This window comes from Ignatzschineria sp. 22MB058224, from assembly GCF_058188435.1.
Genome location: NZ_CP187366.1, coordinates 1,030,411 through 1,086,064 on the forward strand (window position 1 = coordinate 1,030,411; position 55,654 = coordinate 1,086,064).

The 55,654-nt window shown below is 40.2% G+C and carries 69 protein-coding genes (2 of these 69 running past the window's edge); 10 read left to right on the top strand and 59 right to left on the bottom strand.

Features of this window, described 5'->3' with window-relative positions:
• On the bottom strand, positions 1 to 1,344 hold the 5' portion of the coding sequence (locus tag ACPF7B_RS04350; RefSeq protein ID WP_490506496.1) for a TerC family protein. The gene continues 231 nt to the left of window position 1, outside the view; the window shows 1,344 of its 1,575 coding nt (coding positions 1-1,344); it begins with the start codon at positions 1,342 to 1,344; its stop codon lies off the left edge, out of view.
• A 114-nt stretch (positions 1,345 to 1,458) separates the two neighbouring features.
• On the opposite strand from ACPF7B_RS04350, the gene mutS reads away from it, so the two are divergent.
• The gene (gene mutS, locus ACPF7B_RS04355) at positions 1,459 to 4,092 is read left to right on the top strand and encodes a DNA mismatch repair protein MutS (protein ID WP_490506405.1); all 2,634 of its coding nucleotides are present in this window, start codon (positions 1,459 to 1,461) and stop codon (positions 4,090 to 4,092) included.
• Complete coding sequence (locus tag ACPF7B_RS04360) at positions 4,092 to 4,727, top strand: nucleotidyltransferase family protein (protein ID WP_490506406.1); 636 nt, start codon at positions 4,092 to 4,094, stop codon at positions 4,725 to 4,727. The genes mutS and ACPF7B_RS04360 overlap by 1 nt, the downstream gene beginning before the upstream one ends.
• A gap of 61 nt (positions 4,728 to 4,788) precedes the next feature.
• Here ACPF7B_RS04360 and ACPF7B_RS04365 read toward each other — a convergent pair whose 3' ends face one another.
• A complete protein-coding gene (locus ACPF7B_RS04365) occupies positions 4,789 to 5,691 on the bottom strand; it encodes a transglycosylase SLT domain-containing protein (protein WP_490506407.1) in 903 nt (300 codons plus the stop codon).
• Between the two features lie 212 nt (positions 5,692 to 5,903).
• On the opposite strand from ACPF7B_RS04365, the gene aroQ reads away from it, so the two are divergent.
• The 3 genes from aroQ to accC all read left to right on the top strand — a co-directional run bounded on the left by aroQ (position 5,904) and on the right by accC (position 8,256).
• Entirely contained in the window at positions 5,904 to 6,362 is a 459-nt protein-coding gene (gene aroQ / locus ACPF7B_RS04370) for a type II 3-dehydroquinate dehydratase (RefSeq protein WP_490506497.1), read from the top strand.
• A gap of 66 nt (positions 6,363 to 6,428) precedes the next feature.
• Positions 6,429 to 6,899, top strand: a complete 471-nt coding sequence (accB, locus tag ACPF7B_RS04375; protein ID WP_490506408.1) for an acetyl-CoA carboxylase biotin carboxyl carrier protein — start codon at positions 6,429 to 6,431, stop codon at positions 6,897 to 6,899.
• 13 nt (positions 6,900 to 6,912) lie between these two features.
• Positions 6,913 to 8,256, top strand: a complete 1,344-nt coding sequence (accC, locus tag ACPF7B_RS04380; RefSeq protein WP_490506409.1) for an acetyl-CoA carboxylase biotin carboxylase subunit — start codon at positions 6,913 to 6,915, stop codon at positions 8,254 to 8,256.
• 122 nt (positions 8,257 to 8,378) lie between these two features.
• Here accC and hemH read toward each other — a convergent pair whose 3' ends face one another.
• From hemH to ACPF7B_RS04470, 18 genes are all read right to left on the bottom strand, one after another.
• On the bottom strand, positions 8,379 to 9,323 hold the full coding sequence (gene hemH / locus ACPF7B_RS04385) for a ferrochelatase (protein ID WP_490506410.1): 945 nt from the start codon (positions 9,321 to 9,323) through the stop codon (positions 8,379 to 8,381).
• Positions 9,324 to 9,485: 162 nt separating this feature from the next.
• Entirely contained in the window at positions 9,486 to 10,466 is a 981-nt protein-coding gene (locus ACPF7B_RS04390) for a malate dehydrogenase (RefSeq protein ID WP_490506411.1), read from the bottom strand.
• A 141-nt stretch (positions 10,467 to 10,607) separates the two neighbouring features.
• A complete protein-coding gene (gene mraY, locus ACPF7B_RS04395; protein WP_490506412.1) occupies positions 10,608 to 11,690 on the bottom strand; it encodes a phospho-N-acetylmuramoyl-pentapeptide-transferase in 1,083 nt (360 codons plus the stop codon).
• A gap of 74 nt (positions 11,691 to 11,764) precedes the next feature.
• Positions 11,765 to 13,108 carry a UDP-N-acetylmuramoyl-tripeptide--D-alanyl-D-alanine ligase gene (locus tag ACPF7B_RS04400; protein ID WP_490506413.1) on the bottom strand — a complete coding sequence of 448 codons (1,344 nt, stop codon included), beginning with the start codon at positions 13,106 to 13,108 and terminating at the stop codon, positions 11,765 to 11,767.
• Between the two features lie 2 nt (positions 13,109 to 13,110).
• Positions 13,111 to 14,631: a UDP-N-acetylmuramoyl-L-alanyl-D-glutamate--2,6-diaminopimelate ligase gene (locus tag ACPF7B_RS04405; protein WP_490506414.1), complete on the bottom strand. Its 1,521-nt coding sequence runs from the start codon at positions 14,629 to 14,631 to the stop codon at positions 13,111 to 13,113.
• 19 nt (positions 14,632 to 14,650) lie between these two features.
• Positions 14,651 to 16,375 carry a peptidoglycan D,D-transpeptidase FtsI family protein gene (locus tag ACPF7B_RS04410; RefSeq protein WP_490506415.1) on the bottom strand — a complete coding sequence of 575 codons (1,725 nt, stop codon included), beginning with the start codon at positions 16,373 to 16,375 and terminating at the stop codon, positions 14,651 to 14,653.
• Between the two features lie 25 nt (positions 16,376 to 16,400).
• Positions 16,401 to 16,724 carry a cell division protein FtsL gene (locus tag ACPF7B_RS04415; protein WP_490506416.1) on the bottom strand — a complete coding sequence of 108 codons (324 nt, stop codon included), beginning with the start codon at positions 16,722 to 16,724 and terminating at the stop codon, positions 16,401 to 16,403.
• Positions 16,721 to 17,659, bottom strand: coding sequence for a 16S rRNA (cytosine(1402)-N(4))-methyltransferase RsmH (gene rsmH, locus ACPF7B_RS04420; protein ID WP_490506498.1), 939 nt, complete (start codon positions 17,657 to 17,659; stop codon positions 16,721 to 16,723). Before rsmH ends, ACPF7B_RS04415 begins: the two co-directional genes overlap by 4 nt.
• Positions 17,660 to 17,834: 175 nt before the next feature.
• Complete coding sequence (locus ACPF7B_RS04425) at positions 17,835 to 18,263, bottom strand: hypothetical protein (protein ID WP_490506417.1); 429 nt, start codon at positions 18,261 to 18,263, stop codon at positions 17,835 to 17,837.
• A gap of 258 nt (positions 18,264 to 18,521) precedes the next feature.
• Positions 18,522 to 19,142, bottom strand: coding sequence for a DUF3164 family protein (locus ACPF7B_RS04430; RefSeq protein WP_490506418.1), 621 nt, complete (start codon positions 19,140 to 19,142; stop codon positions 18,522 to 18,524).
• Positions 19,126 to 19,404, bottom strand: coding sequence for a hypothetical protein (locus tag ACPF7B_RS04435; protein ID WP_490506419.1), 279 nt, complete (start codon positions 19,402 to 19,404; stop codon positions 19,126 to 19,128). The genes ACPF7B_RS04430 and ACPF7B_RS04435 overlap by 17 nt, the downstream gene beginning before the upstream one ends.
• Entirely contained in the window at positions 19,401 to 19,730 is a 330-nt protein-coding gene (locus tag ACPF7B_RS04440) for a hypothetical protein (protein ID WP_490506420.1), read from the bottom strand. The genes ACPF7B_RS04435 and ACPF7B_RS04440 overlap by 4 nt, the downstream gene beginning before the upstream one ends.
• Complete coding sequence (locus ACPF7B_RS04445) at positions 19,723 to 20,106, bottom strand: phage tail protein (RefSeq protein WP_490506421.1); 384 nt, start codon at positions 20,104 to 20,106, stop codon at positions 19,723 to 19,725. Before ACPF7B_RS04445 ends, ACPF7B_RS04440 begins: the two co-directional genes overlap by 8 nt.
• A gap of 83 nt (positions 20,107 to 20,189) precedes the next feature.
• Complete coding sequence (locus ACPF7B_RS04450) at positions 20,190 to 20,828, bottom strand: phage baseplate assembly protein V (RefSeq protein WP_490506422.1); 639 nt, start codon at positions 20,826 to 20,828, stop codon at positions 20,190 to 20,192.
• Between the two features lie 2 nt (positions 20,829 to 20,830).
• Entirely contained in the window at positions 20,831 to 21,964 is a 1,134-nt protein-coding gene (locus tag ACPF7B_RS04455) for a phage baseplate assembly protein (RefSeq protein WP_490506423.1), read from the bottom strand.
• Positions 21,948 to 23,198: a DNA circularization protein gene (locus tag ACPF7B_RS04460; RefSeq protein ID WP_490506424.1), complete on the bottom strand. Its 1,251-nt coding sequence runs from the start codon at positions 23,196 to 23,198 to the stop codon at positions 21,948 to 21,950. Before ACPF7B_RS04460 ends, ACPF7B_RS04455 begins: the two co-directional genes overlap by 17 nt.
• Positions 23,198 to 25,504, bottom strand: coding sequence for a phage tail tape measure protein (locus tag ACPF7B_RS04465; protein ID WP_490506425.1), 2,307 nt, complete (start codon positions 25,502 to 25,504; stop codon positions 23,198 to 23,200). The genes ACPF7B_RS04460 and ACPF7B_RS04465 overlap by 1 nt, the downstream gene beginning before the upstream one ends.
• A gap of 81 nt (positions 25,505 to 25,585) precedes the next feature.
• A complete protein-coding gene (locus ACPF7B_RS04470; protein WP_490506426.1) occupies positions 25,586 to 26,113 on the bottom strand; it encodes a hypothetical protein in 528 nt (175 codons plus the stop codon).
• A gap of 360 nt (positions 26,114 to 26,473) precedes the next feature.
• Here ACPF7B_RS04470 and ACPF7B_RS04475 point away from each other — a divergent pair, with 360 nt between their 5' ends.
• Positions 26,474 to 27,199 carry a hypothetical protein gene (locus ACPF7B_RS04475; RefSeq protein WP_490506427.1) on the top strand — a complete coding sequence of 242 codons (726 nt, stop codon included), beginning with the start codon at positions 26,474 to 26,476 and terminating at the stop codon, positions 27,197 to 27,199.
• A gap of 43 nt (positions 27,200 to 27,242) precedes the next feature.
• Here ACPF7B_RS04475 and ACPF7B_RS04480 read toward each other — a convergent pair whose 3' ends face one another.
• From ACPF7B_RS04480 to ACPF7B_RS04655, 36 genes are all read right to left on the bottom strand, one after another.
• Positions 27,243 to 27,668: a hypothetical protein gene (locus ACPF7B_RS04480; protein WP_490506428.1), complete on the bottom strand. Its 426-nt coding sequence runs from the start codon at positions 27,666 to 27,668 to the stop codon at positions 27,243 to 27,245.
• A 14-nt stretch (positions 27,669 to 27,682) separates the two neighbouring features.
• The gene (locus tag ACPF7B_RS04485) at positions 27,683 to 28,651 is read right to left on the bottom strand and encodes a gp53-like domain-containing protein (RefSeq protein ID WP_490506429.1); all 969 of its coding nucleotides are present in this window, start codon (positions 28,649 to 28,651) and stop codon (positions 27,683 to 27,685) included.
• Between the two features lie 53 nt (positions 28,652 to 28,704).
• On the bottom strand, positions 28,705 to 29,304 hold the full coding sequence (locus ACPF7B_RS04490; protein WP_490506430.1) for a YmfQ family protein: 600 nt from the start codon (positions 29,302 to 29,304) through the stop codon (positions 28,705 to 28,707).
• A complete protein-coding gene (locus ACPF7B_RS04495) occupies positions 29,301 to 30,350 on the bottom strand; it encodes a baseplate J/gp47 family protein (protein ID WP_490506431.1) in 1,050 nt (349 codons plus the stop codon). Before ACPF7B_RS04495 ends, ACPF7B_RS04490 begins: the two co-directional genes overlap by 4 nt.
• A 9-nt stretch (positions 30,351 to 30,359) precedes the next feature.
• Positions 30,360 to 30,713, bottom strand: coding sequence for a phage GP46 family protein (locus tag ACPF7B_RS04500; protein ID WP_490506432.1), 354 nt, complete (start codon positions 30,711 to 30,713; stop codon positions 30,360 to 30,362).
• Positions 30,714 to 30,805: 92 nt separating this feature from the next.
• The gene (locus tag ACPF7B_RS04505; RefSeq protein ID WP_490506433.1) at positions 30,806 to 32,224 is read right to left on the bottom strand and encodes a phage tail sheath subtilisin-like domain-containing protein; all 1,419 of its coding nucleotides are present in this window, start codon (positions 32,222 to 32,224) and stop codon (positions 30,806 to 30,808) included.
• Positions 32,224 to 32,430, bottom strand: a complete 207-nt coding sequence (locus ACPF7B_RS04510; protein WP_490506434.1) for a DUF2635 domain-containing protein — start codon at positions 32,428 to 32,430, stop codon at positions 32,224 to 32,226. The genes ACPF7B_RS04505 and ACPF7B_RS04510 overlap by 1 nt, the downstream gene beginning before the upstream one ends.
• The gene (locus ACPF7B_RS04515) at positions 32,423 to 33,127 is read right to left on the bottom strand and encodes a DUF1834 family protein (protein ID WP_490506435.1); all 705 of its coding nucleotides are present in this window, start codon (positions 33,125 to 33,127) and stop codon (positions 32,423 to 32,425) included. Before ACPF7B_RS04515 ends, ACPF7B_RS04510 begins: the two co-directional genes overlap by 8 nt.
• Before the next feature lie 9 nt (positions 33,128 to 33,136).
• Entirely contained in the window at positions 33,137 to 33,559 is a 423-nt protein-coding gene (locus ACPF7B_RS04520) for a gp436 family protein (RefSeq protein WP_490506436.1), read from the bottom strand.
• 17 nt (positions 33,560 to 33,576) lie between these two features.
• The gene (locus ACPF7B_RS04525) at positions 33,577 to 33,924 is read right to left on the bottom strand and encodes a hypothetical protein (protein ID WP_490506437.1); all 348 of its coding nucleotides are present in this window, start codon (positions 33,922 to 33,924) and stop codon (positions 33,577 to 33,579) included.
• A 77-nt stretch (positions 33,925 to 34,001) separates the two neighbouring features.
• Complete coding sequence (locus ACPF7B_RS04530; RefSeq protein WP_490506438.1) at positions 34,002 to 34,919, bottom strand: Mu-like prophage major head subunit gpT family protein; 918 nt, start codon at positions 34,917 to 34,919, stop codon at positions 34,002 to 34,004.
• Between the two features lie 2 nt (positions 34,920 to 34,921).
• Positions 34,922 to 36,040: a phage protease gene (locus ACPF7B_RS04535; protein WP_490506439.1), complete on the bottom strand. Its 1,119-nt coding sequence runs from the start codon at positions 36,038 to 36,040 to the stop codon at positions 34,922 to 34,924.
• A 270-nt stretch (positions 36,041 to 36,310) separates the two neighbouring features.
• Entirely contained in the window at positions 36,311 to 36,790 is a 480-nt protein-coding gene (locus tag ACPF7B_RS04540) for a phage virion morphogenesis protein (protein WP_490506440.1), read from the bottom strand.
• Positions 36,791 to 36,813: 23 nt separating this feature from the next.
• Positions 36,814 to 38,058: a phage head morphogenesis protein gene (locus ACPF7B_RS04545; RefSeq protein ID WP_490506441.1), complete on the bottom strand. Its 1,245-nt coding sequence runs from the start codon at positions 38,056 to 38,058 to the stop codon at positions 36,814 to 36,816.
• A complete protein-coding gene (locus ACPF7B_RS04550) occupies positions 38,051 to 39,733 on the bottom strand; it encodes a DUF935 domain-containing protein (RefSeq protein ID WP_490506442.1) in 1,683 nt (560 codons plus the stop codon). The genes ACPF7B_RS04545 and ACPF7B_RS04550 overlap by 8 nt, the downstream gene beginning before the upstream one ends.
• An 81-nt stretch (positions 39,734 to 39,814) precedes the next feature.
• Positions 39,815 to 40,039, bottom strand: a complete 225-nt coding sequence (locus ACPF7B_RS04555; RefSeq protein WP_109202162.1) for a hypothetical protein — start codon at positions 40,037 to 40,039, stop codon at positions 39,815 to 39,817.
• A gap of 10 nt (positions 40,040 to 40,049) precedes the next feature.
• Positions 40,050 to 40,358 carry a DUF3892 domain-containing protein gene (locus ACPF7B_RS04560; RefSeq protein ID WP_490506443.1) on the bottom strand — a complete coding sequence of 103 codons (309 nt, stop codon included), beginning with the start codon at positions 40,356 to 40,358 and terminating at the stop codon, positions 40,050 to 40,052.
• Between the two features lie 257 nt (positions 40,359 to 40,615).
• A complete protein-coding gene (locus ACPF7B_RS04565; RefSeq protein WP_109235683.1) occupies positions 40,616 to 40,972 on the bottom strand; it encodes a 4-fold beta flower protein in 357 nt (118 codons plus the stop codon).
• Positions 40,973 to 41,038: 66 nt separating this feature from the next.
• A complete protein-coding gene (terL, locus tag ACPF7B_RS04570) occupies positions 41,039 to 42,670 on the bottom strand; it encodes a phage terminase large subunit (protein ID WP_490506444.1) in 1,632 nt (543 codons plus the stop codon).
• 3 nt (positions 42,671 to 42,673) lie between these two features.
• On the bottom strand, positions 42,674 to 43,222 hold the full coding sequence (locus tag ACPF7B_RS04575; protein WP_157953774.1) for a DUF1804 family protein: 549 nt from the start codon (positions 43,220 to 43,222) through the stop codon (positions 42,674 to 42,676).
• 1 nt (position 43,223) lies between these two features.
• Positions 43,224 to 43,424 (bottom strand): hypothetical protein, encoded by a 201-nt coding sequence (locus ACPF7B_RS04580; RefSeq protein ID WP_109220460.1) that lies wholly within the window; start codon positions 43,422 to 43,424, stop codon positions 43,224 to 43,226.
• Positions 43,425 to 43,444: 20 nt separating this feature from the next.
• On the bottom strand, positions 43,445 to 43,720 hold the full coding sequence (locus ACPF7B_RS04585; protein WP_109220459.1) for a hypothetical protein: 276 nt from the start codon (positions 43,718 to 43,720) through the stop codon (positions 43,445 to 43,447).
• Entirely contained in the window at positions 43,710 to 43,850 is a 141-nt protein-coding gene (locus ACPF7B_RS04590; protein WP_490506445.1) for a hypothetical protein, read from the bottom strand. Before ACPF7B_RS04590 ends, ACPF7B_RS04585 begins: the two co-directional genes overlap by 11 nt.
• Positions 43,851 to 43,969: 119 nt before the next feature.
• Entirely contained in the window at positions 43,970 to 44,230 is a 261-nt protein-coding gene (locus tag ACPF7B_RS04595) for a hypothetical protein (protein WP_490506446.1), read from the bottom strand.
• Positions 44,217 to 44,450, bottom strand: a complete 234-nt coding sequence (locus ACPF7B_RS04600; protein WP_490506447.1) for a DUF2644 domain-containing protein — start codon at positions 44,448 to 44,450, stop codon at positions 44,217 to 44,219. The genes ACPF7B_RS04595 and ACPF7B_RS04600 overlap by 14 nt, the downstream gene beginning before the upstream one ends.
• A gap of 13 nt (positions 44,451 to 44,463) precedes the next feature.
• Positions 44,464 to 44,670 (bottom strand): hypothetical protein, encoded by a 207-nt coding sequence (locus tag ACPF7B_RS04605; protein WP_490506448.1) that lies wholly within the window; start codon positions 44,668 to 44,670, stop codon positions 44,464 to 44,466.
• A complete protein-coding gene (locus tag ACPF7B_RS04610; protein ID WP_490506449.1) occupies positions 44,663 to 45,193 on the bottom strand; it encodes a glycoside hydrolase family 108 protein in 531 nt (176 codons plus the stop codon). Before ACPF7B_RS04610 ends, ACPF7B_RS04605 begins: the two co-directional genes overlap by 8 nt.
• A 71-nt stretch (positions 45,194 to 45,264) precedes the next feature.
• Positions 45,265 to 45,546 (bottom strand): hypothetical protein, encoded by a 282-nt coding sequence (locus tag ACPF7B_RS04615; protein WP_490506450.1) that lies wholly within the window; start codon positions 45,544 to 45,546, stop codon positions 45,265 to 45,267.
• Positions 45,547 to 45,558: 12 nt separating this feature from the next.
• Positions 45,559 to 46,272, bottom strand: coding sequence for a Mor transcription activator family protein (locus ACPF7B_RS04620; RefSeq protein ID WP_490506451.1), 714 nt, complete (start codon positions 46,270 to 46,272; stop codon positions 45,559 to 45,561).
• Between the two features lies 1 nt (position 46,273).
• A complete protein-coding gene (locus ACPF7B_RS04625) occupies positions 46,274 to 46,678 on the bottom strand; it encodes a phage protein GemA/Gp16 family protein (RefSeq protein WP_490506452.1) in 405 nt (134 codons plus the stop codon).
• On the bottom strand, positions 46,675 to 46,926 hold the full coding sequence (locus tag ACPF7B_RS04630; RefSeq protein WP_109220450.1) for a hypothetical protein: 252 nt from the start codon (positions 46,924 to 46,926) through the stop codon (positions 46,675 to 46,677). The genes ACPF7B_RS04625 and ACPF7B_RS04630 overlap by 4 nt, the downstream gene beginning before the upstream one ends.
• A gap of 3 nt (positions 46,927 to 46,929) precedes the next feature.
• Complete coding sequence (locus ACPF7B_RS04635; RefSeq protein ID WP_490506453.1) at positions 46,930 to 47,136, bottom strand: hypothetical protein; 207 nt, start codon at positions 47,134 to 47,136, stop codon at positions 46,930 to 46,932.
• Entirely contained in the window at positions 47,133 to 47,423 is a 291-nt protein-coding gene (locus tag ACPF7B_RS04640) for a hypothetical protein (RefSeq protein WP_490506454.1), read from the bottom strand. The genes ACPF7B_RS04635 and ACPF7B_RS04640 overlap by 4 nt, the downstream gene beginning before the upstream one ends.
• 13 nt (positions 47,424 to 47,436) lie before the next feature.
• A complete protein-coding gene (locus tag ACPF7B_RS04645; protein ID WP_490506455.1) occupies positions 47,437 to 48,312 on the bottom strand; it encodes an AAA family ATPase in 876 nt (291 codons plus the stop codon).
• A gap of 9 nt (positions 48,313 to 48,321) precedes the next feature.
• Positions 48,322 to 50,250, bottom strand: a complete 1,929-nt coding sequence (locus ACPF7B_RS04650) for a transposase (RefSeq protein ID WP_490506456.1) — start codon at positions 50,248 to 50,250, stop codon at positions 48,322 to 48,324.
• Between the two features lie 14 nt (positions 50,251 to 50,264).
• Positions 50,265 to 50,528 (bottom strand): helix-turn-helix domain-containing protein, encoded by a 264-nt coding sequence (locus tag ACPF7B_RS04655; protein ID WP_490506457.1) that lies wholly within the window; start codon positions 50,526 to 50,528, stop codon positions 50,265 to 50,267.
• A 166-nt stretch (positions 50,529 to 50,694) separates the two neighbouring features.
• Here ACPF7B_RS04655 and ACPF7B_RS04660 point away from each other — a divergent pair, with 166 nt between their 5' ends.
• Positions 50,695 to 51,459 (top strand): XRE family transcriptional regulator, encoded by a 765-nt coding sequence (locus ACPF7B_RS04660; RefSeq protein ID WP_490506458.1) that lies wholly within the window; start codon positions 50,695 to 50,697, stop codon positions 51,457 to 51,459.
• Positions 51,460 to 51,789: 330 nt separating this feature from the next.
• Here the strand turns inward: ACPF7B_RS04660 and ACPF7B_RS04665 are convergent, their stop codons facing one another.
• Positions 51,790 to 52,287, bottom strand: a complete 498-nt coding sequence (locus ACPF7B_RS04665; protein ID WP_490506459.1) for a pilin — start codon at positions 52,285 to 52,287, stop codon at positions 51,790 to 51,792.
• Positions 52,288 to 52,425: 138 nt separating this feature from the next.
• Between ACPF7B_RS04665 and ACPF7B_RS04670 the strand changes: the two genes are divergently transcribed.
• Positions 52,426 to 53,217 carry a M48 family metallopeptidase gene (locus ACPF7B_RS04670; protein ID WP_490506460.1) on the top strand — a complete coding sequence of 264 codons (792 nt, stop codon included), beginning with the start codon at positions 52,426 to 52,428 and terminating at the stop codon, positions 53,215 to 53,217.
• 141 nt (positions 53,218 to 53,358) lie between these two features.
• On the opposite strand, the gene ACPF7B_RS04675 is transcribed toward ACPF7B_RS04670, so the two are convergent.
• Together ACPF7B_RS04675 and sufU are read right to left on the bottom strand one after the other, a co-directional pair.
• Positions 53,359 to 53,748, bottom strand: coding sequence for an iron-sulfur cluster assembly protein (locus ACPF7B_RS04675; protein ID WP_490506461.1), 390 nt, complete (start codon positions 53,746 to 53,748; stop codon positions 53,359 to 53,361).
• A 48-nt stretch (positions 53,749 to 53,796) separates the two neighbouring features.
• Positions 53,797 to 54,243, bottom strand: coding sequence for a Fe-S cluster assembly sulfur transfer protein SufU (gene sufU / locus ACPF7B_RS04680; protein ID WP_490506462.1), 447 nt, complete (start codon positions 54,241 to 54,243; stop codon positions 53,797 to 53,799).
• Positions 54,244 to 54,537: 294 nt separating this feature from the next.
• Between sufU and accD the strand changes: the two genes are divergently transcribed.
• Positions 54,538 to 55,407: an acetyl-CoA carboxylase, carboxyltransferase subunit beta gene (gene accD, locus ACPF7B_RS04685; RefSeq protein WP_490506463.1), complete on the top strand. Its 870-nt coding sequence runs from the start codon at positions 54,538 to 54,540 to the stop codon at positions 55,405 to 55,407.
• 73 nt (positions 55,408 to 55,480) lie between these two features.
• Positions 55,481 to 55,654, top strand: the 5' end (the start) of a protein-coding gene (gene folC, locus ACPF7B_RS04690; RefSeq protein ID WP_490506464.1) for a bifunctional tetrahydrofolate synthase/dihydrofolate synthase. Its footprint extends 1,119 nt past the window's final position; only the first 174 of its 1,293 coding nucleotides appear in the window; the start codon lies at positions 55,481 to 55,483; its stop codon lies off the right edge, out of view.

Here is a 55,654-nt window from a genome sequence, read left to right on the forward strand (position 1 = left end):
GAGAAGATCACACCCTGCATCAATATTCCACTCATCCTCTGCGATCTTTTCAACAGAGAGACGCTCATCTTCATCAGGAAATTCACCGGCAATTGCCTCAAAGACATCTAATAATGTGATTACACCTTGAACACCGCCAAAGTCATCAGTAACAACCACTAAATGCGCCTTACTATCACGGAATATATCCATCATTTTTAACACGCTTGTTGAACGATGAGAGAAGATAACTGGCTTAATGCTACGCTCTTGAACCGCACCAAATTCAATTAAGTCCATTACAATATCTTTCGATCTTGCAACACCTTTGACATTATCTAAAGCACCATCACATATTGGAAATTGATTATGGGGACTCATTTCCATGTTTTCAAGGAGCCTCTCTTTCGAGTCTTGGATATTGACCCAGGAGATATCATTACGCGGCGTCATAATTGAACGGATTGTACGTTCACCTAATGTTAAAACACCACTAACCATGTTTCGCTCATCTTCACCGAACAGCATGGGCTCTTCTTCTTTTTTCTCTTCGCCTTCTTCATCATCATTCACTTCATCAATACGATTGCCAAGCATTCTTAGTACCATATTGGCAGTACGCTCTCGACGAGAATATTGATTATAGACCGTCTGTTGTCTTTGAGAGATTAGCTGGTTGATGATCTCAATGAAAATTGAAAAACCAATTGCTGCATAGATATAACCTTTAGGAATCTCAAAGCCAAAGCCTTCTACAACAAGTGTTAAGCCAATCATCAAAAGAAAACTTAAACAGAGTACAACCACCGTTGGATGGCGATGAACAAAGATTGTTAATGACCTTGCTGCAAACATCATCATACCCATTGAGAGCGTGACGGCAAGAATCATTACCCAAAGATGTTTTGCAATACTTGTTGCTGTAATTACCGCATCGAATGAGAACACGGCATCAAGCACAATAATTTGCAGCACAATCGGCCAAAAATTTGCGTAGATTTTAGATTTAGTGGTAAGTTCAACCTCACCTTCGATCCGTTCGTGAAGTTCTCTTGTTGCTTTTTGAATCAAGAAAAATCCACCGAGAATCATTATAATGTCTCTAAAGGAGAATGGATGACCAAAAATAGGATCCGTAAAGAGTGGCTCTTTTAGCGTTATCAGCCAAGACATCAGTGATAACAAACAGATTCGCATCACAAGGGCTAATGAGAGACCCGCAACACGTGCTCTATTTCGTTGATGAGGTGGAAGTTTATTCGCTAGTATCGCGATAAAAATGAGGTTATCAATCCCCAAAACGACTTCAAGCAGTAAAAGTATAACAAGTGATACCCAAACTGATGGATCCATTAAGGACCCCAGAAATACTTCCATGATTCTCCTTCTAAGAATGTATGGTATTTATCAATTTAATAAATGCAATAGGTTTCATTTTACACGATATTTTTAAGAAATATAATAGGTAAAAACAACACCATGAGTGAAAGGATAAAAGACGTGAAAGAACATACCCCGATGATGAAACAGTACTGGGAAATTAAGACGCAATACCCCCATATGCTTCTCTTCTATCGCATGGGCGATTTTTACGAACTTTTTTATGATGATGCTAAAAAAGCAGCAAAACTGCTCGATATTACCTTGACTCAACGTGGAAATTCTGCAGGTGAACCTATTCCAATGGCCGGAATTCCACATCATTCAGCGGAGAGTTATCTTGCTCGTTTACTAAAACAAGGAGAAGCCGTTGCTATATGTGAACAGGTAGGAGAAGTGACCGGTAAAGGCCCTGTTAAACGCGATGTCGTTCGCATTTTAACACCAGGAACGTTAACCGATGATTATCTATTAGATGCTAAAAATGAGAGTATTACTGCTGCGCTTTTTCAGGTAAAGAATCCACAAGAAGATAGCAACCAATGGGCTTTGGCTTGGATTAATTTAGCAAGTGCCGAGTTTTCATTATTGCCACTACTTTCCAATGATGCAATGGCGGCTGAATTACTCCGCATTAAACCATCGGAAATTATTCACGCAGAATCGCAAATAATGCCGAATAAAATTCAGCAAATTTGTCACTTTACCCCCTTCCCCGATTGGCACTTTGACCAAACTCGAAATTACACGCTCCTATGTGAACACTTTAAAACGCAAAGTTTGCAAGGTTTTTCAATCGAAAAAACACATCTAAGTCTTCATGCTGCCGGCGCACTTCTAACATATGTGAAAGAGACACAAAAAGACCCGCTTCTCTATATTGATCAAATGACTATGGAATCGGTAGATGATGCGGTTATTTTAGATATGACTACCCGACGCAATCTTGAAATTGATCGCACACTCTATGGCGAAACTCACAATACCGTGCGCGCACTGCTTGATGAATGCCAAACCCCAATGGGTTCTCGACTTCTCTCTCGCTGGTTAAATCGTCCACTTCGGGATCATGCGATTTTAAATGAACGTTTAGATCTTATCGAATCACTTGAACCAAATGATAAACACCAAAAAATCCGTGAAGCACTGCAAAACATTGGTGATCTTGAGCGATTAGTCACTCGTATTATCTTAAAGACAGCACGCCCCCGCGACCTAACGCAATTACGTAAAATCCTGCAAAATACACCGCTCATTAGTACTGAAATTGAGAAAAATCCGGCCCTTAAAAACATTAACCCCATTTGGTTTGAATGGCTTAAACCGCAAGCAGCATTATGCGAGCTACTCGAAAGAGCAATTGTGGATGAACCGCCCTTACTTATTCGTGATGGAGGCGTCATCAAAGAGGGTTATGATGATGATCTCGATGAGTTAATCGCGCTTAGCACAAAAGGCGACCAATACCTTCTGAACCTTGAGACAACGGAACGTGAACGGCTCAATATCCCAACACTTAAAGTGGGTTATAATCGTGTACATGGTTACTATATTGAAGTATCTAAACTCCATTCAGAAAAAGTGCCCACAGAGTATGTCCGCCGACAAACGCTAAAAGATGTAGAACGCTATATTTATCCGGCATTAAAAGAATTTGAGAATAAAATTCTTTCTGCTCGTGAACGCTCTCTTGCACTTGAAAAAGCATTATGGGATGAGCTCTTAGATAAAATTGCGCCCCATCAAACAGAGTTGCGCCTTTTAAGTGAAGCGATTGCGAATATTGATATTTTTATTACACTTGGGATTTTAAAAAATCGTTATCGTTGGTGTAGACCACAATTTCAGAAAAAAACAGGAATCGAAATTATAAAAGGTCGTCACCCTATTGTAGAGAAAAATCTTTCGCGCCCCTTTATTGCGAATGATCTCTCCATCCATCAAGAGACAAACCTCCTCATTGTTACCGGGCCGAATATGGGTGGTAAATCTACTTATATGCGTCAAACAGCGCTTATCGCTTTACTTGCACATATAGGATCATTTGTACCTGCTGATTCAGTAACTTTAGGTCCAATTGATCGGATTTTTACTCGCATTGGTGCGCAAGATGATCTTAATTCTGAACAATCAACATTCATGGTTGAGATGACAGAAACGGCAACAATTCTCAATTATGCGACAAATCAAAGTCTTGTCTTAATGGATGAAGTAGGACGTGGGACTTCAACGCTCGATGGATTATCCCTTGCATGGAGCGCGGCGGTATATCTTACTGAAAAAGCAAAAGCAATGACCATCTTTGCCACACATTATTTTGAGATGACAGAACTCGAACAGCTCTACCCGACTGTTAAGAATCTTCATCTTGATGCTGTTGAATATAAAGATGAAATTATTTTTATGCACGAGGTAAAACCAGGCGCAGCTTCAAAGAGCTATGGGTTACAAGTAGCAGCTCTTGCAGGCGTTCCTAAAGCGGTTATTCACTCAGCTAAAGAAAAATTATCAGAGCTTGAGCAAAGTTTTATGGCAGCATCGGTGACAAAAGAACCAATACAGCGTAAAAAAGTAAAAATGAAAACGGAGGCTGATTCCGTTCAATCGGAATTACCACTTTTTGCACAGCAACCATCCGAAGTGGAAGATGCTATTCGTGCTATTGATCCGAACGACCTTACCCCGAGAGCAGCGCTCGATCTTATCTATCAATGGCAAAAGAAGCTCCGTTAATGGATCAATCTCAATCGCAGACTATCATATTGCTAATGGCGGCTGGATTCAGTCGCCGCTTCAAAGCTGAACAAAAAACGCATAAACTCCTTTATCGAATCAATGATAAATCACCCTTATTGAATATCACTTTTCAAATATATGAGCAATTATGGGGCAAAAATTCAATAACGCTAATCACCAACAACAATGTACCTGATGTAATCAATCTTGCGCAAACGCTCACGAAACAAACTGTGATTGTAGAGAGCGATTCTCTCGGTAGCAGTATTGCCGGGGCAATTGAAAAACTTCAAAAGGCAAATATCTTTGACTCATCGATGAAAGGGATTCTAATTGCGCTTGCCGACATGCCATTTATAGCACTGTCAACTTTGAAAGACTTGAAAAAACAGATCGATCGACATCCCAATAGAATTATCCGTCCAATGCATCTCTCGTTGCCTGGCCATCCTGTTTATTTTCCACGAGATTTATTAGATGATCTTCAAGCACTTCAACAAGAAGAGGGTGCAAAATCGATCATTAAAAAAAATCTTCATCGGCTTATAAATGTTACCGTTGATGATGAGGGCGTTCTTAAAGATATTGATCAATTAAGTGATCTTAAACGTCGAGAATCAACGAACTCATAAAAAAAGATCGCCGAAACGATCTTATTTATTACGAGTGTATTATCGATATTTTTATAAATAGCTATAACGCAAATGACGTGATTGAGTCTTGCTTTAATAGCTCTTTCGTCAATATCACAATGGAAGAACCATCTTTCGCTCGAATATCACTTGGATTGAAATATTTTAACGTTTTATCATCAACCCCATATTTTTTAACGCTATTGAGTAACGCTGACTTATTAGAGGATTTGACCTCAACAAGCTCTGGAATCGTTTTCACCGGAACATTTAGCTGTGCCATCTCGACCGCCATCTCTGATAAAGCCAATACTTTTGGAATATATGCTTTAGTAATGGGTGGTAAGTCTAAGCTCCAAAAATCCGTTGATTTACCAGCCTCACGATTCTTTTTCATGCTACGAAGAACACGACCTTCCCCCGCATTATATGCGGCGATACTCAGTAACCAGTCACCATCAAATCGTCTATTTAGATACTCAAGATAATCTAAAGCTCCTTCCGTTGCCTTAATCAAATTTAATCGACCATCAGAATTTGCTGAAACAGGAATACCAAATGTTTTTGCTGCTACGGGACTTAATTGCCAAAGACCAATATGCTGACCATTTTTAGCATTTGGGCGATAACCACTCTCAACAAGAGGAATAAAAGCGATCTCGAGTGGCATTTGACGGCGCTCTAACTCTTTTACAACATAGTTAAAAACAATCAATCCATCGCCTTCAAGATGTGTAAAAGCGCCGATACTTTGTGATTCATAGTGCTGCATCATCGCTTGTACTCGAGCATGATTTTTATCACTCAAAGCCATTCCTGATGCTAATTTAGTCGTTAACAAAATTTCATTACTACTCTTATTTTCAATACCACGAGCAGTTGAAAAACTAACAAGTGAAGAGATAATAACGCAAAGCGTAACGCCTAAGCGTTTTTTAAAATTACTCGTTTGATATTTAATCATTCAATATATTCACATTACTAAACACGAAATGAAGTATAACTGACTAAAAAAGAATCTGTCGTTTATTTTTTTTATAAAGGTGTTGTTTTTTGTAAATATCGCCCTTCTTTCTTTCAAAAAAAGATCAATAAAAGATGCAAATTTACATATCTTAATGCTATAACAGAATATTTAGGCACTCTTAAAAAGAATACGGTAAAATACACCTCATGATGAATCGAAAAAATCGCAAAAAAATCCTTTTGATTAACGGCGTAAATTTAAATCTCTTAGGAACACGTGAACCAGAGATTTATGGAAATACAACGTTAGCAATGCTTGAGGATCATCTCATAAAAAAAGCTGATAACCTTGGTTATGAGCTCTCTGTTATGCAAAGCAATCGCGAATATGAGATTGTTGAGGCGATTCACGATACAAAAAACCGTAATATTGAGGGAATAATTATTAATCCTGGTGCATTTACTCATACTAGCATTGCAATTCGCGATGCTTTTTTAGGTATCAATGTACCATTTGTAGAAATTCATATCTCGAATGTTTATCAACGGGAGTCGTTTCGTCATAAATCGTATCTATCTGATATTGCCAATGGCATGATTGTAGGATGTGGACTTTATGGTTATGAACTTGCACTGCTAAATATTACGAATATAATCTCTCATAAATAGATCAATAAGGAGATGCCTTTAATGGATAGGTATCTCCTTATCATTTTTACATAGGAGCTAATCTTAATGGATATTAAAGAAATCGAAAAACTGGTAGAACTCATCGACAATTCATCTATTGATGAAATTGAAATCACCGATGGTGAAGAGTCTCTCCGTATTAGCCGTTTTCCAAAAGAAAACCCTGTAATGGCTCAACAAATGCAAATGATGCAACCCATGCAGATGCCACAAGCACAAGTGCAAATGCCATCTGTTGCAACAACAGCAGCACCCACAGAAACAGCGGCGCCAGAACTTTCTGGTAAAGTTGTTCGCTCACCAATGGTAGGGACTTTCTACCGTGCGGCATCACCAACATCAGATCCTTTCACGGAAGTTGATGCACAAGTAAATGTAGGTGACGTTGTCTGTATTATTGAAGCAATGAAAATGTTTAATCAGATCGAATCTGAAGTATCCGGTAAAGTGGTTAAATTCCTCGTTGAAAATGGTGAACCAGTAGAATTTGATCAGCCTCTAATGATCCTTGCTTAAGGAGCAATTTGAGATGTTAAAAAAAGTATTAATTGCAAATCGTGGAGAGATTGCGCTGCGAATTCTTAGGGCTTGTAAAGAGCTTGGAATTCAGACAGTTGCCGTTCACTCGACCGCAGATAAAGACTTAAAGCATGTTCGTTTAGCTGATGAGTCTGTCTGTATTGGGCCTGCTGCACCTGGAATGAGTTACCTCAATATTCCAAGTATTATTGCTGCAGCAGAATTAACCAATGCTGATGCCATCCATCCTGGTTATGGATTCTTAGCAGAAAATGCAGATTTCGCAGAACAAGTTGAAAGTTCTGGCTTTATTTTTATCGGCCCAAAAGCAGATACAATCCGTATTATGGGTGATAAAGTCTCCGCTAAAAAAGCGATGATTGAATCCGGCGTTCCCTGTGTACCCGGTTCTGGTGATGCTCTTTCGGATAATAAAGAAGAAAATCTACGCCTTGCTCAAGAAGTTGGTTACCCTGTTATTATTAAAGCATCAGGCGGTGGCGGCGGACGCGGAATGCGTGTTGTTGAATCGGAAAAAGATCTTCTTCGCTCAATTGAGCTTACAAAATCTGAAGCGCTCGCTGCATTTGGTAACCCTGAAGTCTATATGGAACGTTATCTTGAAAAACCACGTCATATAGAAATTCAGGTATTAGCTGATGGCCAAGGCAATGCCATTCACCTTGGTGAACGTGACTGCTCGCTTCAACGTCGCCATCAAAAAGTATTAGAGGAAGCGCCAGCTCCAGGTATTACTGATGAAGAACGTGCTCGCATCGGTGCATCATGTGTTGAGGCGTGTAAACGTATTAACTATCGTGGCGCAGGTACTTTTGAATTTCTCTATGAAAATGGCGAGTTTTTCTTTATCGAAATGAATACGCGTATTCAAGTAGAACATCCTGTCACAGAAATGGTTACAGGGGTTGATCTTGTTCGTGAACAATTGAAAGTAGCAAGCGGTCAACCATTAACTTTGACCCAAGATGATATTAAAATCGAAGGCCATGCCATTGAATGTCGTATTAATGCAGAGCATCCAGAAACATTTGTCCCATCGCCAGGGATGATTACAACTTATCATCCTCCAGGTGGTCCTGGAATCCGTATTGATACCCATATTTACACCGGTTATCGTGTTCCTCCTTACTACGATTCAATGATTGCAAAAATTATTGCTTATGCACCAACCCGTGAGATGGCAATAGCAAGACTTAAAAATGCACTTCAAGAACTCGTTATCGAAGGGATTAACACCAATGCAGAATTGCATTTAAGAATTCTTAATGATCAAGGATTTTTAAAAGGTGGGATGGATATCCATTATCTTGAAAAAATGCTAAAAGACGCATAACTGATTTTTTCCAATATCATGTGTATATAAAACCCCATCGATAATAGATATCGATGGGGTTTTTCATGATTCATTTAACAAGCGTAACCACTAAACGTGGTTAAAGAACCATAATCATAAAACTACACAATTTCCGATTTCATCATCTCAATATGAATGTCATTACTATTGATACAAGGGATAAAATGATAAGATTCACCGCCGGCACCTAAGAAAATATCTCGATTTTCCATCGCCATCTCTTCAAGTGTTTCTAAGCAGTCTGCACTAAATCCCGGACAAAATACTGCAATATTCTTGATTCCTTTGGATGGCGATGTTTCAAAAAACTCCGCAGCATAAGGTTGTAGCCACTCTGCCTTACCAAAACGCGATTGAAATACTGTTACAAACCGATCAAGTGGTAAATTCATTCGTTCTGCTATTAACTTTGTTGTTTCCATACATTGATCATAGTAAGGATCACCATCTTTATAAGTTTGAAGTGGCATGCCATGAAATGAAAATACATAGCGGTCAACTACCTTTCCTTCTGTTTCTTTCTGAATTTGCTCAACACATGCATCAATATAAAGAGGGTTTTGGTAATAAGCACCTAATACCCGTATCGCCGGAAAATAACGACGCTCTTTTAAAACCTCTCCTACCTTATCCATTACTGAAGCTGTCGTTGCCGCTGAATATTGTGGATATAGCGGGAAAACAATAATCTCATCAACTTTTTTCGCAATCAACTCATCAATTGCTTTTGCAATAGAGGGATTACCATAACGCATCGCAATTGTAGTTTCATAATTTTCAGGGAGTAACTTGCGGAGCTTTTCTGCTTGAGCCTTTGTGATATTCATCAAGGGCGAACCATTATCCCACACAACCTCATATTTCTCGGCAGATTTCTGAGGACGAATATTGAGAATTATTCCATATAAAATTGGATACCATTGCCATCTAGGTAACTCAATAACGCGAGGATCTTTTAAAAACTCTTCTAAATATACTCGAAGTGCCTTTTTAGTAGGCGCATCAGGAGTACCAAGATTTGCTAAGATTACACCAACTTTTTTCATAATAATTTCTCTACATCCTCTCTTCTAATAGTGAATTTATGAGCAATATGAACATCAAAAATTAATCTCAAATAAAAATGGATCACATTCTCAAAAATATGATCCATTTTATCAGTAACTATAAAAATATAGCTAGTCAAACATCTTAATAAAGATGATTGATTATCCTAAAAGTGCTTTTACCGCATCAGCTTCTTCTCGAAGTTCTTTCTCGGTAGCTTCCATTTTTGCACGCGAATAATCTGAAATTTCTAAACCTTGTACGATTTCGAAATCACCATTTTTACATACACATGGGAAAGAATAGATAATTCCTTCTTTCACACCGTAAGAACCATCTGCTGGAACAGCCATTGATACCCAATCACCTTCTTTAGTTCCTAAAGCCCATGAACGCATATGATCGATCGCTGAAGAGGCAGCTGATGCCGCAGAAGATGCACCACGTGCCTTAATAATCGCGGCACCACGTTGTTGCACTTGTGGAATATAATCATTCTCATACCATGCACGATCTACAAGCTCTAAAGCAGGTTTACCATTTACAGTTGTGAATGTTAAATCAGGATATTGTGTCGATGAGTGATTACCCCAGATCGTCATTTTATGAATATCATTAATATGTACACCCGTCTTTTCTGCAAGCAAGCTTAAACCACGATTATGGTCTAAACGAGTCATTGCATGAAAATGACGTGGATTTAAATCCGGTGCATTTTTCATCGCGATTAATGCGTTTGTATTTGCAGGGTTACCTACAACGAGTACTTTTACATCACGACTTGCATGATCATTCAATGCTTTACCCTGTGGGCCAAAGATCGCGCCATTAGCTTCAAGAAGATCTTTACGTTCCATACCCGGCCCACGAGGACGCGCGCCAACAAGCATCGCATAATCGGTATCTTTAAAAGCAACATTTAAGTCATCTGTGGCAATAATATCTTGCACTAATGGGAACGCACAATCATTAAGCTCCATCACAACGCCTTTTAATGCCTCTAATGCAGGTGTGATTTCTAAAAGTTGGAGAATCACTGGTTGATCAGGACCTAACATATCGCCTGCGGCAATTCTAAATGCCATTGCATAACCGATATTACCGGCAGCTCCGGTGATTGTAACTCTTACTGGCTTTTTCATAACGTATATACTCCTATGATTAATGAGAGGTTTAAATGAATTTAATTAATCTTATAATTATATGTAGTGAATTTGTAATTTATCTATTATACGCCAATAAGAATGAATGTCTCCAATTTTCCATGATCAGCGAGTAAACCCTTAACGCAGTTTTAATGATGCCAAACCAATCAATACTAAAATAAAGGTAAAAATCCAAAACCTTACGATCACACGAGGTTCAGGCCACCCTTTTAGTTCAAAATGATGATGAATAGGAGCCATTCTGAAGAGTCTCTTTTTGCGAAGCTTAAAAGAACCTACTTGTAAAATTACCGATAAAGTTTCTACTACAAAAAGACCACTCATAATAAAGAAAACAAGTTCTTGTCGTACAATTACCGCAATCACACCTAACGTTCCACCTAAAGCAAGTGCGCCAACATCGCCCATAAAAACCTGAGCAGGATAAGTATTGAACCACAAGAATCCTAACCCCGCTCCGACAATTGCAGCGCAGATCACAAGTAACTCTCCTGCACCTTCAACAAAGGGTAAGTCTAAATAATCAGCATAGATCGTATTCCCTGCAACATAAGCAAATACTCCTAAAGCACCACCAACCATAATTGTTGGCATAATTGCTAAACCATCAAGCCCATCAGTCATATTAACGGCATTACTTGCCCCAACGATTACCAAATATACAAAAGGAATAAATACGATACCTAAAGGAATGGTTAAATCTTTAAAGTAAGGAATAAGTAATGCGGTATCAGCAGGAGTTTTCGCCGAAAAATAGAGCGCAAAAGCGGCCATAAGCCCTGCAACACTTAGATAGAGATATTTTTCTTTCGCACGTAATCCTAAGGATTGCTTTTGAATAACTTTTTTATAGTCATCTAAAAATCCTACCATTCCAAAGGAGACCAGTACAAAGAGCACAACCCAAACATCAAAATTTCGCAAATCCGACCACAATAATGTTGCTAATAAAATTCCTAAAATAATGAGGATCCCCCCCATTGTTGGTGTACCTTGTTTAGAAAGATGGCTTTCAGGTCCATCATTACGAACAAATTGCCCAATCTGTTGTTTTTGAAGAAGACGGATAAAAGCTGGGCCAAAACCAATACTAAAAACTAATGCCGTAAGCGCCGCCATAATACTACGCATTGTAATATATTGAAAAACTCTCAACGGCGACCAATAGTCTGCAAGATGAGATAAAAGCGCATACAACATAACATCTAATCCTTTAATTTTTAAATCATATAAAAAGAGCACCGCAATTGGCAGTGCTCAACTCAATAAATACATTAATGAGACTCTGAAAGCGCCTCATAAAAAAACTGCATATTCATACTATTAGAACCTTTAATGAGAATCGTTAAAAGCCCTGATCCTTTATACTCCGTAACCGCTTTCTTTAATACCTTTAGCAGTGCTTCATGCGAGTCGAACGTCTCAGCACCTAAACCAAAGCCTTTCGCGGCATGCTTTGTCAAATCACCAAGTGCGAACAATTTTTCAAATCCTACCTTTTTTGCATATTCACCACATTCCTGATGAATCACTATCTCATTAGTGCCGAGCTCTCGCATATCACCAAGAACTAACCAGCGAGTACCGGCAGTACATGCATCAATGCCGGCCTTCAAGGAATTTGGGTTTGCATTATAGGCATCATTAATCAGCTGAACATCCTCACGAATTTTAACAACTTGAAGACGCCCTTTCACCGGCATTAATTGCTCTAAGCCTTTTTTAATGGCATCGATCTTCTCACCTGCCGCACTTGCAGCTGCACTTGCAGCCATAGCATTTAAAATATTATGTCGACCTAAAAGTTCTAGATGAATATTCGTTTTCTCATTGCTCTTTTGAAGCACCAACTCAAAATCTCTTCCGATAATATTCACAGCTCTTGCATCTGCTTCATGCTCGATACCAAACGTTAAGTGCTTATACCCTTTAACACATTCAAGCCAAAAATCTGCATACTGATCATCCGCATTAATGACCGCCGTTCCTCCTCTTTTTAGCCCTAGGAAAATCTCTGATTTTGCCCTTGCAACACCTTCAACAGATCCAAAACCTTGAAGATGACATGCCCCAGCATTATTTAATATAGCAATATCTGGCTGCACAATTTTCGTAAGAAATTCAATCTCATGGGGGTTACTTGCTCCCATTTCGATCACCGCATGTGTATGATGTTTATTTAAGCGGAGCAACATTAACGGGCAACCAATATGATTATTATAGTTTCCTTCCGTAGCCAGAACTTCATTATTCACAGATAAAATAGAGGTAATCATCTCTTTAAGAGTAGTCTTACCATTTGAGCCAGTTAAGGCAATCATTGTGCCATTCCAATTTTTTCGCCACGCTTTTGCAATTTTTGCGAGCGCCTTTTGGCTATCTTTTACTACAATCTGTGCAATTTGTGCAGAAGGGATAAACCGTTCTACCACTGCACATATTGCACCATTAAGTTCAGCACTCTCTAAGAAATCATGGGCATCATATTTATCCCCTTTCCAAGCAAAGAAAAGCTCTCCTGGTTTTAATCTCCGTGTATCACTCGCACCACCGAAAAAATAGGCATCTTGACCTATTAATTCCCCATTCATAACCTTTGCAGCTTCAGATAATTTCATACTCAGAGTTCCTCATTATTTTTTTGAACTTCAGCAAAATCTGAAAAATAGATCTTTTTATTCCCTAAAATTTGGTAATCTTCATGCCCTTTTCCAGCAATTAAAATAATATCGCCTTTTTGACTGCATTTTATCGCCTGTTGAATCGCTCTAGCACGATCAACTTCGATCACGATTTTATCGGATTGTGGGTTTTTAAATCCTGATTTTATATCCTCAACAATGACATCTGGATCTTCTAAACGAGGGTTATCGCTGGTAACAATCACTTCATCGGCAAATTCTTCTGCAATTTGAGCCATTAAAGGGCGTTTACCCGTATCACGATTTCCACCACAACCAAAGACGGCAATTAAACGTCCGTTATGTAGATGACCACGTAAGGAAATAAGTGCCTGTTTTAATGCATTAGGCTTGTGGGCATAATCGACAACAGCCACAGCATCATTCTTAAGATGCATCATCTCCATGCGGCCTTTGACATTAGTAATAACAGGAACAACAGCAATAATTCGTTCAATCGATAAACCAAACGAAATTAAAACCCCTATTGCCGCAACAAGATTGTAGGCATTAAAAGCACCAAAAAGAGAACTTTCAATAGGATACTCGTTATTTTTATAGCGCAAAACAAATTTAAGCCCCTTTTCATGCAATTCTAAATTATGAATCTGCAAATAATTAGGGTTATCAAAAACACTTTCTCCAAACGGAAACATATTGATCTTTGGAGATACTTGATGAACTTGCTGAAATAATTTTTCCCCAAAAGCATCGTCAATATTGATGATGGTGTTATTCTGCTCATACTCTAGAAATAGTCGTGCTTTCGCCTCACCATAGGCTTCTAGCGTGCCATGATAATCAAGATGATCTCGATTAAGATTGTTAAAAACCGTTGTTTCAAATGATAAGCCCGCAATACGTTTTTGATCAAGTGCATGGGATGTTACCTCAATTGCAATTGGCAACTTTCCATTCATCAATACGCGTACATCCTCATTTGCGTCGATTTCTGCAATAGATTGATATAATGCTAACAAATCAGGTGTTGTATGCGTGTTTTCCTTAAGATTCCCTAAAAATCCAATGCCATTGGTTCCAATCAAGCCACAGTCAATATTAAGTGCATCAAATGCCTTTACGATAAATTGTGTAACAGAGGTTTTTCCCTCTGTTCCAGTGACGCCTATTAATGAGACCCGCTCGAGCATCTCAGCATAAAAAATATGTACACAATGTCGAATCAAGGTATCAACATCATTCACTTTTAACGACGGGATACTTTCTGGAATCGAGTAAATATCATCTGAATCTTCATATAAAAGAACCGCGATTTCTTTCTGAATTAAAACTTCGAGATACTCTAAACCATGGACTTTTTCGCCTTTTTTAGCAAAAAAAAGATCGCCTTTTTGGGTATAACGACTATCTGATGAGAGCCCAGTAATATTTAACGATTTTAGATCTTCCGAGAGTTGATTCTCAGCCGCTGTTCCCGCTAATAAATCTTCTAATATCATTTTTTATTCCTCTCGCTTTTTACTTTGCAATCAATTTTATATTTAGATCATCCAATAAGGCATCCGGTTTTGTGCCCATAATCCTTAAGGTGCTACGCATCACATCACTAAAGATTGGTGCCGCAACAAGCCCCCCGTAATAACCATCTTTTGAGGGATCATCAATCATCACAGCAACGACATATTGTGGATCGGAAATCGGTGCAATCCCTACGAAAAAACTTCGATGATGATTACTACTATATTTCCCATTGACAATTTTACGAACAGTTCCTGATTTTCCGCCGACTCTAAAATTAGGAACCTGGGCACGCCAACCACCGCCACCACGTTTTTTATCCGTCACAGCTTCCAACATTAGCACAACTTGTTCCGTTACTTTTGGGCTAAAAATGGGCGTTGTTTCCGCATAATAATCATTCTGAACTAAACGAAGAGGACGAAATTCCCCTTGATTCCCAAACACTGTATACATCTGCGCAAGTTTAAGTGTATTAACACTGATTCCATATCCATATGCCTTAGTCGCATACTCAAATGGATCCACTTGCCAGCGTCTCAGTGGACCAAGTCGTCCTGGCTCTTCACCCGTTAAACGAATTTGGCTTTTTTTACCAATACCAATCTCACCATAAATGTTATATAAAACAGCTGGATCAATCGTTTCGGCAATACGCGCAACACCAATATTACTTGACTTCATAATCACTGTTGTGACATCCATTGAATCAGAAGGGGATACATCTTTGACAATATTCTTACCTATTCGGTAGCCACCACGCCCTGTTTTTACTATTGAGTGGGGTGTCCATTTACCTGACTCTAATCCCGCAGCTACTACAAAAGGCTTAATAGTTGAACCAGGCTCAAATGTATCTGTAATAGCTCGATTTTTTAGTAGGACTGCTCGGCGGTCTTCTAAACGATTAGGATTTCCTGCCGGTTGATTAACCATAGCAAGAATATCTCCAGTGCGCATATCAGCAACAATCACGGATCCTGCTGTCGCCCCATGTTTGATCATCCCTGCTTTTAAAGCACGATAGGCAGAAATTTGAATACGCCGATCAATTGTTAAGCGAAGATCTTGGCTCTCTTTAAAGTTTTCAAGATCAATCACTTCTTCCCTCTCAATTACTCGGCCTTTGGCATCTTTGACAATACGTGTAACTGTATCGCTTCCTTTTAACCAATCTTGGTAAGTCAGCTCGATACCTTCAATTCCATTATCATCAATATCCGTAAACCCAAGAATATGGGAAGTTATTTCAGCATCTGGATAATAGCGTTTATACTCGACTTGATCATAAACCCCCGGGATTTTCAGCGCCATTAGAGCCTTTGCTTCATGAGGCGGAAGTTGCCTTTTTAGCCAGTAAAAACGAGATTTCTGGCGAGATAAAATAAGCTCTTTAACCTCATCTTCTGGACGATTGAGAAAATAAGCAAGTTTAGGAATTTCATGAAGATTTTGACTTAAAATACTTGGATCAATCCAAATGGAACGCACTTCGGTAGAGATTGCGATAGGCTCACCATTTCGATCATAAATTGTGCCACGAACTGTAGGATTTTTAACATGACGAACAAACCGATTATCTCCCTGCTCTAGGAGAAAATCGGTCATATAATATTGAAGATAAAAAGCACGAATTAGTACAACAACAGCAACTAATACGAAAGCAGCTTGAACGAACTTCTTTCGCCAACTTCCTTTTACCTGTCCTTGATTTTTATTTTTCATCTGGCTTATGTAAAACAACAAATAATTATTGTGTATTAGTGTTTAGATTATTGTCTAAACCTACATACTGGACATCTGTATTTGTTTCAATTACATAAACAATTGCGCTCTCATCAGGGACAACCATATGCAACTGTTCGCGTATTTCTTGATCTAATAATGCCTCTGTTACAAGCATACTCTCTTCAAGCTGCAACCGTCCGCGCTCCTCTTTTAAGGTACGATTCTCATGCTCTAAGTGATCGATCTCATTCCAAAGTTTATAACCCTCTTGAATCGACATTGCACGATTAATACCTAAAAATACAACAGCTGTCATCACAACTACAACTATTTTCTCTACTTTCATAAAATCCTCTCAGCAACTCTTAAAATTGCACTTCGTGAGCGCACGTTATCTTTACACTCTTCTTTACTCGCCTTTATAGCCTTGCCTATTGTTTTCAGTGGCGCTTTTCCTGAGCTGATTAATATAGGAAGATCCGGATATAGATCTTTTTCAGTCGAATTTTCACGCATAAAATGCTTCACGATTCGATCTTCTAAGGAATGGAAACTAATCACCGCTAAGCGTCCACCTTCGTTTAATAAATCCATTGCACCATTGAGCGCCATTTCAAGTTGCTCAAGCTCACGATTCACTGCAATACGAATTGCTTGAAACACTCTTGTAGCGGGATGAATCCGTCCATCTTTAAAAGGCATGGCATCACTAACAATATTGGCTAGCATTATTGTTGTCGTGATTGGCGTTTCTTTGCGATATTCTTCAATTGCTCTGGCAATTCTTCCAGAAAATCGCTCTTCTCCATATACTTTAAAAACACGCGTCATTTCTTCGACGCTCGTTTCAGCGACCCATTTTTCAGCGGTTAGTGAGGCATTTTGATCCATTCTCATATCAAGCGGCCCCTCTTTCATAAAGCTAAAACCTCGTTCTGCATTATCAAGTTGAGGTGAAGAGACACCAATATCCATCAATACACCATCAATTTTTGGAATCCCCAATTGAGAAATAAGCGAGTGAATATCCCCCATTTCTCCGCGTATAAATTTAAAATTTTCATAATGGTTAAAATGTTCTTTTGCGTATTCCTGTGCGGTTAAATCTCGATCAATACCTATTAATAAACCTCTAGAATTTAGATGTTTTAAGATTTCCTGAGAATGACCTCCACGGCCAAAAGTTGCATCTACATAGATACCTGATGGCTTTATATTAAGTGCTTCAATCGACTCATTTAGAAGCACCGATATATGTTTGTGAGGTGTAGTATTCACAATAACCCTTATGAATTTGTTAAGTAACGAAAATATTACACCTTCTCACCCCTTTTTTCCACTTTTCTCCACTTTTCTCCACAAAATTATTTTTTTTAAACAAAAAAAGAGCCAACGGATGTGGCTCTTCATAACCTTTTATTTTTATTAACTTTTCTTTGTAGAGTTAGATTTTTACTTATTCACGACACCGTTTAGGAATTATCCTTGGAGACAAGTCTCCACCACTTTGACACTTCCAAAGGCCTCTTTCAAGTTGATCAATTGTTTCAAAAGAAAAATAAAAAGTGTGGGGTTTATCATCTACTATTCCTTCAAAAAAAATGACTTCTATATAATTATCAGGAAGAATTATTACTGATTTAACATCAGGCACCCTATTACGGAGAAAATCTTCTTGAACTCTAATCTCTGATTGCAACGTTTCTTGAGGCAAGTTTAATGCAATCTCCGGGAAAATTTTTTCTAAGTGTGAAAGCGCTGCTTCAACTTGTTTTTTTAAGATATAGTCTTTACCGACAAGAAGCATAAAAATCAAAATTAAAGCGAACAAAACGATCATCATAATTTTTTCAGGCTTGATTTTGCGTAGTATTGAATTTTTCACATTAAGTTCTTCTTAAAATTTAAAGATTCACATGAAAAATTATATCACAGCCTTCAAGTAACAAAATTATCAATAAAGAGTTAAAAAACTCCAAAAAAGAGATAAATTCAAGCACATTCTGTAAGCTCGTAAAATTTTTGGCATATTCTCGTAATTTGATTGGCATAGCCAATTTATGAAGATTGTAACAGATTTGGCACAAATTAAGCCCTGCATTCAGGGCTTTTTTATTGCGTTTAAACAGTGGTTAAATGCTGTTTAAAGTTTGGAGAAGTCGAGGACGATTTGTCTATATTTACCTAATTCATCTTTTTTATAGATACGAATGTATTCACTTGAGCCAATGATCTTGATTGAATCGTTAATTGCATCCATTGCTTTAAGCCATTTTTCATCTTTAATATCGAGCGATCTTAAGCTTAAGACGTTACGAACGTTAATAGATCCAGCTTTATCGACACTGAATGCTCGATTAATAAGCGCCATGATCTCATCAGATGCACCATTAGACCAACTGAGAATGCACTCATCAATAAGCTCTTTAGCGATCATGAGACGATTATTAAAGTTAATATGATCAGCAACTGAATACTGAATGCGATACTCGCCGTTAAATGCATATAGGGATGCACCGCCTTTCGAGCCTTGAATAACCGTGTCATACTCGGTGGCGCTGAGTTCGATGAACTCTCTAACTTCGTTGAAGATCTTCTCTTTAAACTCAATCCCTGCCTGCTGGTACTCCTCAGCCAATACGACAAGCTTGCGAACTGTCTGATCTTCAAACTTATCGAGCTCTTTTACTGCTGATTCTGGAACCAGATTCCCTTTTGGGTCTTTCCAATACCTTTTACCATCTAAATTAACGATGTGATTCATGTGAGTTTCCTTTTCTTGTTATCAATTCTTGAAGTGCAGCGCTGTTCTTTTTCGCCATATCCCGCTTAATAATGGGGTCTATCGGGCGCTTTCCTGTTGTTAGCGTCGTTAAACTATTAATCCAAGAGCCTAGCTCCATCAGCGCTAAATTAGAAATGAACTTTGTATCCAACCCTGATTTTGCTAATGTGAAGATCGCTATTTGAGTCCATTCCCGACGCTCTCTTAATGTCGTCGATTGCTGGGCACTACTCTTTGTCACTGGGTAGGCTCTGAGCGCTTTTTTCTTAAATTCATCTCCGCGTCTAATAAGATCGTAAACTCTTCAGAGGCTAGATTTAAGATCTCATCGACTGTGAGTTTCTGGCCGTCTACTCTTAATGTTTCAGATAGTGTTACTGCTCTTTCAATCGTAAAGCGCTCTGTTTCGGGTAATTCATCAAGATTAGGATATTCACTTAAGAGGATATTAAGGGTATTCATCTCTCCCCGAATCGTTAATAAGCGCAACTCAAAGTCATAATGAAGATTGCCCTCAGGATCTGCATAGCCGTAGAGTAGCTTTCCTTTTTCTACCAAATTACTCATTGATCTCTCCAAATGCGAATCCTGTCACTGATACTGTTGCTTCACCATCTGTATTGGCTGATTCTGCTGTAGTTTCGACTGCAAAATCTCGCAATGTTTTACGGCGTGAAGGGTTATCCAATGGCCAATAGGTAAACTTACTTGCTGTGATGCTTGCCCAGTTAATATCCTGACTACCATCGATTAAAATGGGAACATCAAAGTTCAGATCAAACGTTGCAATACCTTTAGCGTATCCGAGAGAACGGCCTTTTGAGTTCATTGTGTTTACTCTTCTACGACCCGTGTTTACATCATATTTGAAATTGATCGCTTCAATCTCAACCCCATCCATCTCGATTACAACCGAGCCTACATAACGTGCATTCTTAGACATCTCTAATCTCCTCTTGATTACAATTCAATAATGCCATCATAGATAGATATAAGAAGCACGAGAGCCTGCGGGGCTTCAGGATTTTAGGAGGGTTTATCAGATTCTCCAGCGGGAGTTGGATGCGTATGATCGTTAAAGCTTTTACCCGCTACAATGACATCATCATCTGCCGTCATTTTCGATTTTACATCTAACGGCATATTGATCGTTGCTGTTGCGCCAGAAGCACCGCCACCACCGGCATTTAATGCGCCATTGAGATTAATTACAGGTGCTGTAATCGTTGTGGATTGAGTTGCATTAAGCTCGATATCATCAGCGGTTCCAGTGATCTTTGTTGCTTTGAGATTGATCTCTTTCGCATCAATATCGATAATGTTTCCTTCCTTTAACACAATGGTTGATCCATGTGAGCTATATAGAGCCACTTCACCAGCTTTCAGTGCTGCAAGCCTGTAATTGCCGTTTTCAGTCGCAATAATGACTGAATGACTTGTAAGCCCATTGAGTGGCACAACAATCACATTGGTGCCTGCGGGTGGATTAGAAGTAAAGCCAAAGTGTTGATAGAGCTCAACATCTTGTAGCGTTTCATCAGATAAGCCTGATACTTGATGTCTTTGGATACCGGCATTGCTATCGCTGCTGTTGAGAATACCGCGAAATGGAGATCTGATATTATTAAGAAGCTTCTGTACTTCCTGTTTCATTTTATTAAGCATAATTACCTCTTCGTTGGCGTAATCACTGCCAGCTCTTTCTTCTGTTTTTTACCTTTTCTTGAGCGAGCTTTTGATGCTCCTGGTGAGTCGGGTAACCAGACACCATCCTCTTTAAGTTCTAAAATAGTGATCCTGCCTTGGCTTCGAGATGATTGAAATCTCCGTGACATCAGAAAAAAGACGCGATCGATACCGAATACATCACTCTCTAAATGAACTCGTTGGCCATTCTCCCAGAGAATCCCAAGATCAGTATAATGCCCGGGAACTGTTGCTCTGAGCGTTAAGCCTTCCAACTGCACATCTGCAAGCCATTTTTTTGCCGCTTTCTCTAGCGCTTTTTGATTCTCAACATTCCCGAGGATGATCGTTCTTTTCTTTTCAAATTGAGCCGTTTCATCTTTATGAACATACTTAAGATCATGCTTAGCACTATCTGTTTTACGGCCGTGAGATTGGCCTAAGAATGTTACTTCACTATAGCGATTCGCCGCAGATTGCTGCATTATTAGTTCAGTCACATTATTAAGATGACCGCTATAATTTAAAATAAGTTTAGCCACAGGTGGCGTAGTATAGTCGGCTTCTCCTACCACTAAAGTGCCATCAGTTTTAAACCAGGCGTGCATGCCGGCGCTATTAACTAAGCGTTTTACTGCTTCCCAAGCATTCATTCCGGGTTCGAGCTCTGTCTTATCAAAAGCAATATCTTCCTTGCCTTTGAACTCAATCTTATCGATACCGAGTGGATTCACGATCTTTTTAATCGACTCTTTAAGTGTTAAACCCACAAAACTCGTAATCTCAGCATCACAATCGACTAAGATCGCCCCTTTATCACGGCCGTTGATGCTAAATGAGTGATTAAATTTTGTTAGAGAGTGCTCGATACGATCGATAAAACCTGTAAGAATGAGCTTGCCATCAATCCTTACTGTGCAAGTCGCACCCTCATTGATAAGAGGAACAATCGTGCCATCTGGGATACCAATGCGCATACTGAACGCATCCGCCGGCGTTTCAAAGCTATTTTCAATATCGTATTCTTGCCATTTATCATGGGTTAAACCATCGATTTCTACGGCGATAATGCTCTCTCTAATCATCTTATTCGGCATATTATTCAGAATAGGCATTTAATAACGCTCCTTGTTGAATAAAGTTCGAGTGAACAATCTGCGGATTAAGCTGCAATAGCTCATTAAAGCGATAATGATTCTGATACAGATCAAAAGCGATCTGTTGTAATGTCCCTGATATAGGTGCCGGGATCACGATTAAGGGTGGTTTCTTGGCGATATAACTGATCGCTAAACGTTTTAAATCGTGTTGAATATCTCTTAAAGATTGCACCATGATATAAACCTCATCTGGATTATTCACCGCTCCACGAATAGCTTCAATTGTTGATGCAGTGAGGGTTCTTGCATGATTAACAATATTCTCGATCTCAATTACTGATAGACGATCTTCAGAGATAATCTCCGTAATCTTTGTAATGTAAACTGCGTTTAATAGCGCTTTAAACATGATATTAATCTCAGTAACATCTCCAATGGCAATCGGCACACCGAGATCTAAACGACTATCACCTTTCCCGATCTTAATTGGGAGAGCTTCAAGCACATCGATCGATGCCTGGAGGGCATTGAGTTCAACATTAGGCAGAGCACTATTGCGGATCGTACTGTTATCAATATAAGTCGTGATACCTTCTGATAATTTGGTAACGATCTCATCATCAAAGCCGGACTCTGCATATTTACCGCTGTTTGAAGCAAAAAGAAGCTCATTATCTCCACGCGCTAATCTCTGAATCTCATAGTTAAGATTAATGAGAGATGCTTCAATCGCTCGAACACGCGCACGATAAGATTTAACTTCATTGATTGAGGTTCTAAAAGCACTAAAGTAGTCTGTAGCCAGTGCAATGAGGTTTTCTGCTTGATTGAATAGACTATCAATCACAGAGAAGATTGAGCTTAATGAGAAGATCGGTAGCTCATTGATTGACTTACGAAAAGTGATTGAGAAACGGACATAATCAATATTCTCCGCTTCGTGTGTGAAATGGTAGCTTGATGGGTGCATATTAGGCATTCTGCCTCTCACTGGATGCACCAATGTTCCACCACCATTGGTGGATAGAGCCTTTAAGAGTTGATTAAAGCGAACCTCATAATCATTTCCCCAAAAGACGGCTGTGAGTGTTACCTCTTCCGCATCATTGCCGAGATCTTCGATATCTGCACCATCTTTATAGGCATATTGATGTAGTACGAGTGCCTTCGTATTTGAATCATCGATATCTTTCACATCAAAAGTGATACCACGATAAGATGCTGTTTGTAAGTTATTACGCCAGGACATTAGTAGTTACTCCCTCGATTCATTCGATCAATCGTATGCTGTTCAACAATCTCCATAATCTGCCGGCCATCCATTTCACCTGTTACGTGAAGCTCGATTACTGTTGGTTTATTACTGATCTCATTATGTTGCTGCTTAATCTGCTCCAAGTTCTGCTTTACCAAGTTCATGATTTCGCCACCAACAATTAGAGGCTGATAATCGGGATTCTTTGCTACATCTGTTAGAGAGGGAATAATCGTAGTTGGTCGCTCTTTCAATAATGGCTCTCTATCAATTGGCGCACCAATGATAGGAACCTCTGAATAGTGATATTGAATAATCTCTGTTGATTCTTCAGGTGCTTCATCTCCAAGCCCAAAAGCATTCACGAAGCTTTTAAAAGCCTCAGAAAATGGCGTTAAAGCAGTATCAACAATCGGTTTGATTGTTTTTTCATAACCTGTTTCAGTAATCTCTTTTGCTGCACCCGGTGTAAAACCATCATGCTTGTCGACAATATTGCCGATATCATCTTTTGAGCCTTCATATAGCGCGTATGCTTCAGCAATGAGAGGAGCTCTTTGAACTCCCCAGCGCAGAGCCCCCATTGCTAATCCGGGTAATCTTAAATTATTAGTATTGGCTGGGGCTGGCGGACGACCAGGAGATGAAGAGGGACCAGGTGCAGGTGGTCTCGCTCCTCCTGGTGAGGTTGCTGGAGGTCTTCCCCAAGGAGCACCCCCCGGGCCTCCTTTTCCTAGTATTTTACTTAATAAGGCCATTCCGGCGGCAGCTGTTCCGAGCGTAATCAACGCATCTCTTGCTAAAATGATCGACTTCGTTAATTCGGGATATTCGGCACCATAGGCATTTAACTTTTCTAATAAAGACGCATAAGCATCAGCAACAGGACGATATGCATCCATTTGAAGCTTTTCATAATTATTAGCAGCCATGTTCTCTTTAAATTTACTCGTTGATGCAATCACTTGATGAGAAACGTCTACAGCTCCTAAGGCGTTTTTCAGATCTTCAGATAATTTATCACCATATTCTTGATTTAACCTTACTCCTAGAAATCCCATCAAAGCCTGCTTATTGCCTAACACTTGTGAAATCTTTGAAGACTCCAGAATTGTCATCATTTGTTGTAGTTTTGCTTCTCTTTCTGCACCAGAGGCCGATAAGATCTCTTTCTCTAGCTTTTGATATTCTGCATCTTGGGCAATAAAATTATCCATAATCCCCATAAATGCTTGGACAGGACTTAAGCCTGCATCCACACCTGCCATCATGCTTTTAGCGAGATCAATCCCTTCTTTATTTCCCTCTTTATAATCGCTATTAGCAAGGGCATTGTTGGTACTTGAATCAAGCAGTGCGAGTAAGAAAGAATCCACATAGTTACCTGCTTGGTCATTCGTACCGGCTACCACCGCCGCCTGTTCATTCATCACCAGTATTTCCCGGTAGTGATCCATTCCACGCATTCCTCGAGATGAGGCGGAAGCTAATTGTTGCGGAAGCCATTTAGACATATCTCCAAGCTCAAAAGAACCGCCTTGACCGGCTTTCAACGCCATATCAAGTGCTAATGGGATCTCATCGATCGCTAGTTTCATACTCTGCATGAGTGCATTAACTACCATCGAGATATCTTCAGTTGATGAGTTTGTAGCGACTGCTGTTTTCTGAATCGTTGGCATTAATTCGGCGACTTCGCCATAACTTAACGTACCGAAAGAGAGCATTTTATTAATACCGGCCAAAGCATCTTCTTTACTACCACCTTGTTGGATTGTCTGAAATACAAGATCTTTAATCTCTTCAGCACCTTTTATCCTTCCATCTTTATCTCTATCCGAGAATGCTGTATTGGCCGCATGTGCAACAGCATCATCAAAATCTAATACTTTTCGGACAGGCTCTTTGGCCAAGTTATAACCGACTGTAGCACCGGCGGCAATTCCTCCACCAATCCTGGCAAGATTATTAAAAGCACCGGATAATTTACTGGTTTTACCCATTTCTGCATTGAGTTCCCGGACACGATTCGTCATTGCTTGATAAGCCCGGCGCTGTTCATTGGCACTAGAGAAGCCTGCACGCGCTAAACGATTATATGATGCCTCTGTTCGTTTAATTTCGCGCTGTATATCGCTTTCTGCGCGAATACTTAAGTTTCTCCGGGCATCGGAAAAGCGCTTATAACTTTGAGCGCGTTTCGTTTCACCACGCTCCATCTCCGCCATTGCTTTTTTAATTCCACTAGTAGCTTGATCTTTAACGGTAAGCGCAACATGATATTTAAGATTTTTAGACATATAAAAAGCCCTAATAAATGGATATTAGGGCTAGTTTAAACAGTGTTTAAATGCTGTTAATGATGCGGTGTTTCAGTGATATTACTTTGAAGGAGTTATTACTACTCCTTTATATTCATCTTTAGGACCTTCAAAGATTTCGCGCAAACATGCAGGCAGGCTTTTATCGTACTGGTCTCTATATGACATCCAAGTCTCATGTAATCTACCTATTTTATTGAGTGTCCCCATATCATCTTTACCATTCTTACGGGCATTATAGATATCATAAACCATATCAAATCGCGCACCATATTGGTTAGATAACATCTGTATCGTAGCGTAACAAGAAGCGAATGGAGATCCTAAAGGACTACCAATAATTTCATCAGATTGATTGCTTAACTTATTAAGCTCTCTTCTCAGTGCTATTGCACTTTGCATATCTACGTCATTCTCATAATCATTTAGCACTTGAGTTGATGTAGCTAACTTCTCTTGGGCTGTTACTAATATAGTGTAGACTTCATTTTTCTTCTCATTGTACTCATCCAATTGCTTTTGGAATGAGTTATCAGATGCAATGGTGATGCTCATTAAGAGCGTAAGAGTGATTAATAATCTTTTCATAAACCCTCCAAAAATAATAGCCTCATCAATATATTATATTTTTAATTTAGGTTCTAACATTAATGATTTCCCTCCAATAACAACTCTATATACTTCCTGTGATAAGCTTCGCAAATACGCTCCAAGTAGTAAAGCCGATCAAACAATTCTTTATCATAGATCTCATAATCATATATCGATTTGAACTCATAATTGTGCCGTTTTTCCAATCTCTGGATCTCTTTAAGCACTTTATTGAGTTGGTCTTTTGTCTCGTTCAATTTTGCCTGGATAGCTTCTATCGATCTTTCGGTTATCAACATAACTTCTCCCTTTAAATAAAGGAGGTATAGTAAGAGGTTAATGATTATTAGGAAATTTATGTGTTATTATTTTCAGAAAAATAATAAGTTAATTAATTTAAAAGGGGATACTTTGAAAGAAAACAGATCTATATTTTTTCTAAGCCTGTTGATGTTAGTAATTTTTATCTCTTGGCTCTGTATTGTTTGGTTTACTCACCTTCTACCAGAAGATACCAATAAAATTAATGTCACTATTTCATCTATTACAGCAACATTAGCACCAATAGCCTTAATTGTTACTTATAGTAACTACCTAAGAAAATCAGGAGTTGATTTACGAATCAAATTACGCTTATTTCAGCTTCCTACAAAATGTTCAGAGGAGGGAGTATTAGCGGCTAGATATATTATCGTAAATCACAAAGATAAAAATACATATATACCAATTCTTTACGCCATTATTGATGATGAATATGCAATGCTCATTAATGCTGAGGGTTTTAATGTTTCACCATATATAGTTCAGAACACTTGGGGACCGTTGGGAGATATTATCACCATTGACGACAAGAAATTATCACCATCTGACTTCTTACAGGAACATAAAACCTATCAATTAGGGATTGATACTTTTTCGGAAGGAAGCTTCGTAAGTGAAAAATATTATTTTAATGAGGTATCATCACCTGATAATCCAAAGTTGGTTTTTAAAAGTAAAAAAAGACTTAAAGACTATAAACAGATTAATCGCCGTCTTTCAGATGAAGTCCAAGAAGAGATAAATAGTAATCAATCCTGCTAATTATTTAATAGAAAAAGGCCTCGTTAATCGAGGCCTACTTATTTTAATCATTTTCAATAGCTTGAATATCACGATATAACTGTGTTGACTCATCATATAACTGCTGAAGCTTGGATTCTTCATCTTCATTACGATCTCTGATTCGTTCTAAGCGAGAGATGTCTCGTTCTAGTGTTTCGAGATCATCATGCATCTGTTGCAATTCACGCTGTTTTTCTTCTTTCAAATGCTCTTGATAAAGCTCATCATCAACAATCCAAGATTCCGTCTTTTGATCCCAAACTTCGTAAGGTTTTCCCTGCTCAACATTGACCGGATAGCCCGCTTTGTTGGGCTTAATCGCTTTACCCTCAGATTGACCGTTGAAAATCTCAGTGTGTTGTTCTTCTGAAATCTGAACCGAATCTGCCGGGGCAGATACCGGGTAGAATGAATTTGTTGTTGCTGAATATAGATAAAATTGTTTCATTGTTTTTCCCCTTTTTAATAACCGATTGCGATATATGAGAATGCAATTGTTGTAGTTGATTGTACTTTAAAGCCTGTTTTAGAAAGTTCTTTATAACCGACCGCCAAATAACCTTCTCTGTCTGTAATTGTCATAGCTACAGCTGAATTACTAAAAGAAATAGGGAAATTTCTCCATTCAGGATTACCGGAATAGCCTATGCCCCACTGGATAGTGAATCCCGTTGCTTCATCTTTCCACCATCCAGTTGTAGACTTTAAGATAGTATTCTTGAATATGTCGCTTGTAAGGGCTAAAGTTCCAAACTTTCTGGGTATATTAATGACAGATATATTACTGTTATCGTTTATGTTTCTTAATACAAAATGAGCGCCCTGATTTTCCGGTTTAATCTCAAACATCAAGTATTCTTTATTACCTACTAACTCAAGACGTGAATACCCGCCGCCTGTATGATGAATTTTTACGGGATTGTCAAAGTTGTTATCTGTCTTATCTCGCTTTTTACTAGCTAAGTTATACGCACTATCCGCTCTCGTTTGTGCTGTCTTAGCATTTGCTACTGCTGTGTTTGCAGTAGTTTGTGCCGCATTCGCTTTATCATTCGCAATATTCGCACTCGTTTGCGCATTGTTTGCTGCACGATTGACATCGTTCACAATACGTTGAGATGCTGGATTATTACGATCATCTCCGAGACTGTCTTTGACGATTGGTCGGCCTTGGATGTCGTTGTAATTGATGACTCTGGCGAGTATCATCTTTTGAATCGCATCTCTTACTTGTGTGTTATTCAGCTCATTGGGATTGATTCCTGCCGATTTTAAGACTTCTAGCATCTCTAATGTGAGTGATTTTAGAGAGTCTTCTGTGGTTTGAAGCCATTCTGCCGGGACTCTTGTTCCTAGCTTGCCGGTGGCTGGATCGGGATTGTGCCACTTTTCGCCTTCCAGCTTTAAAATATCAGGATACTCTTTTTTCATGTTACTCCTCTTGTAAAGCTCGTTTTAATGCTGTTTAAACAGGGTTTAAGTGATTATGAATAGTTGAAGATACAGAGCGTATGCGCGGGCTTTAGATCGTTGAAGATCTCTTCAATGATCGGATCTCGTATTGTTAAGAGTCTTTCGCCAGCACGTGCGCTACCTGCTCGGAAGTAGTATTGTTCTGTGTAGTCACTTTTGAGATGGACATACCAAACCCACATCTGATCTAATCGTCCAATGCGGTCACCCACGCGATTCTCACCGGCGCGAAAGATATAATCATCTCCTTCGATGATTGTGATCTCGTACCCAAGGTTTTTAGCGAGATTGATGAAGTATGGGATGGATAGACCACCGACTTCAGCAAGCTTCTGTAATACTCGATTAACGCGGAACTGATAGTTCTCTTCAAAATCGATTGGGATTCCGAGTAGTCGCTCCCAATCAGCGATTAGTTCATTGGAATCATGCGGTGTGATCGCATTCAATACCTTTTGGCTGTGCGCATTGATACGGTTAAATAATCGAGCCTCAACCGTTAATGTTGCCACCATCTGCTCACCGTTGCGATCATATGAAACAGGGGGTAGAAGGCTCTGTAAGCGCTCTAGATAAGCTTTTTCACTGTAGATATGATTGTGCTTATTCATTTCATCTCTCTCACTGTAATTGAGCCTAAGCGATACCATTCGATCAGTAATGCATCTGGCGTGAGATTTTGGCTTGGTGTAATGAGCTTTCTATCCACGACACCTACTTGGTCACTAATCAAAGCCTCAATTTGAGATATAATCAGTGTCTCCGCCGGCGCAATACGGGAGAAGTGGTCTTCCAGAACTCTTTTGAGTGTCTTGGTAATATCATCTAAGGCAATCCCTTTCAGCTGTACTTCGACAACCACATCAATGCGCTTAATGAGCGGAGCAACTACATAAGAGTGCTTTGCTGTTACTGGTCTTACATCATCAATGTATGCTTGGCAGGCGTTAATCACTGATTCACTCGGCAGATCATCACCCGAGGTAATCGCGATATCCACTGTTCCAAGCCCACGCCGAAGCGGATAGACATAAGCATTGGTCACGCCGGGCACTTCTAACGCCCATCGTTTATAGTCGTAGCGGTTTCCACCTGCTGGAGGTCGTCTTAGGATCTCAAGATATCGGGCTAAAAGATCACCATCTGACTCGATATCCGTGCCTCCCTTCGTGCTAACAATACATTCTGAACGAATGCCGGCAGGTGCTGCTGTTAAGAGGCCATTGGCTTCTACAAAGTTGCTCTTTGTGCCGGGCTCTTTAGCACTGATCTTGATTTCTGCTTGATTGCTTTCTAGCGTTGTATCACTAAGGGTGAGAAAGTAGCGATCATTTACTTTGATCTCTGTTCCAGCGGGAATCTTTCGGCCTTTTTCTCCCGTGATTGTTGCGATACCTTCCGCTTTAACGGCATTTTTACGATAGATTGCACGTGTTGATGCGTGCTTTTCTAAAAATTCACTATCAGCACTATCAGCAAAGATCTGTCGCGCAATCCAAGCGTGATGGGCATAGAGTCCTTCCGCAAGAGCGGCTAAGCTTGAAGCACGAATATAATTGTCACTATCTGAATGAATCGCTGCACTTTGATCGAGAGAAGTGATGTCGTTGAGGATCATCTCTCTGATCTCATCAAAGCTCGGCACCATTAACGGCATATTCTCTCCTTAGATAATTGGTACAAGGTGGTTAAAACTGTTGCGCTTACCTTCGATATCAACAACAGTGATATGTAGTAAAAGGGAGCCGTTCGCTTGAGTTGCGTCTACATCGATGATTTTTGCACGTTCCTCATCTAAGATGGGTTGTAGTGCCTCTTCTGCATATTGAATCGCTAACAAGCGAACACGGCTCACATTCTTTTCTCGCTGCAATGTATGCAGCAATGATCCAAGTTCGGGATCTGCCCAGTAAGTTCCCTTAGGTGTTTCAAGGCGAACATAAACAGCATTCTCTAAGCTGTTTCCGATCCGCTGATCTTGATAGTAGTCTCCCGTTCTCGGGTCAATTAATCTGTCCATATGCGTATCTTAAGCAATAAAAAAGCCTACACATCGGTGTAGGCTTTCAGGGTTTAATCGAGGTTAATAGTGATTATGGTGATTAGAGTGGTTTAGAGGTAAAGATCAATTCTTGCTGCTAAAACATGTAGACCATTTACCACATCTGCCGGAATGATGAGGTTTAGGCGGTTGGCATCTTGGAGATCACGTTCTACGACTAAGAGTGATTTATTCTCTTCCACTTGCTCCAAGATCTCTAAGTCTTCTAACTTCATCAAGACATCTAGAGTTTCAGAGCGCACCTTTGGTGGTGTCTTATCAGAGAGCTTTTCGCGCGGGAATCTAAGCGCATAACGTTGATCTAAAGCATCACGCGTATAATCGAGCGTTCTGATCGTTGTGACATCTAAGAGCGCCGGATCATCTGTTCCAGTGGCATTCTTCGTATAAGTGGTAATCGCGCGCATGATTTGAACTCGGTTATTGACTACCTGTAGTGGTGACAAACCGTTATAGAGTGCATTGTTAAACTCCGAAAAGGTTGGCCACTCGGATTCCGGCGTAATATCTAAGCCCTTAATCTCAAGTGTATTGAGCGGTCTTGCTGGATCTTCTTCTGAAGCCATCACTGCTGCAAAGCCAGCGGCAATCAGAGCATTACCCATCTTCGAGCCTTTATACCACTGCAAAATCATGCGTCCCGAATTGAGTTTACTTGCCTTGGTAATACCTTGTGCCAATGTGCCATTCCAACCGGCAACACCGATTCCACCGCGCTTCTCAATCGCATTAGACACTGCTTCGATATGCTCATTTAAGCGCCCTAAGTTCTCATCATCAGAAAAAGCACTCACATAGATGTGGTAACGTTTACCGGCCACTTCTGCCAATGCTTCAGAGATATCGGCATTACCTTGGCCATTCTCCATGTTACCGACTTTTAATGTCACGCCGGGCGCATTGCTTTGGCCATCGATATAGATCTCATTACCGATCTCTCCACCATTTTTCGCAGTCAATGTAATACCGGCACCTTCCGCTTCAGCCGTTACTAAAACTGATTCATTGGCATTAATCACAGCGGTTAATCGTTCCGCTAACTCCTTAGCGGTTTCGCTACGAGTTGCTGCAATCTTAAGCGATTCTTTCCCAATATTGAGAATTAGCTGTCCCTCTCGAGTTGCAGAGCCTTCGATTTCAATCTTACCAACCGCTTTCACGGCGGCAGGATCATCCGGTAAACCGATGATGGAGAGGTTGATATATTGGTTATTACGGATCGCCTGTTGCGCCATGAGATGCGCCCAAGAACCGTAGCCAAACTTTTCACCGGCTTCAACATCAGAGAAGACCATAACTGCCTCAAGGGGCTTCTGTGTGCCTGAATCAAGCATAGGCGCGACAATTAGTACGTGCTGTGGATTGACTGGAAGATTACGCACTGCGAGCTTCGTATTAAACTCAATATAACGCCCTGGCACTCGGATTGAGCTTGGGATCGTTTCAAAACTAACGTTAGGACTGGCCATTATTGATCTCCTTTTTCTGTTTTGCTTGTTGTCTTGCGAACTGCTTTAGGCTCTGGCACCTCAATAAGATCACCATCACTGATACGCCGGCGATAGTAGAGCGTATTTGGCACTTCTACGGCAGTATCTGTAATGTAGCGATTGGCGCGGTTCTCATAAGGGACTTTTAAGCCGGGAGAGGCTTTTACAAATAGTGGTTTACTCATCTTTCTTTCCTTTCAACATATCTAAGATATTCGCACTATCACGGGTGATATGCTTCATTTCTACTTTTGCGGTTGAGTCTGGATCAAAGGTTGGATCTTTAATCTCCGCATTGATCTCATGCAGGTCTTCCAGCGGTTTGATCAGCGCTGTACGGCGGAACTCGTTAAACCAGTAATCCTTATGATTAGGATCATCGGTAATTTCAGGATAGGCACCATCTTCTAAGAGCTGTGAGTTATCAACTACCGCACTCCACTCAATGGCAAAGACAGAGAGCGCATTGCGTTGCACAATGTAATGATTGAAGAGAGAACGTATGCCGGTAGGCCTTAATCCTCGATAGACAATTCCGTCTAATGTCTGATTAGTAAGAAGATAACGAACTGCTTTAATCAGGTTATAAGTGCCGATCTCATACTTATAAGCGCCACCTTTCCGCGCGGACTCTTCTGACCTAACAGATTGGACTGCAATCATCGTAACAAAGCGGTGCTCTTCCAAGTAGCGACTTCTTGAAGTAGATCGCGCTTCAATCGATGCGCCGGCATATGTCACCCAAATTGAGGGCATAGCACGAATCGTATTAAAGAGATCATCTCCATCAAGCTCACCGCCGTAGGATTTAACTTCTCGAACGATCTCACCTAAGCCTTCTTTTAAGCGTTCAACAATCCGATTTTCAATCTGCTCAATCATAAGATTCCTCTAACGATTTTGACGGCTAAAGACTGAGTTGTTGAGGTTTTGGAAGGCAATTAGATCACTATCTTCCGCTACCTCCTCACTCTCATCATCGATTAATGGAATTGCGCCATTGGCCACTCGTTCTAAGAAGCGAATTGCTCGCTCGTATGCATCAACAATCTTCTCACTCATCATGAGATAAGAAGCTTCACATAAGAAAAAGCGAGCGATATTCACACAGTGCCGTTTGAGAATAGGAGGCGTCTTCTTAAACGGTAATGAATATCGCCCGAGATAACCGTTGATTTCGTGTGTTGCATCATCTAAAGCGATCTGAAGAACTTCATTACTGATCACGCCATCACGCACGCGATCCGATAACTCAATCGCTTCTTGCTCTCCAAACTGTCTCACTAAATCATCAATCGATGCGTATGAAATCATGATCTTTTCCTTATCAATTATTGTGAAATAAGAATTGCGTTATCTTGCTGCAACTCTGCAAGTACCTCATCGCTTACTTCATACCTGGTTCGCTCATTGGTGACTTTGATACCGGCTCTAAAGCGTGTCTTAATCCCTACCGGAGTTTGTAGATAGACAATATTTAAGCCATCTTTGGTTTTGCCACTTTCGAGTTCTTGTAACTTTTTCTCTGCCACTTCAAGTGCTTTTTTAGTTGCTTCATGGGCTTTTGTTTCAGTTTCAAGCGCTGTCTCAAGCTTCTTTTGATCAGCTTGAAGGGCTTTGTTTTCTGCTTCTAAGGTTGCAAGATCTTGCGTTTCTGCTGTTTTGGTATCTTTACTCATTTGATCTCTCCATTTGTGAATGCCTCACCAGGAGGCACCCACGTTTAAACAGGGTTTAAAGAGTGGTTAACCACGGATTAAAGGGCTAACCATGGCGCAACAATCGGCGTTAATAAGCCTTTTAAGGTGTTAGTCGTGCCTGCGATTACATCTGCATTGCAGAGTTCTAGGGCTTTGGCCTCATCGTTCGGATGAACCAGGAGGATGTTAGGATTCACATTGATAATGCGGCCACCATCGCCTTTGATAGTACGCATCTTCGCGCGAACATCTAACACCGCATCTTTGCTCAGATCCGCTTTCACTTTATGTGCAAACTGCCACATACCATATCCAGCGGCACCACGTGCGCGTGAACCGTAGAGGTATTCATCTTTCATAAAGACGCGATCTGATTTATCCGCATCGTTCTGAACATTGAATTCAGGGCTAACGCGGTTTTGGTAGATCAGTGGTTTGACATGGCGCGTGGTATCGAGCAGATAGAATGCATTCTCAGAATCGCCATCTTCTGTAATATTGGAGACAAATTCAGGATCACCTTCCTGATCTACTTTTTTATAAACGGGATGCTCTTTATCAAAGAAGGCTTGGCCGTCATAGCAGATACCTGTTTCGCCATTTTTAAGAGCTTCAAAAATCAGCTCATCGGGCAACTCAGCAGCACTCATCGCCATCTCACGGATCATATCGGTATAGAGCCCGATATTATCGTCTTCGATATCTTCGGCACGAACACCGACCGTTGCCTCGAACTTGCGATTCACTAAGAACATCGCTTGTGCTGCCATTTTTTCGATCGTTCTCTCATCGAGCCACTCCTGCATTCGCGGGAATCGACCTAACCAGCCGTAGGTATTAGATGTAGTGTTAGAAGGGATGACCATCGCAAGTTTCTGGTAAAGCGTCGGGGTAGTCTCTAAGATACGCGCAAACTCTTTGCGATAGAGTGTGTTAAGACCGCGCAGGATCTCGGGAATATTGTTTTTAGCCATGCTTATTCTCCTCGGGATTTAGCATTAGTGAATGAAAGGCCTGTTAGCTTCTCTAAGCGTTGTTGCTCAGCTGTTAAAGCATCAGTATTAGGAGCGCCACCGCTTTGGGTTTTGCCGATGGGGACGATAGGTTGAGCATTTGCAAGATACTCTTTGAGGAAGTCGATATTTTTAGTACCGAGATTAAGAGCCCAGTTTTTCTGAGATGGGAGGAGCTTGCCGGTTTGTAGCGCTTCTTCTACAACACTATTGAGTGCTTGGGTGTTTTGCGCTTTTTGTAACTCGGCAAGTTGATCTCTGATTTCGTTAAAAGCTTCAATAGGTACATACTTTTCAGGATCAGGCGCTTCAGTAGGAGCTTTTGCATTTTTTTCTGGCTCTTTAGGTGGCTCTGCCGTTGGTTCTGGCTCTTTCGGAGCAGGATCTGCTTTCGGCGTTTCAGATGTCTTTTGCGTTAACCAGTCCACCTGATTGACCATCTCTTTCACTGCACCGACTAATTGATCAGCAGATAAGCCTTCAGCATTATCAACCAGTGTCTTCAACTGTTCGAGGAAGCTACTACGGCTTCGGGTAGTCGGCACAAGCTCACTCAACGCCACCACTTTTGCCATCCCATCAATGGCTGGCGTATTCGTTAATCCCACATTAAAGAGTGAGAGAATGTTGCCTTCTTCATCAGATTCAAAGAAGGGAGAGATATAGCGATACTCATCATTTTTGATCTGCTGTGCTGCCGCTTCATTCCACTTAACTTTGGCAAAGAGTCCTTCACCTTCGCGGTATTCGAGCTCTTTAAACCATCCAGCGGCGGGATTAGGTTGCCCATTGCTTGCGGCGTAGATCGTTTGATGCTCATAATCGACCATATAGTCATCTTTCTGGGCATTTGCTGCTTCAATGAGCTTATTGGCAAACTCAGCAGTTAACTGCCAACCTTCTGGACGACGACCATCTTTTGCATAAAATCGGCCATCAGGGAAGATCTGGATCTCACCATTGCCATCACTATCAATGTTTTTATCGATCGTGAGCGTTAGCGCCACCATATTGTGATCGGGTTGATCAGATTGTTGATTGGCGCCTTTTGTGAGCGCCCATTTTTCTCGAAACTTATTCATTCATAACATCCTCTATAAGATTGATCGGAAATTCGTGTCCAATTTCTTGCTCTGAGGAGCCCAATGTAAAATTATCGAGGCGATAAAAAAGGGTGAGCCCTTTCAGGGATCTAAAAGGGCTCTTAAAGTCATTTTTAATGAGAAAAGTGGGAAGAAGGGAAAAGTTGGCTTTTAAATAGTGTTTAAAACGTTCAGAATAGCGTTTAAAAACGTTTAATAAATTTTGGACGAGTGAATATCAATTAAAAGAATCTACAAAGCAATTTGAGGCTATAAATCGCCTGCCAAATATTTTGAGATTGTATGAGAGATTTCTTCAATTTCATTATCCGTTAAAACTAAGAACTCACGCTTTGGAATTTTAGATCCCGGGTGATTAACCTTCTTTACATAACGACCATTAAACTTTAAGGCCTTTTTATGCTTTGGACGAATCACATGGGGTTTGGTTTGACCTCCAAAGTTATGGATACCTGCATAGACAACATTGGTTCCCACTACGGCGCTATCATTATCTGACAGAGAGCTGATACTCCCGGCAAGATGCCCAGTTAATGTAAGAGGCAAACCACCTCGGCGAACCGGAGCCCACTTTGGTCGACCGCCGGCACGAAAGTTATCTTGTACACCTGCTTCCATCACTCCGGCAATCTGTCTCATGAGCGGTTGGCGCTGAGTACAGCGCTCGGCTAATTGATCTAACTGGTTTTGTAACTCTTTAGAATCAATAGTGAATTGGATATCAATCATTTTGATTACCTCTTAAATACTTTTTAAATGCCTTTTAACACGACTGCATTCTTTAGCTCTCTTTGAAACAGATCATCAGCAATAAAGTAGATCGATTCCAGATTGAGTGTTTTAAGAGAAGTTGTCTTCACAATCGCATGCAACCACTGTTGCCCCTCTTTTTTTACAAAGATCTTTTTACCTTCTCTCTCTAATATATATTCAGGCTTATTAAAGAGTGAAGGTAATAGCGAGTATGTATCTACAGTTAGAAACTCATCTTTAAGATGATCATTAAATTGCTTCAGTAGAAGATCATCAGATAATAGAACCGTTTTACTCGGTAGGGCTAAATCATCCTCAATAACGCCAGCCGTAAAATTAAGCTGAGAGCGCCGGCGATTTCTAATCTTATTGAATGTAGCGCGATCGATCTTTTCATTATCGCGTAATCCTAAACGTTTCCGCTCCTCCAGATACTCTTTCTCTAATCGCTGATATTGAAGCTTAAACTCTGGGCCACTCATCTCTTGAACCGCGAACTGGTTCGCAATCTTAGGATCATATTGATCTAAGTTTGGCCGATAGCCGTGGCGGTGAACGTTATAGCCAAAGTCTTTGCCAGGGTAGACTCTCGTGCCTGCGCGATCGAAATATTGGCGACCTTCTTTATCTTCATGTACTTCAGCACTATTTGTTTCAATCCCGCGCTTTTGTGCGTAATACTCTGAACGTGCGATTACGGTACAACGGCAACGATAATCAATTGGCGGATAAAAGGTCTGCCAAAAGGGATCATCATAGCGTTTAATTACACCATTGAGTGCAGCATGACTTGCTCTTGTCTTATCATCATTGACGGCCACATATTCCCAGTACGGCATAGCCATCGCATTATCGATCTGTCTTTGATAACGCGCCGTCTGATAGGCTGAACTCATATTGGTATTGAAGATCGTACCGATGCGATGAGGGGCTAGAATCTCGCCAGTGGCCGGATTCACAACATCACCATCGTTAATCCAGCCACGCTTTTTGGTTTGATTGAGAATATCATCACGCCAGGCATTAAAGCCTTTGCCATTTTTAATCGCCTCATCAAGACTATCTTTAAAATCTTGGAGCAGATTAATATTGTTAATATTCTTCAATGTAAATGCTTTGGCATGCATACTTTCGCCAAGAGCGGCCATCTCATCAGAGGGCAAAACCTTCTTTCTTGTAAAGAAATCAATCGCGCGCTGGTTTGGGAGGTTGAGCGCAAACCCGAGATTAATTCTTTTACTCATGACTGATCTCACTCTCTTCATCGACACTTAAGATCCCGGCGATATCTGCCACCAACAAAGCCTGGCTCATCGCTTCATTAAATTGGGTATCTTTGTTCATCTCTTCCATCATCGTTTCAAGCATCGCCTCCGCTTCTTCATAGCTCTTTGCTTCTTTCAGCTTTGCTACCGCTTTACGAACAACAGAATCATAGCTCTGCGTATATTTGCTTGGTAAGCCACGGACTGCGGTATCAAGTTCCTCTTGTGATTCGATTGCACTGGTTGCCTCATCATCCAGAGGAGGATTCTGGCTGAGGGCAACGGTATGAGTTGAACAGCAAGAGCATTTTTGGTTCCCGGGCAAATATGTATGAAGAAGAGCATTATTAGGAGGTTGCTGACTCATAAAGAAAGGCGATGCTGGTGCGGTATGACTTGCTTGCAATACCTCATCATCTTCTGAAGGCTTACTAAACCCCGTCTGCTCGTAAAATTCATCGGCTTTTATTGGTGCAATATTTCGGGCTTGATCGAATGTTTGCACAACAAGCGAAAGATCTTTCTTCTCCCGCGTATCAAATTCAAAGTATGGCAATCGATTAAGATTCACATCAGAAAAATTCTTCTGTAATACCGGGCCAATGAGTTGCATAGTGATTGTCTGCGCAATCTGCTTAGCATCACTGATTAAAATATCGTGGCGCACTTCATTGTGAACATTACCAAGCGCATTAGTTGATGTTTTACCATCTGCTTGGCTTGTGAGTGTTCCACCGAGAATGATTTTTGAAATCCACTTTTCACAAAGCTCAATCATGGCAAGATAAGGATCTTCTGATCCGAGAGCCGCATTGATTAATTCAACATTCATTGACTCGGGCATAATCCCGGCGGCATTGTGGCCAATGGATGCAAGCGCATTTAAGAGGATACGGCGGTTCGCTTGAGTCGTCCCTTCAGGGTATTTACCGATACGAATTGGAAGCCCATAGAGCTCTAAGAACTCAGCAAAGTCTAAGACTGAGAAATTCTTCAGCGCAAATATCCAAGCTAACACTCTAAAGAGGCCGGAACGTGCTTGAGCACCGGACTTTACTTTGTGCCGGTGGATAATCCACGTATCTGGCCATAAAGCTTCCCCCTCGAAGTTACCCGGCGTTAGGAGGCGAAATTCGTTAGTTTGGATATCATATTTAAAATGGGATTGCGGTTCCCAATCGAACTTATAGGGTAGCAGTTTCCCATCTGAATAATCCCACGTCATCGCAATCGCAGAGAATCCGGCACCGATTCCATCTGAGAGATCGAGTAGTAAAGAATCAATATTAGAGATATTCTCCAAATAATCGCGAATGAATTCAGCTTGCTTCTCTTCTGCCGGCGTTGGATTCTTAACGCTTTTAATGCTCCATTCTAAAGTGAGAATCGCATTCCGGCGCTTTTGCATCTCGGCAAAGATATGTCCATCTTGCTCTTCCATTTCAAAGAATAAAGCATGCATCGCGCTGATATCGCCCTTATCCGCATCATCCAGTAAGCGTTTTAACTGTACCGGCGTTATCGTCCGCGCATTGCTCTCATAATATGTTGGCATCTGATCCCGATCGAGATCATCCACCTGTGTTTTATTTGGTTTTAATGCTGCTTTAACAGCACTTGAAAGTGCGTTTAAACCTCGTTTAAAGATGTTCATTATTCTCCCCACAAAAAAAGCCTACATTAGCGGTAATGTAGGCTCTTCAATCACCTTTGAGTGGGTGATGGGGTTCAGGGGTTATCCTAAAGTATATTCTGTCGCCATCTTACATTCAGGATCTTGTTTTATAGCAATTAAGTACTCCATAGCTAGCTTATATAAATCCATATAAGTGTAATCTTTTCCCGGCTCAGCACCATGTGCTAACAAAGAATTTTCAATATTGCTAACAATAACGGTTAAAGCATCTTCTAAGGCCTTTGTATCAACCATTTCATAGCGTCTAGTAAGTCTTTTAGTCATAATATTCCTTTTATTTTAATTCTGGTAAGTTTTCAAGATTATCTCTAGTAACTCTATTTCCTGCTGTAGTGATATATTTATCACCATAAATAACTACTTCATCTCCTTTTCTCCACTTTCTATCTTTGATAGTAGCTGTATAAATAACCAGTTTTTCAGTTCTTAACAAATCATAGATAAAATTTCTTGAGACAATTCTAGGGTCTTCAACTTGACTTTTTCCTGTAATTGGGAATAGACGTAACCTCATTTCTACTTTGTCAATAATATTATTTTTATCGTAAGAAACACCTGTTATATAAAAATCAATATCATTCATATTAATAACTCCTCCATAAAAACAATTAAATAGATTTTTTAATATGGGGATAAAAATTATAAAATCAATGTTATTAGTAATAATTTTGACTTAACGACTAAAACAAGCATTATCATCATCTGGATCAATTCGATCTGGTACTGTTTCAAAATCGTAGATCTGCGATCGTTTACGAGCTATTTCTATAAAAAAAGCCTACATTACCGCAATGTAGGCTCTTCAGTTCACTGTGTGAGGGTAAGGGATTTCAGTGGGTATTATTCAAATATACTTTCAGGAGTCTGACTTGACCACCCTAAAGAAGTTATTGGTTTAATAGGTCTAATTTGTCTTATTCCTTTTATTGGCATAATTTGTTTAATTCCCTTTATAGGTTTAAGTTGCCTAATTGGCTTTAATGGACCACTAGATGATTTTTCGGTAAACAATAAAGTATTACCATTTGCATCAAGTAAACTTCCTTTATTAAAATAACCAATATGTTTCCCTGAAATAGAATAAATAGATTCATCATGAATATATCCGATTGGCTTGCCTACATAGGTATAAATATGAACCCCATCATCACTATAAGCATATGCTCGCCCATTTTTATCATAAAAAGAAAAAGTCATATCAATCCTTATAAAATAATTAACTAGAACTTGATCATGGGGATGATAATTTTATAATCAATTGTTTTACCTATTAAAAAAAGAATTATCATCATCTAAGTCAATCATGTGTCCATTTTCAATAGATTCAAACTCATAAATCTGCGATCGTTTACGGGCGATCTCCCAAAGCATATGAAGGGCATCGGGGCCATCGTCATGATCTGCCATCGGGAAGTGTTTTAATTGTGTAATAAGGGTTGTCTGGCTCGGGTGAAGTAATATAAAGCCGTTTTTCATATGTGGCTGAAGGCTTTCGATTCTCAGCATCTTATCTGTCGTTGGCTTAATGGGTACTGCCGGCACGTGAATATGTTGCTTTGCGGCCGCTTTTACTAACTCTGTCATTAAAAACTCTTGGAACTGCACAGTTTCAAAAGACCACGCAATGATCTGTCTTCTACGCTTTTGCATCTCAATCACATCCATGATGATGCGATCTGGCAGGCGCTTCTTAATTTCTGCTTCAACAACGTAGAGCTTACCAGTTTCACGATCATAACCTCCCACCAAAATAGCACTGGGGTCTTTACGCCGGCCTTCTTTACCAAGGGAGGGATCACAAGAAGCGAAATAGACAAGCCCATCCGGCAAGTCGTTCCAATAGTGAATTGCATCATTAAATAAGGCGTGTTCACTACTTACCGGATCATTCTGTTGCTCGGAGTCAAAAGTATCATGCCCGTCACGCGCTCGAATAATCATTAAGCTTAAGAGAGTTCTGGCAGGCCAGGATAATACAGCACCATCATTCATCTCTTCATAACGTGCTTCATAGAAGGCTTTTGCCGGCGCTTCTCCCTCATTGCGATAGATCTCTTCCCACTTATCCCAGAGGCTCATATTGTTTGGCCACTCAATCAGGGATTTAAAGCGATAAGATTTCCAGAAATGGTTTGAGAGTAGACGATTTAAAAGTGAATCATAATGGAGAATTGTACCGATGATCACGAAATCGATCTTGCCACCTACCTCTCCAAGCGGCATTAGGGTTTTATTAAACCAAGAGTGGAGCTTATCCCGTTGCTCTTTGGAAGCCACATTCTCATCATTTTCAAGATCATCACCAATAACGAGGTCGGGACGATAAGCACCATGACGTAAACCACGCAACCTTTTACCCGATCCAGCAACTTGGATCTTAGTACCTTTTGCGGTAACAATAGTACCGACTTGCCAAACTCGGCCTTTGCCAAATTCATCAGGGAAGTCACTCTTTAAACGGGGGTTAAACTCAAGCTCCGCTTTGATTGCTTCTAACATAGGATAGGCTTGATCGATACTATCCATTACAATCACAATAAACTTCTTACGATTGGTAATGATGTTCCAGAGCGAAAAGAGCTGAGTCACCATTGTGGATTTCGCTTCACCACGAGGTGCTGCAATGGCTAAATGTTGCGGTTCATCACTATTAACCATTCCCGGCAATAGCTTAAAGAGTGCCGCATGCAAACGGGATTTGGAGGGATGGCGGATATAGTGCGGAAAGTAGTTATTCACAAAGAATTCATAACCGGTCACTGGATCATTAACCGCATCAATACGCTCTTTACGAGCGATGGGATCGAGATCAAAGCCGTCGACTTCAGCCTCGATTCGCTCTTTAAGGGCTATGGCAAGTTCTTGAATCTCTTTTAAGAAATCATCTTTCCGCATAATCTATTTATTCCCATACTTCTGTTGAATCTCATATCCGAAATCTGTCAACACATCGACAAATGCCGGCAATAGATCTTTGTGCTTATCTTGTAAAAATTGACCAAAGTCTTGGATAACATTCATCGCGACCACCAATTCAGAGACCTCCGGCAACATTCTCCGTGATGCTGCGGTGACTTTATGAAGCGAATCTGTCAATGAGGCAATTGCTTTGGTGGCATCGAGCGGATCTAAAAGCGGATTACCTTCTTCATCGGTAGCATTGACGCGATCAATCGTAGACTTTAAAAGAATCATCAGAGAGGTAAGGCCGATACTTGCCACATTATCCGCACCTTTGCCGGCAACTAGATGGGCATTACGAACCTTATCCCAATCATCACCTTTCTCTAGGGCTTCACGCTTCCAGCGATACAAGGTGGCAACTGGTGGCATGCCTTTCATTGCAGCTACTTGCGTTAACGGCATCTGTTCAAAGACATAATATTTACGAACATCATTCCTAACGCCGGGTGAGTAATTCTGTCTGTTATTCTTTTTCCGTGCCATATTAGAGCCCAAACTTAGACTTAATAATTGCAATGCCGGCTGCAACAATTCCACCTGAGACACCGCCAGCAATCGCTCCTTTAGTGATCGCTTTCTGCTCGATCTTATCTGTCTTCTCATGAAGAGAGTCGAGCTTCTGATTCATATCAATTAAGAGAGCTAATACCTCTCTATCGGTTACTTCGCGATTGTGCTGGTTCATGGGGGTCTCCTATTTCGACATTATTTATCCACTTTTTGATCGAGCTTTTCTGCAAGCTTATCGATCTTATTAGTGATATTGGTAAGTTGATCTGAGAGCAGATCGTAATTTCTAAGTGAATCGGCTTTTTGGATATAGTTCACTTTGATCTGTGTTAATTCCTTCTGTGTATCTTCTCGAAGCTTTGCAAGGTCGGCTCTCTCTTCTTTTAATCGCTCGGAATGGGTCTTAATGAGAAAACCAAAGAGCGTAGAGATAAGACCAAGCGCAATATTGAAAGCTAATTCAAAGGTCATTGGATGCCTCCTTGTTGTTATCTGGGTGCTTTGACTTTACAAAGCAGAATATACAGAGATTTCCTGATTCTTCGTTATAGAAGTTGATGAAGAGATCTTTTCCACATGCTTGGCATTTTTGCTTATCCATCAGTCTCCTCCGCACATATCAGATCAATCCAACGATTGACCTCATACGCATTGCGAATTAGAGCTGGCTCTGTAGTTTCATAAACAATCATCTTTGGTGGAGAGAAGCATAATCCAAGATTACTTGGGATATACCTCACCTCGCTCGCGCATGCGTTTAAGAAGATCATTGATGTCACTATCAAAAGCATCCCGTTGAATAACTTCATATTTTTTCGCATTTTGTTGCATCCTTTTAAATCCAAGTATGAGATCATCTCTTTCGCGTTTAACGGCTTTTAATTCACGGTTTAAACGCTGGTTAAACTTCACTTGATAGAAGATAGCAACCGTTAAACTAGCGATAACCGTGACCATTGAGATAAAGCTAATCGTGTTCATTATTCTCACCACGTCTATTTGTAATCCATCCTTTTGATGCCGGCGTTGCTACAGCGATACCCGCTAAGAAAAGTGCGATCTCTGAAGCAATCGCATTCTGTGTAATCACTGCATAGATAAAACCTACAGCTAGTACGATGATAGAGATCACTTGGATAAAATTCGTTGTGCTATAACGTCCATCATCGTTGCTCATAATCTCGCGTAATAGATTCTTCATCCCTTCCTCCTGATTATTCGCATAAACGTTGCATTGCAGTATTTCTTGATAATTTATCGTATAGCTCTTGGCGACTATCATCAGGGTGTGCGATTTCAGGCTCCCACGTATCACAAGAGAAGACATCTTCATTGCCAGGCTTTTCATAAATCGCAGGTTGGCAAGCAGCAAGCACAGTAATCACAAAGATCAGGGCAACAGTATTAATAATCTTATTCATATTTATTGGTCTCCAATTTCCAGTTGATATTTGATAAGAGCAATAAGCGATTCATCCATCCGCGGCCAAATGTGTTGAAGTGCTTTAAAGTGCCGTAGAAGTGCATACGTACAATGTTGAAACGGAGGATTAGCTCACTTTCGCTATAACGACTAATTGCATTGATCGTATTGGCACCAATCAAACCATCTTCAGCAACACCAATGGCACGCTGTAGAAGTTTAATCGCATGGGAATAGCCAGAATTGATAGAGCAATCATAGAGATGGAATGCCACATGATTCTTAATGTGATTCATCAGTTTGCCATCCCAATAATCTTTGAAATAGATAGCGATAGCAGTATCACGAGGGAGATCACGCATATGGCCGGTATAACCATTGGCTCGGGCAACACGCTCAGTAATACCATAATTGGTCGCACCGCCAGGATCGGATGGATGATTAACAAAGCCGCCTTCTAAGTGGTCAATGATGATATTGGTATACGCAAGGAATTGCGCAGGATACTTTTCTTTAGACATAAAAAAACCTCATCTGTTATTGATGAGGTTCATGGTATCGTTTAGCTAAAAGTGGTTTAGGGTGTTAGGTTTCAGTATTTTCTTTTAATCCCATAAAATCTATTAATCTTCTTCATTTCTTTAATTGCTTTTTCTGCATCTTGCAGAGTCTTAAATCTCATAGTGCCTTTTTCGCTAAGTGTTGTATCACTGCTATAGAAAATTAACTCCCCACATGCGCCGTATTCTTCAATACCACAATTTAAAGTGTCATCCTCAAACATACGTTCCAACTTTACCTGTATCTGCTTATTTGACTTAGCCTGAGTATTATCAATACCAGCCAACCACATAAACTCAACCTCAAACTTCATAGATATTTCTCCTTAAATCAATGCTTGTTGTCTGTTAGCTTCCCGTTCTGCATTCATCTCTTTTTTGATATTGAATGCCTGCCGATATGTGATTCCAAAGCGTGGGCCAAGTAGAAAAATCGCTCTCTCTTGGCTGATACCGAGATCGATAATTAACTTCTCAACGGCTTTCCAAAACTCCACATTGCGGATTTTAACCATCGCATCAAAACAGCGGGGGATATAGAGTCTGGTGCCTTGATAGTGTTGTACGATTTTCTCAACCGTAGATTTATCTAATATGGAGAGCAGATCTTGGTAAGCGTAACTATCTTTCGCGTTCGTGATGAGCATCGTATTGCCACCGTACTTCTTAATGACTTCAATCGCGTTTTTCATCCCGATCACTTCCACTAACTCTTTTGCTGACTCCGGTAAGATCTCGCTATACTTGCTGATCTCATCATAGAACTGCTCACTCTGGGTTAAGCGTTCTAAATAAGCAGATTCAATCTCATCAAGATCACTGGGAATAATGAGATCTTGCCCTCGGAAAGCCTCCATTAGAGGCCTTGTTTGTTTACCGAGGATAGGGTTTAAAGCTTGATAAACAGATCCGCTTAAGTGCTCTGAAGGTACTGCAAAGCTTGAACCGCCAAATTCTCTCACTAACTCTAAAGTTAATTTGATACCTATCGTGTCGATAATCATCTGGGTCGTTCGCGGTAGTAACTTTAATCGTTCCATCTTAGATCTCCTTCCTGTTGTTCTTCCGGTTTGCGTGCGTTTGAAGTGCTGCAACTAATCGATGAAGCTGATCATGTGAGAGCCAATTTGCTCGATCTACCCCAAACATCTGCTTCGCCATACCGTTGATATAATTCCACGTAAGATTTTGCTCCTTGAGAATCGCATAGAGTTTACGGAACATCGGCTTTAATGCTTTTCTAGCGCGGTCATTCTCTTGGAACATTAGCTTATCCATCTCTTTGATTACTAATAGCTGTTCATCTTTGGTCATCTCAGTTGTTGAGCGCTTCTGAGTTAAGCGATAGAGAAACGCTTCATAATTATCTCGATCAGAGAGTCCTAAGATCTTGCTCTGCATAATCTTGATCCGAGCTATGCGCTTATTACGATCTACTTTATTCATCGTCCTTCCTCCTTGTAAATTTCATAGCAAGGCATTGAGCAGAGAAGCTTATGCGAAACAGTACCGCAGATCACACAAGCTTTCTCACAGTCACACCAACCGGCATTGCCGCACATCTGTTTTACTACATGATGATCTTGCGTTTTAGGACTTAAGTAGAGCTTATATTCTAAAGCGGTACTGAAGTTTGCATAGATCGGACTTACTGGTTGGTTACGGTCACTATTTCTTTTAAAGACTGCAAACATGGCTTACCTCCGATGTCCTGAATAATCGGCTAATGTTTTCATTGTGACGGATGCCACCTTTGCATCTTCACTATATAAATGATAGCCACCTGACACTTTCTCGATTTTCTGGATTTGATTGGCAATCATGCGAAATTTAGGAAGCACATCACAGATGGCATTCAATTCACGTGTAAACTCATCATGTTCATGACGAATATAAGTACTCATACCCACCCCCACAATTTACGATTAGATTTAATTTGTCTAACTTCAGCAGGCTTCTTCCAAAAAATCTTAAAATGATTCATCGAGATAAAATTCTCATTACGTAAGTCATCACGATGGGCTACGCCGTAACGTAGCTGCATCATCTGTTCAGTCGTTGGGCGTTCGATATGAATTTCACGGTTATGGAAAGCAATATCAATCACAGAGATTCCGGCAGATTCAAGTCTGTGCAGTGTAGAAAAGAGATTCTTTGTTTCATTCAAAAAGTGTTGAGTTGATTTAGACATAATTAGCTCCTTATTAATGCACAAGCATTTCAGAAAATTGGTTAATGATGTTTTGATCAATGGGACGATCATTGATTTCAGCTGTACGGATCGCACCACGGAGTAACTTATTGAGACGGCGGGCATTAGCACCGCATTTTTCAAATAAAAGTTCATTAAATGAATCTGTGTTGAGCGTTGCTTCCGCCAGTGCATAGATATCTTCTTTCTCTAAGCGATCACCCATTGAGTAGTGAAAACCAACACGGCTATAAAGCTGAGCATGTTCACTATTACGGCCACGCATATTCATTAATAATCTTGGAAGACCTGCAAGCACTAATCCCACGCCAGCCTTATCGTGGATACGGCGTAATGTCTCAAGCGCGCGGTACGGGAGATATTCCGCTTCATCAATAATGATTAAGCGACCAGTACCTTTGAGGCGCTCGATAATCGCTTGGCTCATATCGTGTAGAGATCCCTTTTCTGATAAATTCAATCGGATACAGATCTCGCGAAGTAAGACTTTCGCGGTATAAGTCGGCTCAGTCTCGATAAAGATCACGTTCTTCTCTTGTCGTACATACTCTTTGAGTGTTTGAGTCTTACCGAGTCCTGCCGCACCCGTTATCAGAGAGATATCATTCTCAAGATGCGCATAGCGAATCACATCCAAAGCTCGGCGAGATTTAGGCGTTGCCACGTAAGGAAAGGTATGACGATCTAATACTTTCTCTTCAACACGTTGCAGTAATGCTCTGATACTACTTTCAAGCTTTTTGACATCACCAGGATAGTTACCTTTGAGGTATTGATTGATGACACTTGTTGAAACATCGAGTTGTGCAGATACTTGGCGTTGACTGAGTTTATGCTCTTGCATATAGGCTTTTAATTCATTAATCATGTTTAACTCCTAGGCTTTCTTTTTTTTTAATTCAAACTCTTCACGTTCTGATTCGAACAAGAAGACAGGTTCTTTCTCTTCTTTGGGTATCTCGATGAAGTTGCCAAAATCAGGTTGGTGATCAATCGTTCCGCGTGCTTCTGCGTCCACCTCTTCCATACGTTTCTGGAGCGTGCGGAGACGATTCTTACGGCGTCTCTCACGAACTTCTTCCACATATGCTTTCGGGAAGGCATCGCGCTTATTACCATCAAACTCGGCCTCACAGATAAAGCGTCCATCCATATCTCTGATAATGACGCTCGAAGCATCGTGAATATCGAAGCTCACTTGGACTTCTAAGCCGTTATACGGTGCAAGATCCATCGAAAAGTATTGGTTGTTGTAGAGCGATACCCAACCACGCTGAACGGTACGGATCTCACTTGGCCTAAAGAGATCGCGTATCTCCGCATCTGTTAGATAATCAACTTCAGCTGTTTCAAGCTGTTTCTTACGAGCTTCGGCAGGTGTCGTTCCAAGCTCTCTATGAATATGTTCATTGTTGTACCAGTCGATACCAGCCTGGCACATGTCAATAAACTGCTGCCACGAAGGAATCTTGTTTACCGTTGTTTCTTGTTGCGTGGTAAGCTCTTTGCCTTTAGCAACCGCATTTGAAGCACTATCAACAGCAACTAACATCTTACGAACAGACTCACGATCTGAATTACCGCCGAAGTAAGTTGGGAACTGTCTTGCTATACGTTGTGCCACGGTTCTATTTAAGCGCTCAATGATTCCTCGACCCTGTGGATTCCCGGGGATACCCGTCTTATGCTCAACACCTAACCGAGCAAAGATACCGGTCACATCGTGATCTAAATGCTTGGCTGTCTGACCACCACCATTATCTGAGTAGTAGATAAGCGGAAGGCCATGCTTCTCAACACCGTGGCGGAATGCATCTGCAACCGCTAAAGTATTCTCAGCAAGCGATACCGACCAACCGACAATGTAACGATTCGCTGCATCGATAATCATCGTAAGCTCAGGGATAAAGGGTCGACCATGATCGGGATGTTGTACTTTGAGTTTCATCGAAGTACCATCTCCAACCCAAGCACCATTCAACCCCAATACTTCCCAATTGCGCTTCACATATGGCAATACCGCTTTACGATCTGATCCAGTCACACGACCTTTTTCACGATCGATCTCACTCATACGGCGCAATGCATAGCGCACTTGATGAATCGTGGGATACTCTTTCTTCTGAGCAATGCAGATATTGACAAACTCCACATAAGCCTCTTCAATACTGATTCCTGAAGGCACTTGGTAGATCTTCAAGAAGAGCGGTAACCAGGGAATTGATTTCAAAGGTTTCGCTTTTGGTTGACCTGGTGCAAGTGCTTGCACTCTTTCGGCAGGTGTTTCGCATTTAACTGCGGTTAATACATAACGCATCAAAGAGCGTTCGGAGATTACACGGCCTTTCTGCCGGCGAGCATTCGCTAAGTAAGCAGCTTCTTGTAATGAAGGTTCTAACTCTCCCGCTTTCGCTTGTTTAACAATCGTTTTAACAGCGTTTAAACGAGTCGTTGTTTTTTCAAGCTCCGCAACAGCTGCAACAAGATAGAGACGCGCATCGGCAATCTCTCTCTGCTCAGTTGTAAGCTGATCTAATTCTTTAGATTCCGGAATCGTTAGAGATTTAACTTTTGCATGACGCGGTTCAATAACCAGGTTCGCAATTTCGTATTCGCGGATCTGTTGTTGAGTATCTGGGGACATGGACGAGACTTCGTATTCATAACCACCGCCTCGACCTTGTCTTTTTCTTTTATTCCAACCTTCATTTTCAGCCCTATAAAGTATCCCTTGTACAGTTAACGGGAACTCTTCTAAGTTCATGGAATATAACTCTTGAATAGAGTAAAACTTTTTAGTTTCCATATCATCGCCTCAAATTAAGATCTGCTTTCTTCTCTTTTAAGTCTTTCATTTGCTCGAGAAGGCCAAATTTCTTCAACAGGAATACCAATTGCTTCGGAAATAATTCGCTCAGCCTTTGGATAATTAGGATTTACAAAAACTTGATTTAATGTGCTTCCATACTTAATACCATGCAGATTGGCGAGTTTTGTCATTGTATAACCAGCTTTTTTTATTGCCGCTTTAATATCTTCTGGATGCATATCTTGGACAGTTTTATTGTTTAGCTGTAGAATCATACTTGCCTCATTTGAGTTATTAGAATGTGTAATTGACATTAACTATTTTAACTTAAAAGTTAAGACTGTCAACTTTAAAGTTGACGATATATTGAACTTTAAAGTTAATAAGGCTCATTCATAAAACTCAAATGATCATATATATTGAAAAACAAGGATTTAAAGGATGAATAAAGCTAACTTTAAAGAAAACGATGAACTTGAAAGTTTAAAAGATGAACTTTCAAGTGAATATGAACTAACAAGTGCTGGTTTTACTGAGAGATTGAATTATTTAGCTCGAAAGCATAGTACGATTACTTCTTTAGCTGAAAGTGCAGGTATTTCTATCTCTGGAGTGCAGAGATTACTGAAAGGTGGCAATCCAACACTTCCTGTAATATTGAAATTAGCTAAACATAATAATGTGAGCGTTGAATGGTTAGCGACGGGTAAAGGAAGCCAGGAAGATGCACCAGTGGATTTCAAAACAGAGGTTTATAACACTCAAGGAAATCCCATTGATATTAATGAATTTGTATTCATTCCTAGATATAACGTTTCAGCGAGTGCTGGACATGGCTGCGATGCAAGCCAAGAAAACTACATGCATTCGATGGCTTTCAGAAAGTATTGGATTGATAACGTGCTTGGCTTATGCGCTAAGGATCTCATCGTTATAGGTGTGAAAGGTGATTCTATGGAAGGTGAGATTAGTGATGGAGATGTCATTCTCATTAATACAGCAGATAAGTACCTTAATAATGGTATATACGTCATTAGAATCGATGGAGATCTCATCGTTAAACGTATCCAAAAGTTACCAGGTAACAAAATTGAGGTATCTAGTACCAATAATGTCTATAGACCTTTTGAGATAGATCTAAACAATCAACCAACTGATTTTGGTGCAATTGGTAGAGTCGTTTGGCATGGTCGTAATGTGCCGTAACATCGAACGGAAGTTGGATGGTACTGTTCGAACTACCATTCAACTTTAATTGATATGATTTTATTGAAAGCTAGATAATATCGAGGATTCCAGAAAGTTGAACTAAAATAGAAATCATTCAAGATGTTCTATCTTAGGCTAAATACCTCCGAACACTGGAATCCTTGGAAAGTAGTGTTTAATAAACGTTTAAACACCTATTAAACACTTGTAATAATATGCCAATCATTTCGCAAAAAACTAACATGAATTAGCATTTTGTGCCAAAGGCCGTTTTTTGCAGCAAACCTCGGTGAAGCCGATAACATCAAAGCTCATCGAGGTTTTTCTTCAGCCTCTCCATGTGCCACAATGATCAGTCCCCCACAATTCTTTCGGTAAATCGTCAATTTTGATGTTTTTCCCATAACACTTCCAACGAATAACCCCTCGTTTTTGAGCATCGCCCTCTAAAATCAACTGCGCATTCTCTCCACTTTTCTCCCCTTCAATATTTTCACCAAAGGTAACAATAATTTGATTGCCTGATAAATGTATGGAATCAACACTATTTCCAGAGTACTGATCGGATGTTGGTAAATTCAACTCATTATGAGCATCCTTCACAGAGGGCCACTTCCCATTCATTGCATAATAAATTTCCGCCTCTAACTGTACACTACTTGCCAAAGTAAGTCCTTCGGTAATACGTGCTCGCTGGATATAACCTTGATAGATAGGTACAGCAATTAAACTCATAACAGCAATCAAAGCTAGAACAATTAATAATTCCATTAAAGTAAATCCATCATCAGCTTGGTAGCGCTCTGTTAACATCATGCGATCCATATCAACTCCTCTCCAATTATCAATTTTAGATAGTAAGATTCTGTTTCAAATAAGGATAAAACTAGTTCATAATCTGAGATGATTGTAAAAATACACGTTTTTATACTTTAATAACCCCTAAACCCAATTATTTGAATTATGAAAAATATAAAATATCTCCTTTTTTTAATTCTGCTTATTTGTGTAAACGCTTGCTCTAGCACTACACAAATGGGACTTACTGGCGTAAAACGCTCACAACTACAAATCGTTCCCGCTGAAACACTCAATCAGCAATCGAAAGAACAATACATGGGAATAATTCAAGAAGCAAAATCAAAAGGGGTCATTGACCAAAGCTCTCAAACTGCTCGCCGAGTAAAAAATGTATTTAATAAGTTAGTACCACATACCCAAAATTTTCGTCCAGACTCAAATAGTTTTGCTTGGGAAATTAATGTTATTAAAAGTAATGAGCTAAATGCTTTTGCAATGCCCGGGGGCAAAATGGTGGTATATAGTGGTATCGTTGAACAATTACAACTTTCAGATGATGAAATCGCTGCAATCGTTGGGCATGAAATGGCACATGTACTTCGTGAACATAGCCGAGAAAAAGTCTCTCAAGAAGTTTTGAAAAGCTCTGGACTATCAGCAGTTTCACAAATATTAGGCTTTGGTAGCGCTGGCGATGCACTTTTACAACAAGCAGGTAACCTTGCTTTTTCACTCCCCTTCTCCCGAACGATGGAGAGTGAAGCAGATGTGATAGGACTAGAACTCATGGCACTAGCTGGCTACGATCCTAATGCTGCTATCACTCTATGGCAAAAAATGAGTGAAGCCAGCAATAATAGCGGCAGTACTCTTTTATCAACACACCCATCAGGACCGGAAAGGATTGCCAACTTACAATCACAAATTCCAAAAGTTCAAAATATCCAAAGATAAGTCAGCATACAATAAAAATAGTCATTAAGAGTCCGCGTGAATAATTCTATTTACTCATCAAATAGACATGAGGCTAATAGAAAATAATTAAGGGTTGCAAGAGCAACCCTTAATTATTTTCTCAAGCTGCCAAGATAAAGCTTACAGCATATTTAATTCTAATTTAGCCCGAAGTGACATTCGTTGTGGTGTCCAAAATGGTTCCCACACTAAATCAACTAAACACTCCTTAATTTCAGGAATTGAGTAAACAGCATTTGACACCCAGCCAGGCATATCACCAGCAACAGGACAGCCTGGAGCAGTTAACGTCATATCGATACGCACACGAATATTATTCTCTGTAAGCTCTAAAAATTCGATTGCATAGATTAACCCAAGCTCAAAAATATCTACGGGAATTTCTGGGTCATAAACTTTTTTTACTGCATCAATAATATTTTCAATGAGGCCGTCAGGGACTTCATTAGCATCCACACCTTCACCGAAGAGGATTTGTGGGTAATTGGGTTCGTCTTGATTCATTTCCATCTGTTGCGATCCTTATTTATCATAACTTTTTGTAATTCTATCGTTACTCTATTCAGTTTTTACAACTTCATCCTTTTCATGAATCGCAGCTTGAAGCGCATGCCAAGCGAGTGTTGCACATTTGACACGTGCAGGATACTCACGAACCCCCGTTAATATACGAAGCTTCCCTAAACCCTCGCTATCTTCACCATCAAGCATTACCGCATCATGAAAAAGATTAAAAAGTGCATCGGCCTCTTCAATAGTCTTACCTTTCACTATCTCTGTCATCATAGAACTCGAGGCTGTCGAAATAGCGCAGCCATCACCCTGAAATGAGATATCAGTGATAACACCATCTTCAATATTCACAAATACTTCGATTTGATCCCCACAAAGCGGATTAGAACCTTCTGCATGATGCGAATAAGGTTCCATAATTCTGAAGTTACGAGGATTACGATTATGATCAAGAATCATCTCTTGATAGAGCTCTTTAATGTCAAAACTCATCTTATTATATACCAACTTTAAAATAGAACTAATTTCGTACTGATTATAGCTGATTGTTATTCAATTGACGAGAGATGATTATCATAAATTTTATGCCTCATCTTTTATAATTCCTATCTATCATAATGATTTTAAATAGATAAAACACCTCCATAGACGTCTCTTTTCTTTGATAAAAAAATCCTCGTTGGCTATTTTCTGCTTTTATGAGAAAATCCTTATCTATTTACAATAAAATTTCGTAAAAGAATTGAGAACTCCAGATACAAACTTTGGAAAAAGGATGATTACTAAATGAACTGGTTTGAACGCATAATCCCCATGATTCGTACTCCCAAAAAGAGTAATACAGTGCCTGAAGGTGTATGGGCGAAATGCCGTTCTTGTGATGCCATTCTATATCAGCAAGAATTAACGGCAAACCTAGAAGTCTGTCCAAAATGTAACTCGCATATGCGCATCGATGCACGTACTAGACTTCTCTCATTCCTTGATGAAAATTCTGCAGTTGAAATCGGTAATGAGATTGAATCTGTCGACTTCTTAAACTTTAGAGATAGTCGTCGTTATAAAGATCGTCTATCAGATGCACAAAAATCAACCGGAGAAACTGAAGCTCTGATCGCAATGCACGGAACATTAAAAGGAATGACTGTTTCAGCGGCATCTTTTAACTTCAATTTTATGGGCGGATCAATGGGATCAGTAGTTGGCGAACGTTTTATTCGTGCTGTAAACTTCAGCCTTGAAAACAAATGCCCACTCATTACCTTTATGACAAGTGGCGGCGCAAGAATGCAGGAGGGGTTGACCTCTCTTATGCAAATGGCCAAAACTTCGGCGGGTATTGCACGATTAAATGAGGAAAAAATCCCATTTATCTCTGTACTAACAGACCCAACTTTTGGGGGAGTATCTGCAAGTTTAGCAATGCTCGGAGATGTAAATATCGCCGAACCACACGCATTAATTGGATTTGCCGGCCCTCGGGTTATTGAGCAGACTGTACGTGAAAAACTGCCTGAAGGATTCCAGCGTTCTGAATTCCTTCTTGAAAAAGGAGCTATCGATATGATTGTTGATCGTCGTCAGCTTCGTAATGAAATATCAAATCTACTTGCGAAATTAACGCATCAAGGTCAACCTCTCGACGAGATTAATTAATTTATTAACAAATTGCTGAGGGCTACCTTTCCGGTAGCCTTCCTATTTTTTAATATATTACTTTGAGATAATTATGGTTTCTAAACGATCTTTACAATCATGGCTCACCTATTTAGAAGCCATTCATCCGCTTTCAATGGATTTCAAACTCGCTCGTATTATTTCGGTATACGAGCGTTTAAATTTATCTCCGATCGCTCCACTCGTCATTACTGTTGCGGGAACAAATGGTAAAGGATCTACATCA

Coding starts and splice junctions, on each gene's coding strand:
- mutS (WP_490506405.1), top strand. CDS start 1,459: ATGAGTGAAAGGATAAAAGACGTGAAAGAACATACCCCGATGATGAAA.
- ACPF7B_RS04360 (WP_490506406.1), top strand. CDS start 4,092: ATGGATCAATCTCAATCGCAGACTATCATATTGCTAATGGCGGCTGGA.
- ACPF7B_RS04365 (WP_490506407.1), bottom strand. CDS start 5,691: ATGATTAAATATCAAACGAGTAATTTTAAAAAACGCTTAGGCGTTACG.
- aroQ (WP_490506497.1), top strand. CDS start 5,904: ATGAATCGAAAAAATCGCAAAAAAATCCTTTTGATTAACGGCGTAAAT.
- accB (WP_490506408.1), top strand. CDS start 6,429: ATGGATATTAAAGAAATCGAAAAACTGGTAGAACTCATCGACAATTCA.
- accC (WP_490506409.1), top strand. CDS start 6,913: ATGTTAAAAAAAGTATTAATTGCAAATCGTGGAGAGATTGCGCTGCGA.
- hemH (WP_490506410.1), bottom strand. CDS start 9,323: ATGAAAAAAGTTGGTGTAATCTTAGCAAATCTTGGTACTCCTGATGCG.
- ACPF7B_RS04390 (WP_490506411.1), bottom strand. CDS start 10,466: ATGAAAAAGCCAGTAAGAGTTACAATCACCGGAGCTGCCGGTAATATC.
- mraY (WP_490506412.1), bottom strand. CDS start 11,690: ATGTTGTATGCGCTTTTATCTCATCTTGCAGACTATTGGTCGCCGTTG.
- ACPF7B_RS04400 (WP_490506413.1), bottom strand. CDS start 13,108: ATGAAATTATCTGAAGCTGCAAAGGTTATGAATGGGGAATTAATAGGT.
- ACPF7B_RS04405 (WP_490506414.1), bottom strand. CDS start 14,631: ATGATATTAGAAGATTTATTAGCGGGAACAGCGGCTGAGAATCAACTC.
- ACPF7B_RS04410 (WP_490506415.1), bottom strand. CDS start 16,375: ATGAAAAATAAAAATCAAGGACAGGTAAAAGGAAGTTGGCGAAAGAAG.
- ACPF7B_RS04415 (WP_490506416.1), bottom strand. CDS start 16,724: ATGAAAGTAGAGAAAATAGTTGTAGTTGTGATGACAGCTGTTGTATTT.
- ACPF7B_RS04430 (WP_490506418.1), bottom strand. CDS start 19,142: ATGAATCACATCGTTAATTTAGATGGTAAAAGGTATTGGAAAGACCCA.
- ACPF7B_RS04440 (WP_490506420.1), bottom strand. CDS start 19,730: ATGAGTAATTTGGTAGAAAAAGGAAAGCTACTCTACGGCTATGCAGAT.
- ACPF7B_RS04445 (WP_490506421.1), bottom strand. CDS start 20,106: ATGTCTAAGAATGCACGTTATGTAGGCTCGGTTGTAATCGAGATGGAT.
- ACPF7B_RS04450 (WP_490506422.1), bottom strand. CDS start 20,828: ATGCTTAATAAAATGAAACAGGAAGTACAGAAGCTTCTTAATAATATC.
- ACPF7B_RS04455 (WP_490506423.1), bottom strand. CDS start 21,964: ATGCCTATTCTGAATAATATGCCGAATAAGATGATTAGAGAGAGCATT.
- ACPF7B_RS04460 (WP_490506424.1), bottom strand. CDS start 23,198: ATGTCCTGGCGTAATAACTTACAAACAGCATCTTATCGTGGTATCACT.
- ACPF7B_RS04465 (WP_490506425.1), bottom strand. CDS start 25,504: ATGTCTAAAAATCTTAAATATCATGTTGCGCTTACCGTTAAAGATCAA.
- ACPF7B_RS04470 (WP_490506426.1), bottom strand. CDS start 26,113: ATGAAAAGATTATTAATCACTCTTACGCTCTTAATGAGCATCACCATT.
- ACPF7B_RS04475 (WP_490506427.1), top strand. CDS start 26,474: ATGTGTTATTATTTTCAGAAAAATAATAAGTTAATTAATTTAAAAGGG.
- ACPF7B_RS04480 (WP_490506428.1), bottom strand. CDS start 27,668: ATGAAACAATTTTATCTATATTCAGCAACAACAAATTCATTCTACCCG.
- ACPF7B_RS04485 (WP_490506429.1), bottom strand. CDS start 28,651: ATGAAAAAAGAGTATCCTGATATTTTAAAGCTGGAAGGCGAAAAGTGG.
- ACPF7B_RS04490 (WP_490506430.1), bottom strand. CDS start 29,304: ATGAATAAGCACAATCATATCTACAGTGAAAAAGCTTATCTAGAGCGC.
- ACPF7B_RS04495 (WP_490506431.1), bottom strand. CDS start 30,350: ATGCCGTTAATGGTGCCGAGCTTTGATGAGATCAGAGAGATGATCCTC.
- ACPF7B_RS04500 (WP_490506432.1), bottom strand. CDS start 30,713: ATGGACAGATTAATTGACCCGAGAACGGGAGACTACTATCAAGATCAG.
- ACPF7B_RS04505 (WP_490506433.1), bottom strand. CDS start 32,224: ATGGCCAGTCCTAACGTTAGTTTTGAAACGATCCCAAGCTCAATCCGA.
- ACPF7B_RS04510 (WP_490506434.1), bottom strand. CDS start 32,430: ATGAGTAAACCACTATTTGTAAAAGCCTCTCCCGGCTTAAAAGTCCCT.
- ACPF7B_RS04515 (WP_490506435.1), bottom strand. CDS start 33,127: ATGATTGAGCAGATTGAAAATCGGATTGTTGAACGCTTAAAAGAAGGC.
- ACPF7B_RS04520 (WP_490506436.1), bottom strand. CDS start 33,559: ATGATTTCATACGCATCGATTGATGATTTAGTGAGACAGTTTGGAGAG.
- ACPF7B_RS04525 (WP_490506437.1), bottom strand. CDS start 33,924: ATGAGTAAAGATACCAAAACAGCAGAAACGCAAGATCTTGCAACCTTA.
- ACPF7B_RS04530 (WP_490506438.1), bottom strand. CDS start 34,919: ATGGCTAAAAACAATATTCCCGAGATCCTGCGCGGTCTTAACACACTC.
- ACPF7B_RS04535 (WP_490506439.1), bottom strand. CDS start 36,040: ATGAATAAGTTTCGAGAAAAATGGGCGCTCACAAAAGGCGCCAATCAA.
- ACPF7B_RS04540 (WP_490506440.1), bottom strand. CDS start 36,790: ATGATTGATATCCAATTCACTATTGATTCTAAAGAGTTACAAAACCAG.
- ACPF7B_RS04545 (WP_490506441.1), bottom strand. CDS start 38,058: ATGAGTAAAAGAATTAATCTCGGGTTTGCGCTCAACCTCCCAAACCAG.
- ACPF7B_RS04550 (WP_490506442.1), bottom strand. CDS start 39,733: ATGAACATCTTTAAACGAGGTTTAAACGCACTTTCAAGTGCTGTTAAA.
- ACPF7B_RS04555 (WP_109202162.1), bottom strand. CDS start 40,039: ATGACTAAAAGACTTACTAGACGCTATGAAATGGTTGATACAAAGGCC.
- ACPF7B_RS04560 (WP_490506443.1), bottom strand. CDS start 40,358: ATGAATGATATTGATTTTTATATAACAGGTGTTTCTTACGATAAAAAT.
- ACPF7B_RS04565 (WP_109235683.1), bottom strand. CDS start 40,972: ATGACTTTTTCTTTTTATGATAAAAATGGGCGAGCATATGCTTATAGT.
- terL (WP_490506444.1), bottom strand. CDS start 42,670: ATGCGGAAAGATGATTTCTTAAAAGAGATTCAAGAACTTGCCATAGCC.
- ACPF7B_RS04575 (WP_157953774.1), bottom strand. CDS start 43,222: ATGGCACGGAAAAAGAATAACAGACAGAATTACTCACCCGGCGTTAGG.
- ACPF7B_RS04580 (WP_109220460.1), bottom strand. CDS start 43,424: ATGAACCAGCACAATCGCGAAGTAACCGATAGAGAGGTATTAGCTCTC.
- ACPF7B_RS04585 (WP_109220459.1), bottom strand. CDS start 43,720: ATGACCTTTGAATTAGCTTTCAATATTGCGCTTGGTCTTATCTCTACG.
- ACPF7B_RS04590 (WP_490506445.1), bottom strand. CDS start 43,850: ATGGATAAGCAAAAATGCCAAGCATGTGGAAAAGATCTCTTCATCAAC.
- ACPF7B_RS04595 (WP_490506446.1), bottom strand. CDS start 44,230: ATGAACACGATTAGCTTTATCTCAATGGTCACGGTTATCGCTAGTTTA.
- ACPF7B_RS04600 (WP_490506447.1), bottom strand. CDS start 44,450: ATGAAGAATCTATTACGCGAGATTATGAGCAACGATGATGGACGTTAT.
- ACPF7B_RS04605 (WP_490506448.1), bottom strand. CDS start 44,670: ATGAATAAGATTATTAATACTGTTGCCCTGATCTTTGTGATTACTGTG.
- ACPF7B_RS04610 (WP_490506449.1), bottom strand. CDS start 45,193: ATGTCTAAAGAAAAGTATCCTGCGCAATTCCTTGCGTATACCAATATC.
- ACPF7B_RS04615 (WP_490506450.1), bottom strand. CDS start 45,546: ATGAAGTTTGAGGTTGAGTTTATGTGGTTGGCTGGTATTGATAATACT.
- ACPF7B_RS04620 (WP_490506451.1), bottom strand. CDS start 46,272: ATGGAACGATTAAAGTTACTACCGCGAACGACCCAGATGATTATCGAC.
- ACPF7B_RS04625 (WP_490506452.1), bottom strand. CDS start 46,678: ATGAATAAAGTAGATCGTAATAAGCGCATAGCTCGGATCAAGATTATG.
- ACPF7B_RS04630 (WP_109220450.1), bottom strand. CDS start 46,926: ATGTTTGCAGTCTTTAAAAGAAATAGTGACCGTAACCAACCAGTAAGT.
- ACPF7B_RS04635 (WP_490506453.1), bottom strand. CDS start 47,136: ATGAGTACTTATATTCGTCATGAACATGATGAGTTTACACGTGAATTG.
- ACPF7B_RS04640 (WP_490506454.1), bottom strand. CDS start 47,423: ATGTCTAAATCAACTCAACACTTTTTGAATGAAACAAAGAATCTCTTT.
- ACPF7B_RS04645 (WP_490506455.1), bottom strand. CDS start 48,312: ATGATTAATGAATTAAAAGCCTATATGCAAGAGCATAAACTCAGTCAA.
- ACPF7B_RS04650 (WP_490506456.1), bottom strand. CDS start 50,250: ATGGAAACTAAAAAGTTTTACTCTATTCAAGAGTTATATTCCATGAAC.
- ACPF7B_RS04655 (WP_490506457.1), bottom strand. CDS start 50,528: ATGATTCTACAGCTAAACAATAAAACTGTCCAAGATATGCATCCAGAA.
- ACPF7B_RS04660 (WP_490506458.1), top strand. CDS start 50,695: ATGAATAAAGCTAACTTTAAAGAAAACGATGAACTTGAAAGTTTAAAA.
- ACPF7B_RS04665 (WP_490506459.1), bottom strand. CDS start 52,287: ATGGATCGCATGATGTTAACAGAGCGCTACCAAGCTGATGATGGATTT.
- ACPF7B_RS04670 (WP_490506460.1), top strand. CDS start 52,426: ATGAAAAATATAAAATATCTCCTTTTTTTAATTCTGCTTATTTGTGTA.
- ACPF7B_RS04675 (WP_490506461.1), bottom strand. CDS start 53,748: ATGGAAATGAATCAAGACGAACCCAATTACCCACAAATCCTCTTCGGT.
- sufU (WP_490506462.1), bottom strand. CDS start 54,243: ATGAGTTTTGACATTAAAGAGCTCTATCAAGAGATGATTCTTGATCAT.
- accD (WP_490506463.1), top strand. CDS start 54,538: ATGAACTGGTTTGAACGCATAATCCCCATGATTCGTACTCCCAAAAAG.